This is a genomic window from Nodularia sp. LEGE 04288, assembly GCF_963896525.1.
In the GTDB taxonomy this organism is placed as follows: domain Bacteria; phylum Cyanobacteriota; class Cyanobacteriia; order Cyanobacteriales; family Nostocaceae; genus Nodularia.
In genome coordinates this window covers 1-46,219 of sequence record NZ_CAWQOY010000119.1, presented here as the reverse complement: position 1 = coordinate 46,219, position 46,219 = coordinate 1, and the positions used below count along the sequence as shown (strand labels likewise).

Here is a 46,219-nt window from a genome sequence, read left to right as displayed (position 1 = left end):
TGAAGACAAGACGATCAAACTCTGGAATCTAGAGACAGGAACCGAAATCCGCACCCTCAAGGGGCATGAGTCTCCGGTCTTGAGCGTCAGTTTGAGCCAAGACGGCAAGACTTTGGCTTCTGGTAGTGATGACAAGACGATCAAACTCTGGAATCTAGAGACAGGAACCGAAATCCGCACCCTCAAGGGGCATGAGTCCTTGGTCTATAGCGTCAGTTTGAGCCAAGACGGCAAGACTTTGGCTTCTGGTAGTTATGACAACACGATCAAACTCTGGAATGTAGACACAGGAACCGAAATCCGCACCCTCAAGGGGCATGAGTCCTTGGTCTATAGCGTCAGTTTGAGCCAAGACGGCAAGACTTTGGCTTCTGGTAGTTATGACAACACGATCAAACTCTGGTATGAGAACACAGGCTGGGGATTAGACGCTTTAGTGGGACGCAGTTGCGATTGGGTACGCAATTATCTAACCTATAATCCTACAGTCAGCGAAAGCGACAAGCGGTTGTGTGTCGGCATTGGTACTCAAAAGTGATAAATTTATGATCCAGGCAGGCAAGATGCCCGCCCCACAAGAGAAGATAATTAACTCAAGGCTGAAAGCAAATCACTGTGCGCCTTTGCCAACGCCTCCGGTAACTTACTCGCATCACGTCCGCCGGCTTGGGCTAAATTCGGTCTACCACCACCGCCACCGCCGCAAATCTTCGCTACAGCACCGACAAATTTACCCGCTTGCAGTCCCTTTTTATTCACCTCTGCACTGAAGGCTGCAACTATACTCACCTTCCCAGCTTCCGGGACTGAACCCAGCACTACTGCACCGTTACCGATTTTTTGCAGTAACCTTTCCGCCGCAGTTTTCAAGGATTCCGGGTCAACGTCTTCCATTTGCGCTACCAAAATTTGATACTCGCCTACAGATTCTACTGTTTGCAGCAAACTATCTGATTTAGCGAACTGACAAGTCAGCGCTGGCGCTATCGCCAATTGTGATTTCAGTGTGGCTAATTGTTTCTCAGCATTTCTCAGTTCAGTTTGCAGAGTGGTAATTCTCTCTGGTAATTCTTCTGGTTTAACTTGAAAGCGACTTTAACTACTTGATCGCGAACATTGAGATCATCTAAAATCGCTAGGCCAGACACAGAATGCGTTACTATCGATTTAGTCAGTTGTGGAATCAAAATTGATTGTGGCTACACCACTCAACATAAACGAAGCCCTACTACAAGAGGCATTGGCACTTGACGACCACGCGTCCATTGATTCTCTGGTGGAAACTGCACTGCGCGAATATATTCAACGTCGTAAGCGGCTCAAAGTGTTAGAACTCTTTGGTACTATCGATTATGATGCAGACTATGACTACAAACACCAACGTCAGCAGACATGAGCGTTATTGTTGATACTTCTGTTTGGTCTCTGGCTCTGCGTCGTAAAACGCCACCTGATTCTTCCCCTACGATCACAATATTGCAGAATTTAATCACTGACAACCAAGTTGCTTTTTTAGGTGCAATTCGCCAAGAAATTCTTTCTGGAATCCGCAATTTTGAGCAGTTTACCCGTCTGCGAGATTACCTTCAAGCCTTCCCAGATGTAGAACTCATACCTGAAGACTACGAAATAGCCGCAGAGTTTTTTAATACCTGCCGTAGTCAGGGTATTCAGGGTTCAAATACTGATTTTTTGATTTGTGCCGTTGCTTATCGTCGCAGCTACAGCATCCTCACAACTGACAATGATTTTCACGGTTTTCGGATGCATATTCCGATTATTCTATTGCCCGTTGATGGTTAGACAAAATCCTGACAAACTTTATGGGTAAGACTACTCTCATATATGGGAGAACGGTAAAAGCTTCAAATGTGATCATTTTGACGTTTAACAAGTTTTGGTTTAGGAATTGGTTGAGAAATTGGGGCAGTATTTTCCGGAATCTTATAATTAGCTACAGCTTCAGCAATTAACTGTACTTGCCTTTCTGTTAAACACTGAGGACAACTAACCATTGTTTGTAGCAGTGCGGGTACACCTTGAAAAACTGGTACTGAACAATTATTAACTCCTAACCATTTAGCTATGGGAAACACCACAGGAGCGTAAATATAACTATCAGGAAGATTTGGAACTACAGAATTTATCCATCGGCTAAACATTTTTTGATGATAAGCACTTTGAGAAGTAGGACTATTAGATATTGCTACCCAACTGTTGCCTTCTCGGCGTTTCCATATATCCTGGTATGCAGTAAATGAACCTTTCCAAGTTTTTATCTCTAATAAAAAAATGCCTTTTAACCCGATAATTAAATGGTCTATTTCCGTTAAACCACCTGAATTATTAGTGGGAATTAAAGCATTGTTGAACATCACCCATGTATCAGGGAAGGCTTGCATAATTGCTGATACGCCCCACTCCCCCATACTGCCTTGAAATTGATTTTTAGCTTGTTTAAATTCATATACAAATGAACCTAATTTACCTAATAAATTATTACCTAAAACTTGATTAACTTCTTGACGTTGAGCAGATTTTTTAGCATTGATTTTTTCTTTAAATCTTGCCCTCAGTGTTGATGATTGTTGTAGAACTTTCATAAGAAATTATCCATTTCTATACTTTTATTAATCCATGTACACGTTGATGCAGCTTAATTTTTATATACCCATAATGATATAGAATTTCCTAATCTAAGAAAGTACAAAATTATCTGCGTTTATCTGCGTCCATCTGCGTTTAAAAATATCAAAGGCAGGCAAGATGCCTGCCCCACAAGAGAATATAATTAACTCAAGGCTGAGAGTAAATCACTGTGCGCCTTGGCTAACGCCTCTGGTAACTTACTCGCATCACGTCCGCCGGCTTGGGCTAAATTCGGTCTTCCACCGCCGCCACCGCCGCAAATCTTCGCTACAGCACCGACAAATTTACCCGCTTGCAGTCCCTTTTTATTCACCTCTGCACTGAAGGCTGCAACTATACTCACCTTCCCCTCTTCCGGAACAGAACCCAGCACCACTGCACCGTTACCGATTTTTTGCAGTAACCTTTCCGCCGCAGTTTTCAATGATTCCGGGTCAACATCTTCCATCTGCGCTACCAAAATTTGATAATCGCCTACAGATTCTACTGTTTGCAGCAAACTGTCTGATTTAGCGATCGCCAATTGTGATTTCAGTGTAGCTAATTGTTTCTCACTATTTCTCAGTTCAGTTTGCAGAGTTGTAATTCTCTCTGGTAATTCTTCGGGTTTAACTTTAAAGCGATCGCTTAAATCCTTAACTACTTTATCGCGAACATTGAGATAATCCAAGATCGCCGGGCCAGATACAGCCTCAATCCGTCGCACCCCAGAAGCCACACCCGCCTCGGAGATAATCTTAAAGATGCCAATTTCCGCAGTATTACTTACGTGAGTTCCACCGCAGAGTTCCATTGACACGCTAGGAAAATCAATCACCCGCACTTCTTCACCGTATTTTTCCCCAAACATTGCCACAGCACCCCTAGCCTTAGCCTCTGCTATAGGTAATACTTCTATGTTTGCAGTATGTGCCTCAGTAATCCAAGTATTTACCTGGGCTTCAACTTGTTCCACTTCTGCTGCTGTCAAACCACGGGGACAGTTAAAGTCAAAGCGCAATCTATCAAAGGAAACCAGGGAACCGGCTTGAGATATACTATCATCCACAAGTTTCTTTAACGCCGCTTGCAATAAATGGGTTGCCGTATGGTTAGCTTCAGCGCGACGACGACAAGCCCGATCAATTTGAGCAGTCACAGCATCTCCTACTCGGATTGTACCGCGTTCGATGCGTCCAAAGTGGATAAAAAAATCAGATTCTCTTTTCACATCTTCCACACGCACCACCACACCATCACCGGAGATATAACCTTTATCCCCAATTTGTCCCCCAGACTCGGCATAAAATGGAGTTTGATTGAGAACAATTTGAATTTCTGTTCCTGCTTCTGCTTCTTCGTGGGCAATGCCATCTATTAATATGGCTTCGACGTTCGCTGTCCCCGCAGGTTGGGTATAACCGATAAATTCCGTCGCTTGGATGTGTTCGGCTAACTTATCCAGGGAACCTTGCACAGTTAAATCAATGGTTTCGTGGGCAGCTTTGGCACGTTCCACCTGCTTTTGCATTTCGGCATTAAATCCAGCTTCATCCACAGTTAGCTGATTTTCTTCTGCAATTTCTTGGGTCAGTTCTAGGGGAAAACCAAAGGTATCATATAAAGTAAAGGCACTTTCACCGCTAATAGAGGTTTTGCCTTGCTGTTTCACCTCTTGGATGATTTCCTCTAAAAGTTTCTCACCTCTATCCAAAGTTCTGAGGAAATTGGCTTCTTCCCGTTGCAGTTCCGCTTTAATTGCTGCTTCCCGTTGGCGGACATTGGGGTAAGCTGATTCTGAAAGAGAAATTGCAGTTTCGGCAACTTGGTTAATAAATTCACTGGTAATTCCCAATAATCGCCCATGACGAACCACTCGCCGAATTAAGCGCCGCAGCACATAACCCCGTCCCACGTTGGAGGCGCGAATTTCATCGGCAATCATTTGTACCACAGAACGGACATGATCACCAATAACTTTTAAGGAAACTTTGGTGGTTTCGTCGCTTTTGTGGTAATCAATTCCGGCAATTTCGGCTGCTGTCTCAATAATCGGGAAAATTAAATCAGTTTCATAGTTATTCGGCACTTGTTGGAGGATTTGCGCCATCCTTTCCAAACCCATGCCGGTATCAATGTTTTTGTTTTGCAGAGGTGTTAATTTACCTTCAGCATCCCGGTTATATTGCATGAATACCAGGTTATAAAACTCGATAAACCGGGTATCGTCTTCTAAATCAATGTTTTCATCTCCCAATTCTGGGTGAAAATCATAATAAATTTCTGAACAAGGGCCACAGGGGCCTGTGTGTCCAGATACCCAAAAGTTATCATCTTCGCCCATGCGCTTAATTCTGGCTTCCGGTACGCCAATTTCATCGCGCCAAATATTATAAGCTTCATCATCATCTTCAAAGACGCTGACAACTAGCTTTTCTGGTGGTAAGCCGAAAACTTGAGTTGATAATTCCCAGCCCCAGGCGATCGCTTGTGGTTTAAAATAATCCCCAAAGCTGAAGTTACCCAACATCTCAAAAAATGTATGATGGCGTTTGGTGCGTCCCACGTTTTCGATATCGTTTGTCCGGATGCACTTTTGGGATGTGGTAGCGCGATTAAATTCTGCTGTGCGCTGTCCCAGGAATATCGGTTTAAATGGTAGCATCCCCGCAATTGTCAGCAACACAGTGGGATCTTCCGGGACGAGGGAAGCGCTGGGGAGAATTTGGTGTCCTCTTTCGGCAAAGAAGTTCAGGAATAAGTCGCGAATTTCGTTACCGCTAAGTTTCTGGGGATTAGAAGGCATGGGTGGAAAAGTAGTTTCAATAGTCGTTTTTACAGAAAAGTATGCCGCAGGATCGGGCATCTATGCCATAGGTGAGTTGCGGCTGGGATAGGTATATACTGCGTGTATTTCTATCAGTAGCTTTATACAGCAGCTTGCTACTGCGTTTGGTAAATCAAAAGATCATGAACCACAGATAAACACAGATGTAGACGTGTAGCGGCTACCCGCAGGGTAAACAGATAAATACAGATAAACTGCTTTATATATATATTTTGGCATTTTGTTTCAGTTTTCTGCCAGATTTTTTTGCCAGTGGGGAGTTATAGTTATGTCCAGCCATTGGTACTGCTCTATCTGTGAATTGCACAATTACCTAACTTCAGTCAGATGTGCGATCGCTATTTGTATGCATATTATTGGTTTAATCAACAACACTCAAATTCATCTATCGAGGTCAGTCATGGTACTCAAACTAAAAGTCCCGGATATTGCTTGTGATGATTGTGCGGCAAAAATCACCCAATCTATTCATGTCATGGAACCTAATGCTTTAGTCGATGTCGATGTTCAAGATAAAACAGTCACTGTGCAATCTTCTGCTGCTGAGGAATCAATTAAACAGGTAATTGTTGCTGCTGGTTTTCATATTGAAGGCTATTGATGATCACCGGAAAATTTTGCCAAAATTTAGATATAGAATTAGTTAGATCAAAACTAAATAATCCTGCTATTGGCACTCATTTAATGAGCGGAAGCAAAAAACTTCTGCTCTGGGATATTTATGTATATTCACTCAGCTATTTGATAAAAATTCAGATTTTACAGCCAAATCAACCCATATTATCTCAAATTTCACAAAACAAAATAAAGCTTTATATTTTACAAAAATTATTTATATTTCTCTATAAGAAATTTTAAAATAATAGGTAAATACAAGGTTTGTGATTGTGTAATTTTTTGGGATCACTCATGATCTGAAATGACACTAATACTTTTAAATCAGCGGAAAATGTTCCGTATTTCTACTGTTAAAAAAACCTAAATAAGAACAGAAAGTAATTATGAGTATTCACCGTTATCGAAGTTGCATCATAATATATAAGTATTTGAGCTATTGAGAGTTTATACTATCAAAATAGTATAATTTCCTTTTGATACAGATACTGTCATATTTGCTATTCGCAAAGAAACAGGAAAATTTAGCTTAAAATAGGGCAGAAATCACAGTTATGAAAATTTCTATTCTAGTGTTTGGAAATCAGAACTTTCTCGAGACACTTCCCGATCATCTCCTGGAACTCAGCAATTTTACTATAGAAGTGATCATGAATGTCAATCAGGCAGTGTCGCGCATTCAACTGGCACCGCCGGATGTCATACTTGCACAAGCTAGTCTAGTTGGGAGTATGGAACTCTGCCGGTGGCTGAAAACCCAGACTCAGCTATCCTGGATATACTCTATTTTTCTAGAAGATCGTCTCCAACAAATTGCTGCTAGACAAGAGCATGACTGGGAGTGGGAATTAGAAATGACTGCTACTGTACTCAGACAAGGAGCAGACGCTTATGTTTGGCAGCTTTCTGAGGCAAAGACAGAGCCTAATTTTACAGATATAACTGCACATCATACTCTATTGGCAGCTCACTTGATGGTAGGTGTGCGGAAAGCCCAGAAATACCGCGATTTGCTGCGGACAAATGATCGATTGTCAACCATGGCCTTAGCTGATTCGTTGACAGAGATGAATAATCGCCGGGCTTTGGAATGGGAATTACCCAAACAAATTAAATTAGCTCGGATTCAAAACATTCCTTTGAGTTTAATTATTTTAGATGTGGACTATTTTAAACAAGTTAACGATACCTATGGGCATTTAGTTGGCGATCGCCTTTTACAATTACTATGTAACCGTCTGCGAAATAATCTGCGGACTCAAGATACTCCCTTTCGTTATGGTGGAGAGGAATTTGTCGTGGTTTTAGCTAACACTGCTGGCGAGGAAGCCTTGCTAGTGGCGAAACGGATCAATAGTATAATTAGCGAGGAAGCCTTTAAAATCAACACTAAAATAGCTATTAATCTCACCATTAGCTTGGGTGTAGCCTGTCTGCAAGCACAAGATGATGATCAGGGGTTAGATTTGCTACATCGTGCTGATCAATACTTGTTGCAGGCTAAATCTGCTGGACGTAATCAAGCTATTGGGCGTGACTATTCCTCCTCTGTTTCGCCTCTCAAAGCAGTTTCTTCATAGTTACGCGTCTGTTCCAGAGGTTCAGGGAGCAGAATCATTAATTATCCGCTGACAATCGCTCACAGAGGCGCGTTGTTGCATGGATTTGACTAAAGCTTCGTAACTCGACCAATTTTCTTGCAGTAAAGTTTTGGCTTGCAGAAGATGAAACCGTTGTTTCTGTTCAGAAGCTGATTGGGAAAAACCTAAACCCGCTAAGACTCCTGCTAGCTTGCTGCGATCATCAGCCCCACCTTCAGCATGATTAAAAACTAAAGTTTCCGCCACAATACCCGCCATCCAAATTGTACAATAGCGGTCTATGATCTGGGCGCTGATTGTCCCCCGTTCTAATTGAGATGCTAATTCAACATCTTCAAAACTCACACCACCTTGTCCCGGTTGTCCTTGTTTCCAAGCTTCCCAAGCACTGAGTGTATAGCCAGTTACCGGAATATCCAGTAGATGCGCTGTGAGAAAATGACCGGCTTCGTGGTGGATAATGCGATCGCGATGTTGCCCAGAAAAACCAGCAATCCAATCTAAAATTATCGTACCGCCCTGTCCTTGCAAACTGAAATTATCAAAAGTGGCTATTCCCAAAATTGCGAAGGTAGCCAGTGCTGGTACGGCTGGAGACAAATGAATTAATGGCCCCAACAGCACGGATAAAGTCATGAAAAAAATCGATATAGCAACTAAATTTAAAGCAGTTTGACTCATGCGGTTTTTTTAAATGCAGTTTAATCCTGATTTATCTCAATCATGTGAGATGCTTTGAGTTCTTTGCACTTAGCCTCTGCCGCCTGATAAGCTGCTAAATATTCCTGACCACCCAGCATGACATCACCGTAATATTCATAAGGTGCATCACCATAGATTGGTAATGGATCATCTTCTGGATAATCTTCTTTTGATTCTTCAATAATCGCTTGCAGTTGCTTGATACTAAAGCTTTGGGCGGCGAAGTACCAAAGTTCTTCGGGGGTTTTGTGCAGGTGTGGTAAAGTAGGATCGATAATGCTGCCCACAGAATCATTTACAGCAGCATCGCTGAGTTCTATCCAACCATGTTCAATGGGTTCTGGCATTTGGGCAACAGCTAAAAATCCCTGGACATACTTGGCTTTCTCTGTGGCTAATACTGCTTTGTAAGCATTATTAAATGGCTTATTAGCTTTGCTTTTTATGCTTTGGGCAATTTCCATTGAAAGCTGTTCATTCAATGCTTTGTTCATCTACAGCGGGGATTAGAGCAATGACAACCATATTTTATCACCGTTTATCCGCAAAAACTGAAACTGTCTGGACTAGTACAAGTCGGCGGCAAACTGAGGTACTAAAGCCTTTAAAGCTTTACCTCGATGGCTAATTGACCCTTTCAACTCCCGCGACATCTCTGCAAAGGTCAATTGCTTTTCTGGAACGTAAAATATAGGATCGTAGCCAAAACCACCTTCGCCACGGGGTGCATGAAGAATTTCGCCGCGACATATACCTTCTGATTCTAAGGCAATTGTACCATCAGGACGAGCGATCGCCACGGCACAGACAAATTGTGCTTGGCGATTGACTGCGTTACCTAATTCTCGCAATAGCCTAGCAATGCGTTCTGAGTCGCTGCTGCCATAACGTGCCGAATATACGCCTGGTGCGCCATTCAGGGCATCTACTTGCAAACCCGAATCATCAGCGATTGCCCATTGTCCTGTGGCTTGAGCCACTTGGGAAGCTTTCAGAGCGGCATTAGCGGCAAAGGTTGCGCCTGTTTCTTCAACTTCTAATTCTTCTGGTTTTAGTGTTAATTCCCAACCAGAGTTTGCCAGATAAGCTTGCAGTTCCCGCAGTTTACCGGGATTTCCTGTAGCTACCACCAGTAATTTAGTCATATTTTTAGTTCACAGTTAACAGTTAACAGCAGCCACAGATTACAGACAGCTGTTAACTTCTATTAGAGATTTTCAAGTTATCCATATTGTGGGGTGGACATCTTGCCCGCCCTGATGGAGGGACGGGTGGGGACACCCATCCCACAACAAAATTTGTCATGTTTTTTATTTGGAGTTTCCTTATTCTGCCCAATTTTTCGCCCAAGCCAGGGTTTGATGCACTTGTTCCAGTGTGGCGGCTTCGCAATACAAGCGTAGTACTGGTTCTGTGCCGCTAAACCGAATCATTAACCAGCTATGATCAGCTAGGCGGTATTTATAGCCGTCTATGGTTTGGCAATCAATTACAGGTTGACCGGCAATTTCTGTTAATGGTTGGGTTTGCAGTTGTTGTAAAAGACGCGATCGCACGTCCATACTGGCTAAAGGTAAATCAATCCGATCATAAGCTGAGGTGAAACCTGTTTGCTCTTGCAAGGAGCGATAATAATCGCTTAAATCTAAATTAGATTCCACAATCGCCTCTAGAACATACAGCGCTGATAGCAGTGCATCACGTTCCGGAATATGGCTACCATAACCGATTCCTCCCGACTCTTCCCCACCTAACAATACATCTGCAACTAACATTCTATCGGCGATGTATTTATATCCTACGGCGGTTTCAAAAAGTGACAAGTTATGCAGTGCTGCGACACGGGGAATCAAATCAGAACCGCTGACAGTTTTGACGATTTCACCGCTAAAGCCGCGCCGGAGGGTTAAGTGATCGATTAATATGGGGATTAAAATTTGGGAACTTAAAAAGTTAGCGTTTCCATCCACTGCGGCGATGCGATCGCAATCGCCATCGAATACTAACCCCACTGCTAAACCTGATTTATCTGTTTGGCGGTGAGTTTTGATCACCGAAAATAAACGAGATAGGTATTTTGGTAAAGGTTCTGGCGCACCACCTTCAAATAAAGGATCGCGATCGCTGTTGATTTCTTGGACACCATCGCCCAATAATCTAGCTAATCCCCCAGCTGCCGCACCATGCATGACATCAGCAAATAATGTCAGTTTACCAGAGGCGATCGCTGCTTGAATCTTAGTAATATTTACCTTAGCTTTTAACGCTGTGATGTAACTCGGCCAGGGATCAAACGGTTGTTGTTTCCCAGGGGTAGCCACTGCATCAGGTACACCAGCAGATAATAACGTTTCTATTTCTTTAGTCACTTCTGGCGGTACTGAACCACCAAAGCAACCCTTGACTTTTAAGCCTAAATATGTTCCAGGGTTATGACTAGCTGTAATTACTAGCGCCCCCAAAGCATTCAGTTCTTTAGCCGCCCAACTAAAAGCCGGAGTTGGGGCATAACTTTCGCTGAGTAAAACATCAAATCCGATAGCGGTGACAGAATCAGCCACAGCACGAGCAAAATCTTCCGCCATAAATCGGCGATCGTAGCCGACAATAATTGTTTTGCTACCAACTGTAGAAAAATATGTATTATGTAATACTTGTGCAGCAACTGGTGCGACTAGGGCTAGGCGTTCAAAGGTGAACTCATCACCAATAACCCCCCGCCAGCCGTCTGTACCAAACTTAATGGAGTTAGCAGCCACTGGCATGGAAATATCCCAACTGTTTACGAGAGGATTTTAGCATTTGTGACAGACATCAACTCAAAAATTCAACTTCTCAGTCACCATCGGGCAAAGCCCAGGTAAATTGTGGTGATGATGGTGTCAATGATTGGGCATTTAAGGCTTGATTCAATTGGTCTGGTGACAAAGACTTTAACAAACTGAGATTTAAGGGAGCTTGGCTGAGATATTGGGCATAAGATGGTTGTAAATAAGGAGCGTATTCAGAGCGATTGAGCAGATGAGTTTCCCAAAAAGCCACATTCAAGGCTTTGAGATAATCATAGGCTGGTGCAGGGTTCGGACCCAGTAAAGCGGGTGGTATCGGCAACACACCATTTTCGGGAGTTGGTTCCGCGATCGCACTAAAATGAGTTGCGTTTTCGATTAATACCAAGTACTTATTTGGAGTAGCCAGCCAGGTGAAGGGGCGAACCTGCTCAGATACGATGGGGGTAGCAATATCCTGACTACTTGCAACTAGCATCACAGGAACTTGAATTTGACTGATCTGACTTTCACCAAAAATTGAGCTAGATAAAGGATTAATGGCAACAACTGCTTTAATCCGATCGTCTTGGAGTAGGTAATTTTTTGCTTCTAACTCAGTGACTTGACACTGCAAAAACAGTGATAAATTAAAAGAGGAAATATCGGCACCACAATCTTTTTGCAGCTGCTGAAAATTAATATTTGCTCCTGCCAAAGTTAAAACAGTATAACCACCAAAAGATTGACCAATTACCCCGACTTGCTGAAGATTCAGTTTTCCTTGAAGTTCAGGATTTGATTTTTCCCGGCGCTCAAGTTCATCGAGGAGAAACTTAATATCCAAAGGTCGGTTAATAAATTCTTCTGCTTCTAATGGCCCCGCTAAACCTGTTAAGTAGCGCTCAACTCGTTCAGCATTACTCCCAGGATGTTCTAATACAGCCACTGCAAAACCGTAGGATGCTAAATGTTCAGCCAAATAAGCAAAAGAAGAACGGTCGGAAGCAACACCATGAGAAATCACAATCACAGGAAAGGGCGGTGAGGAATCTTCTGGGCTGGTTAATGCTGTTGCTGCTGGTAAATAAAGATCAGTTGGTATAATCCGAACTGACGAGTCAGCGCTAGCGCTAGCGCGAGACTTATCCGTGAGAATCAACTCAGTTCGTTGCCAAGTAAATGAACCAGGCGATCGCAAATCTGGCAATTGAGCAAAGTCAATATTAGCATTGTGAGCTGCTGCGTTGAGGGAATCAATAGACTTAGCGCTGGCGATCGCTTCTTGTTGAATCCAAGTCACAACCTCATCCCTTTTCTGTAATACTTGCAATAAGTCATCGACTATCTTTAGCCCCTCTGTAAAATTGAGCCGCACTGTCCGGGAGGGAAACTGACGCAGCAAATTCGTCACTGTTAACCCTTCTGGATCAGCAGCAGCCAAGATCAAAGCACTTCTGAGGGCAAAAAAGCCATTTTGCCTAGATTCATTGCGGAGTAAGCTTCCTAAACCTTGTATGAGGTCTTCGCCTATAGGGGAGTAAGTCACCTGAGACACCAAGGTAGGAGTGACATTAAACCGCTCCTGGAGCAATTCTCGTAATTGCGCCAGTTGCTGAGGATTGGCACGGCCAGCATAAAACGCCAATTCATCCGTGATTTTGCCTTCTTTCGCAAATATTTCTAAAGAGTCAACACTGAGGGAGAACTCACCAAAGGGAGGGTAAAAAAAGCTAATCCGTTCCGCCCCCAGTCCGGGGGTAGCAGTCAGAAACGTAGATAGCAGCCCTAAGCTTAAATATCGCCAAAGTTTTTTCATCAATTTAATAAAATTAATCTATATATTGGCAAAGTTCACAAAAATGAACTTAATTGCAGTATACCTTCTTAAAAGGAAAGCAAAAAGTAGCCAAAAATATAGGGTTGACAATCATGCCCCCCCTGTTAAAATACTAGTTGTCAGCTGATTGTTACGGCTTGGGTTTTTGCCCTTTAGAACAACGATCAAACCACTCCTGATATTTTTGCTGTAGCGACTCATCTGTAACAGCAATGGTGATTTTCACCTGGTGACAGCCGTGATTGTGTTCGAGAGCGATCGCATTTAAAAGTAAACTAGCAATTTTCGGTGAAGTAAAATCACCATGCACAGTTAAATGACCATCCAGAATTGTCCCTTCATGACTTTGTAACGCCATCAACTCAATCCCAGAAATATCACCTTGGCTTAAGTCAATTTCAGCAAGTTGTTTATTTTCTGAACCAACTTGTTCCACAATTAATTTTTCCCGCCGCACAGGTACTTGCACCATGCGAGTTTCAATTTCTTTGCGAACAATCACCTCACCAATTTTGTGTTTCCTGCTATCAGCTATCAGTCGTTCTTCTATTAAACGCACAATATTTTCTTCATCAACTTCCCCTGCATTCGCTGTGTCCAATTCACTTGTGAGCATTTGTTTATTCGTAGTATCCAGTTCAGTGAATTTATCTCCTGTTCCTTGACCGTTTGGTGTTTCTGGTTCTAAATATTCAGGCATAAGCTCTACTTCTGATTTGTCTATATCTAGGAGAATAGATTGAGTTGAATTGTCGATTTTCTTGATTTTTTTGCTCAACAATAAAACTAAACGATGTGAGTTTACATCTGGTGTACCATGCTTGAGAAATTTTTCATTCGCCTGTTGAAATATAACTAAATTCAACCGCCGATTAGCATCCAAAATTAAATCTTTGACTTTCCCTACTATTTGACCTTGCCTATCAGTAACAGCAAAATCCCGGACTTTGTTTTTTAAAGTTTCTAGCAAAGTCTGGATACTAGCCTTCTGCTCTACTTGTTTAAATTCATTTGCCATTGGTTGGCTATTCATAAAAAAAAATGATGAAATGCTTTTATAAAAACTAGTTATGTCCAATTCCTAGAAATATTTATAAATCTCTACTTTTTCGATTGGTTTATACAAATTCAAGCCCAAGATAACTGGTAATTTTTGCCATTTATTTAATTTCATTCCTCAACCCAATTTACTTTAATTAAAACTGGGGATGATTACAAGTACAGGTAAAGCTAATTTAAACAGCCCCACCTGCACTATATTTAATTAGTCATTCGTTCGTGGCTAATTGCTGTTTGATCATTGATTAGCGTTCCTCAACTGGAAGATTAGGAGTATTCACATCTAACTCTTCGCGTCGTACAGTTCCTTGAGTCTCAACTGTCTCTTGGTCTACAACCTTTGTCACTCTGACTTCTTCACGCAAAACTGCCTCTTTGCGAACATCAGCTGTTTCTTCATGGAGTTCTACACGAGTAACTTCGCCCTCGCGGAAATTAGCTTCCTGAGCAGAAACCACCCTACCCGCATCTTCTGGAGTAATCCGCTCAATCACAACATGCTCTTTTTCTACCGGAACTGAAATTCTTGCAGTTTCACTTTCAACGTGCTTACCAATTGCTACTTCTCCAGTTTTATGGCGAACTTTATTAGCAATCAGCCGTTCTTCATACAATCGTAGAGTTTGATGGTCTTGCTGATTTAGGTTGTACAAATCAGGTTCTTCTGCGTAAGTATAACTGTCACGGTTGTAACTTGGCTTAGTCGTCGCCGTCGCCGTCCGGGTCGATGCGTCTACAGGTCTGGTGCCATACTTATCATCACGATAAACCCCACGCACCTGTTCTTCATAGTCGTAATCAAGTGTTCTACCTTCTTCAAATTTCGGTAAATCTTCCGCTTGTTCTCTAGTCATACCAATGGCATAGATGCGATGAGCATCATAGTCAATGCGGGAGCGTCCAACTGGTAGTAATACTTGTTTCCCAAATATCCAAAAACCTAAATCAACAATTAGATAGCGAAAATGCCCTTGTTCATCAACTAAAACATCGCTGACCGTGCCAATCTTTTCATCAGTTCTGTCTGTGTAGACACCTAGCCCTTTAATGTCATCACCTTGCATAGTTTCGTGGTAATTGGGATCAAAATCTGCTAACTTGTGAAGAACCATGACATTTTACCTCTGAGTTTTCATACCATCTCTTAACAACTAAGATAAATCTTCATTGGCGGCTTTACCTCCTACTATTGAATGACTTTTTGAAATTATTCAACATCAAAAGTTATAGATATTTTTCCCATTAATTATATGTAAAATATCAAAATCATCTGACTCTGCTGATAACTAAACAAATTTCCCAAAAGTACAGGCAGAGTTAAAGTTTTCCCTGCCTGCATCATTTAAGATAAATCTCCAAAACAAATTTTTTACTCAGATACTCAAACAGATTCCTCTCTTTTTGTACCAGTTTCATCCACATGCAATTCGCCTGTAGTATCAATATCTAACTGTTCTCGGCGAATTGTGTCTTGTGCTTCTACTGTCTGCCGGTCTACAATTTTTTTCACTCTAACTTCTTCGCGTACAAACGCTTCTTTACGAATTTCCGGGGTTTCTTCGTACAATTCGATGCGTGTTACTTCCCCTTCTTGAAATTTGAGTGCGTTCGGATCTACAACTGTTCCTGCTTCTGTTGGCGGAACTCGTTCAATCAAAACACGTTCTTTTTTCACAGGTACTGTCACCCTTGCCGTTTGTGTTTCAATATGCTTACCAACTGATACCTCCCCAGTCTTGACCCGATGCTTGTTAGCAATCAATCGTTCTTCATACAGCCTGAGAGTTTGATGATATTGTTCATTTAAAGTATATAAATCTGGTTCTCTTTCGTAAATAGATGTCTGCCGATCATCAGATTCATATCTGCTGTGAGGACGAAAAACATGACCTACCTGTTTTTCATAATCTTCATCAACAGTCATGCTCTCTTGATATTCAGGTAAATGTTCGACTTGTTCTTTACTCAATCCATCAACATAAACACGTTTAGCTGGATAATTGATGTGAGAAAGCCCTATTGGTAGTAATATCTTCTTACTAATAGAGTCGAAGCTAGTGTCAATGACTAAATACCGAAAACGTCCATCTTGGTCAAGTAAGGCATCAGCCACAGAACCGACTCTGACTCCTCCTTCGGTGTAAAGTTCTAAAGTTTTTACATCATCACCGCCAAAGGTTTCTCGGTAGTTAGGGTCAAAATCTTCGAGTTTGTAAAGAGGCATAGGTTTCAAGTTGTCGAATATTTATCTCTATCAGCATAAATATTATTACCTTGGTTTTCCTCTGGCTGGCGGATGAACTTAGGGAATATCTTTTATGGGGCAAATCTCAATAATTTGCAATTCCCTAGTTGGATATAACTTAATATTTTTATTTTCCCTCTATTCCAATATTCCATAAGTAAGAGAAAATAAATCCTTAGTGAATATAATTTACGAGTAAACTTCCATACCCAGCATTGAAGTTCTCCATCATAGGACTGATAACTGTTACCTGATTAAACACTTTAACTCAGTAGCAGGAAATTTGCTGATCACTCCACCAAAGCGATCGCATAGTCCAAGAGAAAAGGGGTATTAGTCTCGCGCCCTTTCCCCTAGACAAAATATTGAGTTCGTGCCATTAGAAAAGTCGAAAAATAAACGGATAACGGAATGGTTGATCTGGCTGGTTGAAACAATGCAACAGCGCCCAAATTGTCAATCCCCAGTGTAGAGCAAAACCCAACGCCACCAAGGGAAAAAATAAAAGTCCTCCCAAGCCAAAGGTGAGGAAAGATAGAATCCCCATTGGCACACCAATTACAGTTGCCCAGAACCAAACATTGAAGTGAAAATTAATCGATTCTTTAGCGTTGCTTTTCACAACTGGGTCGTCAGAAATTAGAGTAATGACAATAGGAACCCCAATAGAGAATAATGTTGTACTAAAGAAAATCGCCCCGTGAGACAGAGATGATAGTAATCTACGCTTATCAGGATCGTATTTAACTTGCATTCTAGTGTCCTCTCAACTTAGTTTATAACTCTGATTGTAACGAACACATAATATGTAGAGTAATACAGTTAACCGTACACTGAAAACTTTTCCCACCTTCCTTAAGATAAACTAGGATAGAAGATTTACTCAAGAAAGGTGATAAAAAATGAGTCGCATCAATCCCTACAAACTACAAATGCAGATTACCCGGATGTTTGAGCAAGGGCAATCATTCTTTGCCATCACCAAGGTGCAAGACTGGTTAAAAGAACGCAAACATAACCCATTAGATTATGATATTATTTTCCATCAAAAACCCGCGCCCCCTGGTTCCGAAGAAGTTATAGCAATAGAAATTGAACTACGCCGCAAAGATGGACAGCCTGTAGATCCTTGGTTACAAGAGCAAGCTAATCTTCACGGTTGATGGTTGCAAGCATAAATACTAGTAATATAAAATACTGGATCTAAGTAAGTAAGTGAGCAAGATTCGATGTAGATGAAGAAACATAAGTTCTCCGTAGGGTTTGTTATGCCGTAGGCTAACGCACCTTGAATTTTTAAAGTCTCTACTCCTCTAGGCTTTAACACGCGCACCCGAAGTATTGATGGTGCGTTGCGCTGCGCGACAACAGACCCTACAGTTAATTTTTCTTTACGTATTATAAATTTCGTGCCTATCTACTAAACATCACAGTAGATTCTAGCTTCCCGTTCCAGATCCTGAATTTCTCTTCTCCATTGTTCAAGCCTGTATTCTCGATCGCGCAATTGATTTGCTGTTGGGTTTCTGTAAGTTTCAGTTCCTGGGTTTGGGTTAACTCCCTGATTTTCCAGCCATTGGCGGCAAAAAAACTGCCAAAGAAATACATGATCGTGCTTATCGCCACCCAGAAAACGAATCCGTTTAACTGAAAGCCTTGATTCACCAAAAAGGATTTGTTGAGTTGTGGAATTGTGAGGAAACAGCCGCGTCTCACTACCTCTTCCACGAAAAAATTCGACCACAAACAAGTCACCAAAATCGAATATACAAACCTCCGTGGGATCACTACCATCATCCTCTAGTAGATCAACATCACCTTGAATTTGATATCCTATGGCAATTTGTGATGTGCTGGGTAACAAAATCCGAAGCCGTTCAAAGCGGTTACTGTAGTTAGCCCAAAATTCTCTGCAAATACGTAGCCTATTTGACTCGAAGGATTCTAAAGCAAGCCTGCTCAATATTACATCTACTAAGTTTTGGAAATCACCATAATTAATGCCTCCAATCCACTCTCGAAGTCTTTGCCTAGCTGGTTCGGAAAGTTTATACCAATTGTCACCATTTCTATAATTATTTCGTAACCAATCAACTAGGAAATAATGATTTTTTACTATATCATGAGAAACACGAGTGAGTAAATAATCAACAGCTTGTATTTGCTGACTATCTGACATTTCATTCAAGCAACTTAACAACCAAGTTACTTGTTGCTGATTTGGAGAAATGATTTTGATAAAATATGGTGTTATATATTCTATGAATTGGCTGAATAATGGAATATAAACTGGTAAATCTCTTTGAATTTTGTTGAGTAATTCCGTTTGATTAACACGCTGTTCACAAGCAATTTTTGCTAATTCTCTCCCTGGTTGTTGACTGCAAAGCGCCCGAACAATTTGAACTGGTAGGAGGTGATTAACTAAGTTAGAATTAGCAAAGACATCAAAAGATTCAGCTAGAGACTTGGCTAACACCTGTTCTTGCTGATCATGAGAATAAAGAGCTAAACGCCACAATAGCTGATGTTGCAACCATGAGTTAGAAATTGCTACCTTCCAAATGGCTGCTGATGTTTTCCGAGAACGGTCAGTATTTTGTTTATCCCACTGTGCTTTAGCATGGATGCAGTAAACCCAGTCCAACTGACATATTTGTTCAGTTTTACCCTGTTCAATAGCTGCTAATAATTTATCAACACTGGGGATTGATATTGTGGCATCTGGTAAGTTACTGGCAAGCTGAATCAGTTGATTAGGAATACATTGGGGAGGTTCAGGTAAGGAAGGAAGGAGAAACTGGAAATCCAAGATTTTTCTCCTTTAAAGAGAGGTTTCAGGAATATCATTTTTTAACTCATCATTACGAAACTGAAAGCGAAAAACTACCTTGCGATCGCCTGGATTATCTCGATTCTGGTCAGATTCAATTTCTCCACGACCAGCAGCTAATATTTTCTGGCTTAAAGCTGCTTTTGTAGGGAAACTAATATCAGAAAAAATGTATTTATACACTGACAAAGACCTTAGTAAACTCAGTTCCAGATTTATTTGTTCATCTCCTTCTGAGCTAGTATGACCTTCAATAACTACACGGCTAATTTCCTGATCAAATTCTTCTTTTGAGAAAATCACCCCACTGTAAACGGGAATAAAGCTGCTAAGAAAGGCTTTTCCTTCTGGTTTTAGTTCGGTACTTCCCCTAGCAAACAGAATTGATTCTTGAATACTAATATCTCCAGTTTCAGGATTGACTTTGACATTGATATTGTTACTTTTCATCTCGCCCACAACATTACCAATTATTAACCTTTTTGGGACATCTTTTTGTGCAAGCTGGAGTAATGTAGTGATAAATAGCAAAGCAAAAAACATGAGTAAACCAGACATCAAATCACCAATCGATAGATAGATGCTAGAGTCATCATCCTCTATAATCTCTCGCTCAATAAATTCGTCGCTGCTCAAATCAACCATGTTTATGACTCCATTGGTAACGCTGCTACCAGTACTTCTGCTGTTTTGAGTAAATTTCCGCAAACTCTAGCCATAGAAGTATCTGCTTGTTGGAAAAAGTTAACTTGTAAGTCAACAGTCCTTTGCATAGAACCTTCAAGATGACTTTGCCAAGCATGAAGGCTATTGTCAAATTTTTGATTCAAATTGCTGTATGAATTATCAACTTTTTCCAGTTGTTCCCCAATACCACGAGCTAGATTTTCTAGTTGTATGAGTCGTTGTCCATCGTTCAATCCAGCCGCAATCACTAATTTGTTAATTTGTGCGACAGATTCCTGAATTTTAGTCATACTTGCATCTACTGCTTGAGTCAATTCACTACGTCTTTGACATTCATCTCGGAAGACTTGATCAAGATGCTTCACAACTCCAGATAATCCTTCCTGTTGTTTGCCTAGTGTTCCCTCAAGTAAGGTGTTTTGCTCTTGAAAAAAAATCTGTAAATTCCTTTGATATTCTTCCCTAAACCTTGTCAAATCATCTTCCTGAGATGTTTGTTGTAAAACACCTCTTGTATCTGTTTTAAATTCATTTACACTGTCTCCCAAATTGTGAGCAAATTCTTGAAGTTGTACCAAAGTCTCTTGTTGAAAGTTCTGAATTGTCAGGATGGAATTTGCCAAACTTTGAGAGATTCCGCCGAGTTTCTGATGCAGATTCAGCACGGCTGTGGAAGCTTGCTGGGTTAACTCAGCACTTCTATCTAGTCGGTCTGCAATGGGTTCGAGTACCTGAATTCGCAAATCGTTAATGAGTAATTCTAAAACTCTCTGTCCCTGATTTTCTTGAAGTTCCCGAATTTTTTTCTGTTCATTGAATATTTCTTTTAAAAGTGGGAAAATTTGCTGCTTGACAGATTCTCCAATAGCTGAAGCTGACAAATGATTTAAACCTGCGAACTGTTCTGCTATACTCCTACCTACAGCTTGACCAATATCTTCTGCCTTTAGGTGTTTAAACCCGGTCAAATTTTGTGCTACAAGATTAAGTGCTTTAGATACTTCAAGGTTATTATCCTCTGCCGTTTTTAAAGTTGTAATATTCTGCAATTTTTGACGCAGACTTTTACGGCGTTTCTGCCGGAGCAAATCACTGCCAAACAAGACTAAAGTAAACAAGCTACCAGAACCAAGCCCCATCAAGGAAGTAGAAAAAGCTGTTTTCATTCCTGCCAATAACTCTGTACTGGCAGTCATGAGTTGTTTGGTATCTTGTGTAGATAAATCGATTCCTTGAAGTCCCTGTTGTATGCCATAGAATGTTCCTAAAACACCGATAGCCGTACATAATGTGGTCACAAAACGCAAGGAAGTTCGAGGGATTGGACGGGCTAACACAGATGGATACTTGATCAGTAAGAATTTGCCGTTTTTTTCCCTTTCTTTCCGAATTATATTTATATCTTCGGGATCTAAATACTTTTCTAACCACTCGTTAACTTTGCCTACAGGCTTTACATATTTACCCTTTTTTACTTTATTCAAAAAATCAATAGCGGCTTTAGTTGTCCCCAAATATTGCAATACTGTGTAAAATTCGACAACAATTGCGACTCCTAACACAACAGCAATTGCCCAATGAAAAAGTCCGTTATCCCAAATAATGTCCCAAAGTTTCGTTATTTCCACACTGTACCTTTGTTGTTTCTATTGGTTATATTTTTTGGAATTGCTCTAATTCTTTATCTGTGAGAACTTTTTGCGCTACCCGTATTGGCAGATGTTCTGCATACTGGCGGTTTCCTATAGGTTCCCGGAGACGTAACCCATAAGCTGGTTCACCTTCTGATTCTTGATCCTCAATTAAATAAACCTGTTTTGGTGCATAACTTCGCAACAAACGAACCTGCAAACAGGTTTTTAAATCCCGTGAAGAAATAGATAGGGATGAATCTTGTCCAAATAATTCACAAGCCAATTTCCAAGCGTGGTTAATTGCAACAATTTCATTAACCAACTTCTCCACTGAGGGGCGCAACAGTTCAGCCGCTTGATTAGTCAATGCTTTTACCCTATTTGCCTGAGCTTCAATAGGCTTATTATTCCCAAAAATCCCAACTTTTTAACCTTTTTGCCAAAAATATCGCCATTCTATTTGAGCGGTTAAATACACTGCTCATTTCACCCCCAGATACTCTTTCAGCTCTTTACTCTATCTCTGGTGTAGTTAAATAAAATACTTTTTTAACCGCAGAGGCACAGAGAACGCGGAGATACAAAAAAGTTTAAAAAGTCAACTCATACAAAAAAGGCTAAATCCCTGTCTTGTTATCCCATGTGATCAAAACAGGATTCAGCCTCATAAATGCGGAAGGTTTAGAACATTGTGTGAGTAGTCTCTACTCTACCATAAGCTTATTGAGATTTAATAGCACTTTTTTATAAGAAATTTCTTTACTATTACAGATTTGTTAACCAATAATATCCTTTAAATCTATTACAGACAAGCCTATTGCAGCCTTAGCTATAGATTCCGTTACAAAAGTTTATCCTAAATTAGTGACAAGAACTTTCAACAAGTCTGATAATATGTTTTTAACGTTTATTGAGATAGATACTCATTAGTTGGGTTTATTGATCTCAGACATAGGCAAAATTTCTCAGGAGCTAATGTCATGACAAGCATGGCTGTTCAAACTCCGGAATCGATTCCCTGGTGGTCAGGGAATGCCCGGTTAACACAACTCTCAGGGCGACTTTTAGGCGCTCACGTTGCTCATGCGGGGTTAATCGTTCTGTGGGCAGGTGCGACAACCCTGTTTGAAGTCGCCCACTTCCACCCTTCGCAACCAATGTATGAGCAAGGCTTGATTTTATTGCCCCACTTAGCAACCCTTGGATGGGGTGTGGGTAGCGGTGGACAGGTGGTAGATACCTATCCTTACTTTGCTATCGGGGTCATACACCTAATTAGCTCTGCTTTTCTAGGATTGGGTGGGATTTTTCACGCCCTCCGTGGCCCTGCCATCTTAGAACAAAGATTTTCCTTCTTCGCCTATCGCTGGGAAGATGCCAACAAAATGACGACAATTTTAGGCATTCATCTAGTCTTACTGGGTCTAGGTGCTGGCTTATTGGTTGCCAAAGCCATGTTTTTTGGCGGCTTGTATGATGCCAATTTGGGTGAAGTGCGAGTCATTTCTAGTCCGACCTGGAATTCCACCGTGATTTTTGGCTATCTCTTTGGTGGTGGCGGTAGAAACTGGATTGCTGGAGTCAACAATCTAGAAGACTTAGTTGGTGGTCATATTTGGGTAAGTATTCTCTGTATCGCCGGCGGTATCTGGCACATGACAACTCAGCCTTTTGCTTGGGCTAAACGGCTGCTTTTTTGGTCGGGTGAAGCATACCTGGCTTACAGTTTGGGGGCTTTAGCTTTAATGAGTGTAATTGCTGCCTATTTTGTTTCTGTCAATACCCTAGCTTACCCAGTTGAGTTTTATGGACCCGCTTTGAATATTGGGTTTGACCGCTTTCCCTACTTCGAGAGTGGAGATTTACTATCTGCTCGCGTTTGGTTGGCAAATGCTCATTTTTGGTTAGGTTTTTTCTTTCTCCAAGGGCATCTCTGGCACGCCCTCCGCGCTGCTGGGTTTGATTTCCGTCAAGGTAAGGTCGTGCATTCAACTCGTGGGGAGGTAATGTAACAATGACAACTGCAACCATAACTCAGCCAAAATCTGGTTGGTGGGCAGGTAATTCCCGATTTATTGATATGTCGGGTAAGCTGTTGGGCGCTCATGTTGCTCATGCAGGTTTGATTGTCCTTTGGGCTGGGGCAATAACTTTGTTTGAAATCACCAAATACGATATTTCCCGACCAATGTATGAGCAGGGGTTAATCCTTTTGCCTCATTTGGCTACTTTGGGTTTTGGTGTTGGCGATCGCGGACAAATTATTGATACCTATCCTTATTTTGTCATTGGTGTTTTACATCTAATCAGTTCCGCCGTACTGGGTGCTGGGGGTATTTATCATGCTCTGTTGGGGCCGGAAGTTTTACCGGAAAATAGAACCTTTTCTGGCTTCTTTGGCTACGACTGGGAAGATGAAGACAAAATGACCACAATTATCGGCATTCATCTCCTGTTATTGGGTGTTGGCGCTTGGTTATTGGTGGCGAAGGCGTTGTTTTGGGGTGGTATTTATGACCCAGAAGTAGCATCTGTAAGAGTAATTACAGAACCAACTCTTAATCCTGGTCGGATTTTTGGCTATCTCTTTGGTTTGTTTGGTAGTCAGGGGATGGCGGCTGTAAATAACCTAGAAGATGTGATTGGTGGACATATCTGGGTGGGGATACTCTGCATTGCTGGCGGATTTTGGCATATCTTCACCAAGCCTTTTAGTTGGGCTAAACAAGTATTGTTCTGGTCTGGTGAGGCTTACTTGTGCTACAGTTTGGGCGCTCTAGCCTATATGGGATTTTTTGCCGCCTACTTTGTAACTGTGAATGACACAGTTTATCCCACAGTGTTCTATGGTTCTTTGGGATGGACTACAACTGCATCGGGAGTTGTGACAGTTCGCACTTGGTTAGCAACTAGCCACTTGGCTTTGGCAATTGTATTTTTAGTTGGTCATATCTGGCACGCTTTGAGAGTCCGTGTGATAGCGGCGGGATTGAATTTTGAGCAGGGAGTTGTCAACTATGCTGGTATGCCAGAAATGGGCAATTTCGATACTCCTGTGAATGCTTCTGATATCACGCTGAATTTTTTGAAGTATCTGCCGATTTACCGTCCAGGTCTGTCGCCTTTTTCACGAGGTCTGGAAATTGGGATGGCACATGGTTACTTTCTGCTTGGCCCTTTTGTCAAACTTGGCCCTCTGCGGAATAGTGAGTTGGCAAGTCAAGCAGGTTTACTAGCCACCATTGGTCTGTTATTGATTTTGTCTATTTGTTTGTGGCTGTATGGCACCACATCGTTTCAAGAAGGTAAACCTGCTTCGGGAGAGTTACCAGAAAACATGAAAACGGGTAAGTCTTGGAGTGAGTTTAATGCTGGGTGGACTGTAGGCAGTTGTGGTGGTGCTTTGTTTGCTTTCTTGGTGTTAGCTAATAGCAGTTTGTTTTTCTAATACCGATTCAACTGTGAATGGGTATATATGAGGAACGAACCACATTGGCGCTAGCCTCTCCCTTTGGGAGAAGGACGCAAAGTACACAAAGGAAAGAAAGAAGGAAAGAAAGAAAGAAAGTTAAATCTATTTATTAGGTGTGAAAATGTCGAAGAAAATTGGGCTGTTCTACGGTACTCAAACTGGCAAGACTGAATCTGCTGCGGAAATGATTCGGGATGCTTTTGGTGGTGATGTGGTGACACTACACGATATGTCTCAGGCTGAGGTTGCTGATTTTGATGAGTATGAATGTCTGATTATGGGTTGCCCAACTTGGAATATTGGTGAACTGCAAAGCGATTGGGAAGGTGTTTATCCTGACCTAGACGATGTTGATTTTAACGGTAAGACGGTGGCCTATTTCGGTACGGGAGACCAACTTGGCTATGGTGATAATTTTCAGGATGCTATCGGGATTTTGGAAGAAAAGATTTCCCAACAGGGTGGTAAAACTGTGGGCTACTGGCCAATTGAGGGTTATGACTTTAGCGATTCTAAAGCTGTGCGGAATGGTAAGTTTTGTGGTCTAGCCCTTGATGATGATAATCAATCTGACCTGACAGATGAGCGGATTAAGGCTTGGGTTGCACAGTTGAAAACAGAATTTGGTTTGTAGAGAATAGAGGCCACGGCATTAGACATCTGGAAGGAAAGAATTTAGAGACGTTCTATGGAACGTCTCTACAAGGTTCTCAAATAAGGCATATTTAATTTTCACTAGATGGATGATGCCTTGGCTGTTTAATTTGTAATTTCTAAATCAACACTATTACGGTTAATTATGTCTGATTTATTCGATGTTCTTTGGTTAAATGCTAGTCCCACTTTGAAGCGTTTTGATCAACCATTGCTGCAACACTTATCTGGGTATATGCGTATCGCTCAGTGGGAATATCAACAATCAAGGGATGAAGCTAGTTCTATAGACCAAGCTGTGCTGTTGCTGCATGATTTTTTAGATTCTTACCCGGATGCGGTGCATTTAGGTGGTCATGGGATTAGTGGTGCGATCGCATTAACTTATGCTAGACGTTATCCTGAAAAAGTGCGATCGCTGACTCTCTTAGCTGTAGGATCTCAACCCGCTAATACTTGGCACGCTCATTATTATTTTCAACGCCAACTTTTCTCAATTAGCCGTGAGCAAGTTCTCGCCAACAGTGTTCGCAGTCTCTTTGGTAAACAACCATGTCATACGGCTAAGAAGTTAATGACGGCTTTAGATAAAGATTTAGAGCGATCGCCTTCACCCCATTCTCTGTTTAAGTTGGTCTATTTACCCAAGGGAGGTGTTTCTATGCCGATGCTGGTCTGCGGTAGCAAAACTGATTCGGTAGTCAATCCACCTGCATTAGATGACTGGCGCAATTGGTTCAAGCCCGAAGATAGACTCTGGCGATCTTCCCAAGGATATCATTTCTTTCACTACTTTCACCCTCAAGAAGTTGGTGAGCAAATTTTAAATTTTTGGGGCTGTTACAAGAGGCGATCATCGCTCGCAATATCTGCACAACCTTCCACCGCTTCCATACATCAATGAAAAACTAGAGGGAGATGAAGAAATAATTCATCTTCCTAATTGCTAACAACAGTTTTTTAGTGACGGCGTAGCCCGATATCACTAATTTTTTGCTGCTTAATTTACGCACCTATTTAAATTATTAACTTTTGTAAAATACCTTCTTTTTAAGAAATATTTGCAATAAAGACATTATTGTCTATGTATCCCGCCTTTAACCACTGCCAGATTAATTTTCTCCCTGGAAAATTGCCGATGGTAGTCATTAATTGGTTGTGGTTGATATTGTCAAAGGTTTTAGCTAACAAATACCTCGCTTCTTCTGGTGCTTGTTCGTCTTCTAACGTAGTCAGTATCATCAGCGCTACCCATAGAGGTAATTGGCGGATATTTCCCAATTCATCTAAATACACTCGATGTACTTGGCTTCCTTCCAGTAGTGTTCGATAAGGATGAATATCACTTTGTTCGGTACTACGGGAGGGATAAATTATCACTGCTTGCCAGTCGCTGTATCTAGTACGGTTGCGGTAAAAGTAAAGTAGAGATTCCGCAAATACTCGTTCATAAAGCTGTTCATCTTTTTGAAATTGTACCTCACAGAAATACACCACTCCAGCACCTTCACTTTCCGGTGGCAGAAACACCCCATCAATTTCAAATTTGGGTTCTTTAACGGCTACGGAATCAAATCGATAGGCATCTGCATTTGTGGGTGCAGTTGTCAATAGCTCAAATAACAGAGTGGGATATTGTTGAAACAGTTTGTAAAAAATAGAGTCTCGTCGCATGGAAGATTATACTTTATTTATTTCTGAAAGTGGCTTTACTTCATCTCAAACAAAGCATTGAGCGTCAAAAAATTAATCATAATTAATGTTACCAATTTAACGCGCAATTGCTTGTCTCAAAATCCATAGTCAAATTTGTTAACATCCTGTGTATAGCCCTACACCGCCTACGCTCACATAATTCAGAAACCTTAAAAGATGCCAAGTAAATATGCCTTAACTAGTTAAAACTGTCAGGATCAAAAAGTAAAGCGTAAAAGTGATCTTCTTTTATCTTTTACCTTTTGTTCAACTCCCACAACAGGAGGTTTAATCTTGACTAAACTAAAAGTTGGTATCAATGGCTTCGGTCGAATTGGGCGACTTGTGCTACGCGCTGGCATCAATAACCCCAATATCGAGTTTGTGGGGATTAATGACCTCGTACCACCAGATAACCTAGCTTATCTATTTAAGTACGATTCTACACACGGTCAGTTGAAAAGTAACGTTGAAGCTAAGGCTGATGGTATCCTCATTGATGGGCATTTTATCCCTTGTATGTCGGTGAGGAATCCGGCTGAGTTACCTTGGGGCAAATTAGGTGCAGATTATGTTGTCGAATCTACTGGATTATTCACAGATTATGATGGGGCGGCAAAACACCTGCAAGCTGGTGCAAGGCGAGTCATAATTTCTGCTCCCACCAAAGAGCCAGATAGAGTACAAACGCTGTTAATGGGTGTAAATCATCACCTATTTGACCCAGCCAAAGATGTGATTGTCTCTAATGCTAGTTGTACCACAAACTGTCTAGCACCCATCGCGAAGGTGATTAATGATAACTTCGGACTGACCGAAGGGTTGATGACTACGGTTCACGCCATGACGGCGACTCAGCCAACTGTAGATGGCCCCAGCAAGAAAGACTGGCGGGGTGGACGAGGTGCAGCCCAAAATATTATTCCTTCTTCTACGGGTGCAGCAAAAGCGGTAGCATTAGTTTTGCCAGAATTAAAAGGTAAGTTAACAGGTATGGCTTTCCGGGTTCCTACTCCCGACGTTTCTGTGGTTGATTTAACTTTTAAAACTGCTAAGGCTACCAGTTACCAAGACATTTGCGCGGCGATGAAGCAAGCTGCTGAAGGTTCACTGGCGGGGATATTAGGCTATACAGACGAAGCAGTTGTTTCTACTGATTTTCAGGGTGATACTCATTCGAGTATTTTCGATGCAGGTGCTGGTATTGAGTTGAATGCCAATTTCTTTAAGGTGGTGGCTTGGTATGACAACGAGTGGGGCTACTCAAATCGGGTGCTTGATTTAATGTTGTCGATGTCAGCAAAAGAATAACTTACTGGCACCGCAAGGCAGAAGTCAAAAGGCTTATAGAATAGACTTTTGAATTATTTAGGGGTTTTATTTACGCCTTGCGGTACTGGTGTTTGGTGAGAGACGCGATTTATCCCACAGACGCTATAAATCAGATAAATTAGACGCGATTTATCGCGTCTCTACAAGAGAAATGGCTAAGTTGGGAACAACCCGTTTAATTAAAGTGCATTCCATTGGACAGCCAATTTTGGCAGAACCCACCTAAAATAGGGCTGTAATTAATTTTAGCTAGCCAATGTGGGCAATGTTTAAGAAAAGTTGCCAAAATCGGAATTTTGAGGAACAGTCAAGAGTGTAAACAAGTAAGGAATTAAGTACGTCCGAAACCAGCACAACTCACGGAGAAAAATATGTCTAAAACTTTACTAGAACAATTACGCCAAATGACCGTTGTGGTGGCGGATACAGGGGATATCAAGGCTATTGAGAAGTTTACACCCCAAGATGCTACTACTAATCCTTCTCTGATTACGGCGGCGGCACAGATGCCGGAATATCAGGAAATTGTTGATCAAACTTTACTCCAAGCGAAGAAAGATGCCGGTGCTGCTGCTAGCCAAGCAGATATCGTGACTTTGGCTTTTGACCGTTTAGCAGTGGCTTTCGGTTTGAAGATTTTACAAATTATTCCTGGTCGTGTTTCTACAGAAGTAGATGCTCGCTTGTCTTTTGATACTGAAGCTACTGTTACCAAAGGCAGAGAATTGATTGCTCAGTACAAGGCGGCTGGTGTCGATCGCGATCGCGTCCTCATCAAAATTGCCACCACTTGGGAAGGCATTCGCGCTGCGGAAATTCTTGAGAAAGAAGGTATTCATTGTAACTTAACATTGTTGTTTGGTCTTCACCAAGCGATCGCCTGTGCAGAAGCCGGCGTAACCTTAATTTCTCCCTTCGTGGGCCGAATTCTCGACTGGTACAAGAAAGATACTGGACGCGATAGCTATCCCGCCGCCGAAGATCCAGGTGTACTGTCAGTCACCACAGTCTACAACTATTACAAAAAATTCGGCTATAAAACCGAAGTTATGGGAGCCAGCTTCCGCAACATTGGCGAAATTACCGAATTGGCGGGTTGTGACCTGCTGACCATTTCGCCGGGACTGTTAGCAGAATTGCACGCAACTATTGGAGAACTGCCACGCAAACTTGATCCTGCTAAAGTAGCAAACATGGAAATCAAAAAGATATCCGTTGATAAAGCTACCTATGACAAGATGCACGCTGCTGACCGCATGGCATCTGACAAACTAGCAGAGGGTATCGATGGCTTTACCAAAGCCCTAGTTGCTTTAGAAAAACTATTAGCAGAGCGACTAGCTAGCCTTGAGGGAGAAGTGATAGCCAGCCGTTAAGGCACTATCCTCAGCATCCGCAGAACAGGTTGGGGAAGACTCAACCTGTTACTCTCATTTTCTATTTTGTTGGTGCTTTAATGTCTTCGCCAGTCATACATTAATCTACCATGGCGATCGCGCACTAGCTGCCATCGCCCACGACGATAGTATTGTCCACTATAACGAATGCGTTGATTACGTGTTCTACGACGGTTGTATTGGTTTCCTGTAGAGGGTCTTCTACGATAGCGTCGATTATGTCTATGAGCTAACAAAAGTTCTGGGCTGGTATCTCCCCCCACTAAATTTGTCTCTAGTTCCACATTCTGCTGATGGAGAACATTATTTACATTATTATCTTTAGCTTCAGCCATAGCCGATGGATAGATGAAGGCAAAGACCAAAATCGTAATTGAATATAGCTTCTGGAAACTTTTCACGTTTTGCCTTTCTGGAATTAGCGGTAATTAGTTTATTTAATAGCTGAAAATTAGCACCCATATAGTTAATCGTTCACAAACGTCAAATAGGTAAAAGTAATGAAAGTATTAGTTTTAAATGCTGGCTCTAGTAGCCAAAAAAGTTGTCTGTATGAAATTGCAGATAATCGTTTACCCACAGTCGCACCGCAGCCTCTGTGGTCAGGAAAAGTGAACTGGACCCAAGACCGGGGTGTGGCAGAAATTGAAGTGAAAACAGCTACGGGTGAAACGCTGCAAGAATCAATCTATGGCGATTCGCGACGCGCACACGTCGCTTATATGCTTTATACTCTCAGTCGCGGTGCGACCAAAGTCATCGATCATCTCTCAGAAATTGATGTAGTGGGACATCGTGTCGTACATGGTGGTCAGGAATACAGAAAAAGTGTGGTGATTACAGAAGAAGTGAAACAGACAATCTCCCGATTATCTAGTTTAGCTCCAGCACATAATCCAGCCGCTTTAGAAGGGATAGAAGCCATTGAGCAAAGCTTGGGAGATGTCACCCAAGTAGCAGTATTTGATACCGGATTTCATGCCACTCTCCCTGATGCCGCAGCCATCTATCCTGGTCCCTATGAGTGGGTAGAGCAAGGTATTCGCCGCTACGGTTTTCATGGTATTAGTCATCAATATTGCTCAGGTCGTGCGGCTCAAATCCTCAACCAAGATTTAGCATCCCTGCGCTTAATTACCTGTCATTTGGGGAATGGTTGCTCTTTGGCGGCGATTAAAAATGGCCGCAGTATTGATACTACTATGGGATTTACTCCCCTGGATGGGTTAATGATGGGTAGTCGTTCCGGTTCAGTTGATCCAGGGATTTTGATTTATTTGTTGCGGCAATCGAATTACTCTGCGGAAAGGCTAGACTATGTATTAAATAAAGGTTCTGGCTTACGAGGAATTTCGGGTGTATCCAGCGACTTACCCCAGGTAATCGCCGCGATCGCGGAAGGGAATTACCGCGCTCAACTCGCTTGGGATATGTATGTGCATCACTTACGGTCTGGTATTGGTTCGATGCTGGCCAGTTTAGGGGGATTAGATGCTTTAGTATTCACCGCAGGTATAGGTGAAAAATCTCCAGGAATTCGCCAAGCAGCCTGTGAAGCCTTTGGATTTTTGGGCTTAAAAATTGACCCAGCGAAAAATCAGCAACAGCCCATTGATCAAGATATAGCCACAGCTAACTCATCTGTGCGGGTATTAGTCATCCGGACTCAAGAAGACTGGGCGATCGCGCAAAAATCTTGGCAACTCATGCAGAAACAATAGCAAACCTCTGCATTTAAAAATACTAAGGGGCGGGCAAGATGCCCACCCCACAAAAGAAAAGTGTCTATGTCTAAATTTAGACCGAACCACCAGCCGCTTGGAAGCGAGCGCGGGCGCGTTTGAAGGCTTGGGTAGCCTGAATTTGGGCTTGCTTTTCTCCGGCTGGCACTTGATTTAGCCGTGTTTGTGCTTGGGTGTAAGCAGCACGAGCATCTTCAAGTTTAATAGTGTCGCCACGTTCAGCACCATTCACCAAAATTGTCACTTCATCTTCTTCGACTTCGGCAAAGCCACCCCATAAAGCGATCGCTTGCCAATCTTCGTTTTTGCTAGCACGGACGCGCATCACACCTGTATCTAAAGCAGTCAACATCGGTGCGTGTCCACTGAGGATACCTAACTGACCTGTAGTGCTGGGTAGAACTACTTCCTCAGCTGCGGCATCCCATACTGTTTTGTCTGGGGAAACTACACGAACGGTTAGAGTCATTTGTCCTTTGTCCTTTGTCTGTGATCTTTAATAATTTGTCACTAGCCATTAAGTAATTACACTAATGACTAATGACCCGTGACTAATGACTAATGACTAACCCTTGAGCTTTTCGCCTTTAGCGATCGCTTCGTTAATGTCGCCCACCAAGTAAAAAGCTTGCTCTGGTAAAGCATCCAATTCACCAGACAAAATCATTTTGAAGCCCTTGATGGTGTCTTCCAACTTCACATACTTACCAGGAGAACCAGTAAATACTTCTGCTACGAAGAATGGCTGAGACAAGAAGCGCTCTACCTTCCGCGCCCGTGCTACGATCAGACGGTCTTCTTCAGACAATTCATCTAGACCAAGAATGGCGATAATGTCTTGAAGTTCTTTATAACGTTGTAAAGTTGACTGTACAGCACGGGCAGTATTGTAGTGATCATCACCAACAATTTCCGGCTGCAACATGGTGGAGGTGGAATCTAGGGGGTCAACTGCGGGATAAATTCCCTTAGAAGCCAAACCACGAGATAATACGGTAGTTCCATCCAAGTGAGCAAAGGTGGTTGCAGGTGCGGGGTCAGTTAAGTCATCCGCAGGTACGTATACCGCTTGAATCGAGGTAATGGAACCCTCGGTCGTAGAGGTAATCCGTTCTTGTAACGCACCCACGTCGGTTCCTAGTGTAGGCTGGTATCCTACCGCTGAAGGCATCCGACCTAACAGCGCCGATACTTCAGAACCTGCTTGTACAAACCGGAAGATGTTGTCGATAAACAGAAGTACGTCCTGCTTACTCACATCACGGAAATACTCAGCCATAGTCAAGCCTGACAGACCAACCCGCATTCTCGCTCCGGGTGGTTCGTTCATTTGACCATATACGAGGGCAATCTTGGATTCGTTGAGGTTATCTTTGTTGATTACCCCAGATTCCATCATTTCGTTGTAGAGGTCATTACCCTCACGAGTGCGCTCACCCACGCCAGCAAACACAGACACGCCACCGTGCTGTGTAGCGATGTTGTTAATCAATTCCATCATGATGACGGTTTTACCAACACCAGCACCGCCGAATAGACCAATTTTACCGCCACGTCGATAGGGGGTCAGAAGGTCAACAACTTTAATCCCAGTTTCAAACACTGAAGGTTTGGTTTCCAGTTCAGTGAATTTGGGAGAAGGGCGGTGAATGGGTAAGGTTTCCGTTGAATTGACAGGCCCTTGATTGTCTACCGGTTCACCTAGAACGTTAAAAATCCGTCCCAAGGTAACTTTACCAACTGGGACGCTGATGGGAGCGCCTGTATCAACAACTTCCAGGCCACGCACTAAGCCGTCAGTGGAACTCATGGAAACAGTCCGCACTTGGTTGTCGCCCAGCAACTGCTGCACTTCAACGGTTAGTTTGATTTCCTGTCCAGCTTCGTTGGTGCCTTTGATCGTCAAAGCGTTGTAAATTTGTGGTAGTTTTCCACCGGCAAATTTAACGTCTACAACTGGACCAATGATTTGGGTGATGTAGCCAATGTTTGTTTTTTCTGCTGTTGTGACCATGCTGCGCCTAATATTTGTAGGAAGATTTCAGATAGGGTCTGGGAAGACATAAGATTATGCAATTTGACATACCTCCTCGTCCTAAAGTCCGAGGATTCCTTGACGCTTCTTCGGGTTGATGCTCCCAAGATAGTCTTACCATCCCTCCACGTCCGTTTAAAGTCTCCCAATGCCCTATGGCGACTATATGACAATTTTACCAGAAAGCCCTAGAAGGCTTGTACTGAGCTTGCCGAAGTGAAGGGGCTTGTATCCCGTTATTCTCGGTCATCTTACACTCTAGCACCGGAGGGGGACACAACTCCCTTAGTAATTCCTTAAAAAAGGTGGGGAGTGGGGAGTGGGGAGTAGGTGATATGATGTCCCTATTTGGGAAAGCTCAAAACAAAAAACTGCCGTGTCTTTCAATGGCAGTCAAAATGTTTTTTAATTCAATGGGTGATCGATTATACTTGAGCAACAGCTTTCTGTTGTTGTTTACGCTTCAACTTGGTACTAGCACCAAACGCACCTAATGCCAACAGACCCAAAATAGTAGTTGGTTCAGGAACACTTTTTTGTACTGGATCGACTGGATCAACTGGATCGACTGGATCAACTGGATTAACTGGATCAACTGGATCAACTGGAGCGGCGGAGAAACTACCAGATTGAATAAACACAGCAGAGTCTAAGATATTATCACCTACATCTGCAATTGCTAATTTAATTGTATTAGTACTGCCAGGAGTTAATCCTGTGGCTATAGCCGTGAGGACTGTGGTGAAGCCGTCGTATTCAATATTGAAAGGGCTTGTACCTCCACTTAAGTCGTTATTAACGTAAAACTGAGGATTAATAGCGCTAGTACTCGTTAATGGATTACCAGCATTAACGTTATTGATGGAAACTGGGGTGTTAGTTCCAGGGATTAAGGCAATATTTTCCCCATTCAAGAAGAAAGCAAATACATCATTGAATTGACTGCCGACAAATTCGGTGTATTCTTCTGATGCAAAAACGTAGTTGAAAAAGAGATCACCTGTTCCTGAGATAAAATCAAATTCCAGAACAGTGGCATCTTCCGTCTCGAAAGGAGAAACCAAGCTGTTTAACTGAGCATCTCCTGGTAAACCATTGGGAGTTCCGGCGCTAGCAGAGCCATTAGGTCCGACTGCCAGACTAGCTTGACCAGTAGTCAAAATTATACCCGAATCTATGCCAATCCCTGATGACAAGCCATTGGTGAAGAGACCAGATGCAGCAGGTGCGCCAAGGTATGTGATATTAAAAACGTCGATACCATCACCCAAAATTTGGTTAACTAAATCGTTAGCGTTGTTAGCGGGATTGATGGTAAGGGAGTGAGCCGGAACTGCGGCTATACCTAAACTTACTAATGCGAATGCACTGTGTGACAAAAATTTGGTCAATGAGTTCATTGTGATTTTCTCCCAATAACTGTGAACTTTAACAATGGCGGCATATCTAAAAGTGCTTTTAAGTAGCTTCAGCAAAATTAAGCACCAGTTCTGTGTTGTGAAGATGGAAAACTCAGGTTTGGCTGCGATCGCACATCCTGAAATCAGGTAAATTTCTTAATCACTGAAAATATTCTGACTTTTTCCAGCACCTGAAAGGTTATAACTTTGTGAAGTTATACTTAGTATTTTCAACTAAGTAACATCTACCACCAGTGTATCATCATAGAATACTGGTCAATCTCTGTCTTTTGCTACACCCGACCCGATGTTTATATAAAAAACACATAATTAAGGAAAATTTCAAAATATCTGAAATTTAGATTCCATCAGGATTAGACTGAATTTTTTCGGGTAAATAGTCCAAATAATGGATTTTCGGTTTGTGAAGATTGTGTGTTGATTTACGTAAATTTTACAAATACAGGTATGTATTTATAGACTTTTGACTATTCCCAAATCGCATCTGCACTCAGAAAGTAGGCTAGTACCCCCGTGAAGTCAAAAGTCAAAAGTCAAAAGTCAAAAAGCTTATAAAATGGGCTTTTCATGGATTTTGAATGGTCTGTTTATTTACGCCGACTTGTACTAGGTTATGCTACGATTTCGGGAAACATCAGCTGAAAAAACTGCCGTGTCTTTCAATGGCAGTCCAAGCAGCTACACTATTAAATGGGTGATGGATTACAGGCGAGCAATAGCTTTCTGTTGTTGTTTACGCTTTAACTCGGTATTAGCACCAAAGGCACCCAATGCCAAGAGACCCAAAATAGTAGTTGGTTCAGGAACACTTTGTACTGGATCGACTGGATCAACTGGATCGACTGGATCAACTGGATCAACTGGATCAACTGGACCGCCAGTTAAAGTACCAGCTTTAATAAACACAGCAGAATCCACAAAAGCAGTACCTACGTCTGCAATTGCCAGTTTAAGTGTATAGTTCTGGTTTGCAACTAGTCCTGTAGCTTGAGCAGTTAACACTGTGGTAAAACCATTATATTCAGTGCCGGCACTACCTACTGGGTTGTTGATAAAAAACGATGTGTTGACAGCATTAGTACCTAATGGACTACCACCATTCACGTTCGTGACTGAAACTGGTGTCCCATCAGGAAGTAAGGCAATATTTGTTTCATCCAAGAAGAAACCAAATACGTCAGCGAAACTCAAACTACTTGTGCTAGATGCGGGGTATTCTTCTGATGCAAAAACGTAGTCGAATGATATCTCACCGCTGCCTGTGGTAAAGAAATCAATTTCGAGAATAGTGGCATCCAGAGTAGAGGAAGGAGTCAACGTATCTAAGTTGAGATCCCCTGTTAAATTGTTATTCACTCCTGGGTTTCTGGGCAAAAAAGTGCTATTTGGTCCTTCTGCACCCTTAGCGCTACCAGTAGTCAAAATTAGACCGGTATCTATTCCAATTGCCTCAAAGCCGCTAGTGAAAGTACCAGAAGCTTCAGGTGCGCCTGAGTATCTAACAGCAAAAACATTGACATCACTACCAAAAATTCCGTTAGCTAAAGTGATAGGGTCGCTCGTTGGAGTGACCGTCAGGGCGTTAGCCGGAACTGTGGCTAGACCTAAACCTACCAATGTGAATGCGCTTTGTGACAAAAATTTTGTCAATGAGTTCATTGTGATTTTCTCCCAATAACTGTGAACTTAAACAATGGAGGCACATCTAAACTGCTTTTGCGTAGCTTTCAGCAAAATTTTTGTGTTGTGAGTATGGAAAACTCAGATTGGGCGGCGATCGCACATCTTGAAATCAAAGAAATTCTTGAAGTATTAAAATTTTCCTGATTTCTTCCAACAGCAGAGAAGTTTTAACTTGATGAATTTATACTTAGTTTTTTATTTAACTAAATAACATTACTCACCAGTGTATCGTCATATACTACTGGTCAATTTATGTTTTTTGCTAGTAGTAGACTATATCTTTATATAAAAAATATATAATTCAGGAGAATTGCTAAATGGCTAAAGTTCAGGTTTTATCAGCATTAGACGGCAAAATCACCGAAAAAATAGACCAAATCAACGATTTTACATTTATGAAGATTGTGTATTGATTTACGTAATTTTCACAAATACTCATATTCATCAGTTTGTAATTTATCCCCTCTGAGAGAGGGGGGATCGTAAAACTGAAGCTGAAAACCAGTTAGATTGAATTCACCAAATCACGCGATCGCGCCATTTTTCTGTCATTTTAGTGCTAATACCTGACACTCTGGCTAAATCTTGTAGAGATGTAAACTTTTGCTGCTGACGAGCAACTATGATTTTCTGTGCTAATTTTTTACCTACTCCCGGAAGCGTGACCAATTCTTCTATAGTTGCTGTATTGATATTTACTGGTTTACTTTCTAGAGACTTGCTGGATGTCTGAGTTATAATCTGAGGACACTTTTTTCCTTCTGCGACAATTTTTGTCTGAACTGATGGTGGTACACCAAGTTTAGCATCGTCATAAAGACGAGAAAATTCACGCACATAATGGGCTGCAATCGTTGGATTTTCTACTATTAACAGTGTTTCATCGTTACCATTATTGGCAACTTTCGACCAATTGTGAGAACCTGTAATAACTGTTTTTTGATCAATTACGCCAAATTTATGATGCAATAAATCACCTTTAGCTAAGGTAGGTACACCGACAGTAGTCAGAGGCTTTTGCCAAGGATTATTATCTACGTCATATTTACAATCATTACTCAGCGCTATTCCCATCATATCTAGACCTTCACTATAGTAACGATAAGCAAATTGTGAATCAATCAAAGCCCGAATGGAAACATTATTTTGATGCCGGATTTTGAGAATATTAGCAAGACGCTGTTCGGAAAAGACAAATAATGCCATGTCAATAGATGTAGTGGCAGAATCTAAAGTTTTTCCGATTAAACCGTTACTAGATTGATACCAAGGTTGGGTGGGAGAAGTAGGCGAAAAATGTACAGTGATTTTGGTTTCACCTAATGTGATAGTTTTAGGCGATCGCATTGGTTTTTGGATGCCAAATCTACTGTCTGGCTGACCTCCTGGACCATCACCCCACATAATATTGAATTCTTCAGTAAATAAAATAGCTAATTCTGGGCTATCAATTAGTAAAAAATTATTGGCATTTCCTAAACTGCTAAAATTTGTATAATCACCATGAACATCACTTAAAGTAAAATTAGCTGAAGTTTTAATTACCCAACGATTATCGACAATCACAAATTTGTGGTGCATCAAATTACTACCGGCTGAACCATCAGCACGATCATCTATCCAGGGAATTTTGGCATTGTGTAAAATTATTAAGGCATCGCGTTGATTAATTTCTTCTGGGCTGAGTTGATTATCTTGGTTCAGATCTACAAAATCATGAAATTCTTGATAACGGGCTTGTTCTCTAGGAGCTAACTTCTGTACTTCATCGGGTGTTAAACTACTCCAAGGGCGACTGTAATTATTTTCTAAAATTACCCTCACTTTCACACCCGCTTTTTGTCTCTCTGTTAATGCTTGAGAAATTTTAGGTAAACGCAATTCTTGAATGGCTATATCTACTGTAGTTTTAGCTTGAGAAATAGTATTGATAATCTGTTCTTCTAAGTTATCCCCAGGGCGAGTTTGCGGGCGGTAAGGTTCTTTGTATTCTGAAGCTTGGGAGTGGTTAAAGTAAACTTGAACTAATGGATCTTGTGGTAAGGCTGCTAGAAGCTGATTTTTGGGTGGGATTTTTTGACAAGCTGCTATGGCGAGAACTAGAAAAAAAATCACGAAATATTTTCGTTGCGGAAACATCTGCACGGTAATTTGCTAAAAGTGGATTGGGGATGAACACATTTATATTTCCCCAGCTATATCCGCAGATAATCAAATCTACCTATTGATACAGAAGTCTTAAAATTTTTTCACACAATTATTGATAATATGCAAATATATTTAGATTACAGCGCCACTACTCCCACTCGCACAGAAGCGATCGCCGCTATGCAAACAGCCCTCAATCAACAATGGGGCAATCCTTCTAGTTTACATGAGTGGGGACAACGCGCCGCCACAATGGTAGAACAAGCCAGAATCCAAGTTGCGGGTTTAATTAATGCGGCTAATCCAGAATCTATAGTTTTTACGGCTGGTGGTACAGAAGCCAATAATTTAGCAATTATGGGCATTGCCAGATTGTATACTGCGCCGCAACATATAATTATTTCCCAGGTTGAACATTCCGCTATTTCGGAACCAGCGCGGTTATTGGAAATGTGGGGTTGGGAAGTGACGCGTTTGGGTGTGGATAGCAAAGGTAGAGTTAACCCTCTGGATTTAAAAGCCGCATTGCAAGATAACACTGTTTTAGTTTCGGTGATTTACGGACAAAGTGAAATCGGTACAGTCCAACCAATTACCGAATTAGGAAATATTACACAAAAACATGGGGTTTTATTTCACACAGATGCAGTCCAAGCTGCGGGACGTGTACCCATAGATGTGCAAAAATTACCAGTAGATTTACTCAGCCTTTCCAGTCATAAGATATATGGACCCCAAGGGGCTGGGGCGTTGTATGTGCGTCCGAATATCGAATTAGTGCCTTTGTTAGGTGGTGGTGGACAAGAAATGGGATTGCGTTCGGGGACTCAAGCTGTACCTGCGATCGCCGGTTTTGGAATTGCTGCGGAATTAGCTGCCGTAGAATTACTGAGGGAAATACCCCGGTTAATCAAGTTGCGCGATCGCCTATTTTCTCACTTAGCAGATATTCCTGGTTTAATCCCCACAGGCGATCGCGATCATCGTTTACCTCATCATGTGAGTTTCTGTCTAGAACACGCTGATGGTAAAAAACTCAGTGGTAAAGCTGTAGTGAGACAAATGAATCTGGCTGGTATTGGTATTAGTGCCGGTTCCGCCTGTCACAGTGGTAAACTTAGCCCTAGTCCTATCCTCTTAGCAATGGGTTATCCGGAATCAGCTGCTTTGGGAGGGGTGCGCTTGACTTTGGGGCGTGAGACTACGGAGGCTGATGTTGATTGGGTGGCGATGGTGTTTAAGCAAGTTTTGCAGAGGCTGATCTGCTGAGGGAAATATGGATTTTTGGCACGCAGAGGCGCAGAGGCGCAGAGAGGAAGAGTTTGAGAGATGTCATTTTATTTGTGGAAAATCGCTAAATGGCTCGCACCCCTACGTTAAAATTTGATCGCGGTACGTTAATTTTACATCCACCGCCACGGGGTAAGGGTTGGATGGATTATGCTACGTGGGATGATCGGGTGGAGAAGTTTCGCATTCCCGCTATGAGATATCGGGCTTTGGTGGAAGCACTACAAGCGGAAGATGTTGATTTTGTGGATGAGGCTAAGGAATTTTATCCGGTGGATTTAATTCCGAGTATGGAAATGGAGCCTTACCCCCACCAAACTGAGGCGTTAGCAGCTTGGAAGTTGGAGGGAAGACAGGGGGTTGTGGTGTTACCTACTGCGGCGGGAAAGACTTATTTGGCGCAAATGGCGATGCAATCTACACCGCGGACTACTTTAATTGTGGTTCCAACTTTGGATTTGATGCACCAGTGGTATGCTCATTTGGTAGCAGCGTTTCCTGATGCTGAGGTGGGTTTGTTGGGGGGTGGTTCACGCGATCGCACTGCAATATTAGTGGCGACTTATGATAGTGCGGCTATTCATGCGGAAAGCTTGGGAAATAAGTATGCTTTGCTGGTGTTTGATGAATGTCATCATTTACCTACGGATTTTGGGCGGGTAATTGCAGAATATGCGATCGCGCCTTATCGTTTAGGATTGTCAGCAACACCGGAACGCACTGATGGAAAACACGCTGATTTAAATATTCTCATTGGTCCGGAAGTCTATCGCAAACGCGCTGAGGATTTGGCGGGGAGTGCGTTGGCTAACCATGAAATTGTGCAAATCAAGGTGAAGTTATCACAGCATGAGCGAGAAAGATACAATCAATTAATTCAAACTCGCAATGATTTTTTACGCCAATCAAAGATTTCTTTGGGGAGTATTCAAGGTTGGCAAATGTTTGTGAAAATGAGTGCGCGATCGCCTGCTGGACGTAGGGCAATGTTAGCACATCGGGAAGCGAAAAACATTGCTTTGGGTACTGATGGGAAATTGCGAATTTTGGCGAATTTGTTGGCGGAACATTTCCCGGAAAGGATTCTAATTTTTACGGCTGATAATGCGACGGTTTACAGTATTTCTGAACAGTTATTAATTCCGGCGATTACTCATCAAACTCCTGTGAAGGAACGCCATGAAATTTTAACGAAGTTTCGGGAGGGGGAATACAATACTTTGGTGGCTTCTCATGTGTTGAATGAGGGGGTTGATGTTCCTGCTGCTTCTGTGGCGATTATTTTGTCGGGAACTGGTTCGACTAGGGAGTATGTTCAGCGTTTGGGGAGGGTGTTGAGAAAGGGGAATGTGGCTAATAAGCGGGCGATTTTGTATGAGGTGGTGGCTGAGGATACTAGTGAGGAGGGGACTTCGGCGCGACGGAGAGGGGTGGAAAACGAACCGCCTTCGCGCAGCGTATGCCCCCAGGGCGTTAGTCGCCAAGGTCGCCAAGGGAAGAGGGGGAGTTTACAGGTTGTTTATGGGGGTGGGAAGGTTAGTACTCCTAAAGCTGCGGAACAGGTAGAGATTAAGTATTCAACGGATAAGAACAATGTTACCGACGGATTTACTGAGTCATCGCCAAAACGGAGAGGAAATAATTCCGAAGAGGTTGAAGATTGATCACAAAAGTATGGAGTTGGGGAATGAGTTGATTGGTTGTTTTGAGGAGGCGAAAGGGAAGTCTCAGGGGGTTTTGGAACGTCAACTTTTGGATTTGGAGGGTGATGCTACTGATTATCGGGTGAAGCGGGGTTTGGCTTATATTCTTAAGAGTAGTTTCTGCACTTTTGAGGTGGTGAGTCCTCTGGAACCGCCTATGTTACGGGAACGGGTGTTTGCTTTGGCGGCGAAGTCGGTTCCTAGTGGGGAGTCTACTCAGGTGACTTTAACTAAGATTGCTGATGAGTTGAGTCAGGAATTGGAACGTGAGGTTTTATTAGAACAGGTGCGCGATGGTTTATATGCTGATTTGGCGGAAAATAAGATTTTAACTAATTTTGATGCGCCGAGTCCGGTGGATTTATTAAATAGATATAATTTGTCTCAGGTACAGGGAATTTTTTATAAAGCCAGTAAGTTAATTTTAAATGCTCATCGTAATGTTCCTGGGGAATATAAGCTGTTATTTCGTTATTTGAAGTTGTTTCAATTGATGGCTTATATTGAAGGTGATGCTGACCACGGGTTTACAATTACCGTGGATGGACCGACGAGTTTATTTAATCCTAGTACAAGATATGGACTAGCGATCGCTAAATTAATTCCGGCTTTACTTCATGTGACAAAATGGAGTCTTTCCGCCACGTTACAAACTCGCGATGCGTACACGAAAGCATGGAACACAGGAAGATTTACCCTCAATTCTGAATGTGGTTTGGTATCTCACTATTCCAAAGGTAAACCTTACGATAGTATGCTAGAGTCATCCTTTGCCGATAAATGGGATGCACTTAAAACAGATTGGGTATTAGAGCGAGAAGTGGATTTATTACCTGTTCCTGGTAGTGTAATGATTCCCGATTTTCGGTTAGTCCATCCTGATGGTCGTGATTATTTATTAGAAATAGTTGGTTATTGGCGACCAGAATATTTACAAAAGAAATTTTATCAAGTGCGGAGTTCTGGATGTAGCAATTTAATTTTAGCTATTTCTGAAAGATTGAATTTAGAAAAAGCCGGAGTAAAATTAGATAACGTCCCCGCGAAAATTGTCTGGTTTAAAGATAAGTTATTACCCAAAGCCGTATTAGCAGTAATTGAGGATGATGTATGAAAAGTATAGAAACAATTGCCACAGTCACAAAAGACGGTAAAATTACAGTGCAATTACCGCCTGATATCCCAGCAGGTGAGCATCATATAGTGATAGTAATTGAAGAAAAATATACAGATGAGAAAGTAGAGAGTCAGGAAAAGCGTCCTCCTTTAAACTTTCCCGTGCATAATTGTGGTCTTGGTTCTGAAAATCTTTCTTTAAGACGTGAGGATATGTATGGTGATTGGGGAAGGTAATCCTGTTTTTTTAGATACAAATATCCTCGTATATGCTAGTCAAATTCAGTCTCCATTTCACATAACCGCGATCTCAGCTATGCAAAGTTTATATGATGTGGGTGTGGACTTGTGGATTAGCCGACAAATATTGCGGGAATATTTAGCTACTCTTACCCGTACTCAACAATTTACCAACCCATTACCCATTACAACAGTAATTGAGGATGTTGTCTATTTTCAAACCCGTTTTCGGGTAGCTGAAGATAGTTCTCTGGTAACAGATAGGTTACTAAATCTCATTAAGGAAATTCCTAGTGGTGGTAAACAAATTCATGATGCAAATATTGTTGCCACTATGCTAGTTTACAATATCCCTCAATTACTCACCCACAACACAAGTGACTTTGCCAGATTTGCTAACTTAATTACTGTCTTACCTCTACAAACATAAATAACTTCTTTTACTCACAATAAAACCCCTCAGCGAACCTACCCTCCGGGAACGCCTAACGGCGAATGCGTTAAAAAAACTCCATCTCACTCATCCTCCCCTCTAACAACTCCAACAACTCATTTACATCCCTCCCCACCTCCTCAAAACAAACCGCCGGAGGAGGTTCTGGTGCAAACTGAATCAGCTTCAATTCACCCTTACCAATCCCAATCATCACCACTTCCATTTCAGGCTTATGATGATCAACAATACCCAAAATTTCCTGAAGCCGATTATCCACCTTCTGATTTAAATCTTCTATCGCCGCTTGGGGACAATAAATAAAATGAGGAGTTGGCTGTAAATCAATCCCAACAGTACCCTGACTATTCCCATTTTCCAACCACAACCCCCAAAAAAGCGCCGCCAAATCGCGCTGATTTTCCTTCACAAACCTATCCAACTGGCCGTGCCACTTGCTATTCCCTGTCTCCGGCTGAGTACTTCCAAACATCATAAACTCTCTGCGACTCTGCGCCTCTGCGTGACACCTATCTTACCCCACTTTGCACACGCCAGAGGCTTGCATAAATACCGTCTTTATCTAGTAATTGCTCATGAGTCCCCGACTCAATCAACTTCCCATGCTCCATCACATAAATACAATCAGCATTACGGATAGTAGAGAGACGATGAGCGATCGCAATGGTAGTTCTATCCACTGTAATCCGTTCGAGCGATCGCTGAATAGCCGCTTCCGTTTCATTATCCACTGCCGAGGTAGCTTCGTCTAAAATCAAAATAGGCGGATTCTTGAGTATTGCACGTGCGATCGCAATTCTTTGTCGTTGTCCACCAGATAACTTTTGACCACGCTCCCCCACAATTGTCTCATAACCTTGGGGCAGTTCCATAATAAATTCATGCGCCTCAGCCACCGTAGCCGCTTTCATGATCTCTGAATCTGTAGCCTCAAAGCTGCCATAGGCAATATTCTCCGCCACCGTACCATGAAACAAAAACACATCCTGACTCACCAAACCAATACAGCGGCGCAAATCCTGCAAGTTTAAATCTGGTAATGCCATCCCATCTACGGTAATTTTCCCAGATTTCACCTCATACAACCGCAATAAAAGTTTAACTAAAGTGCTTTTACCCGAACCAGTAGAACCGACAATCGCAATTGTATTTCCGGCGGTCACACGCAAAGACAGATTTTCAATCACTGGTAATCTATCTTGATACGCAAAACTCACATTGTGAAACTCCACTTCCCCCCGTACCGCATCCACCGGTAAAGCCATATTCCCCGGATGAATAGCAAAGGGAGTATCCAATAAATTCATCACCCGATTAGTAGAAGCCATCGCCCGTTGATATAAATCAAAGGTATCGCCTAACCGAGTTAAAGGCCAAAGTAAACGCTGGATTAAAAATATTAATACACTGTAAGCGCCTACAGACATTCTCCCAGCCACTGCTTCCATCCCGCCAAACAGGAGTAAAGCTGTAAAACTGATTAAAATCAACATCCGAATCAACGGAATAAAAGCCGCAGATAGTGCGATCGCTTTCGAGTTACTTTGTTTATAAGCTAGACTTTCTATCTCTAAACGTCCGGCTTCATACTCCTCAGCCGTGAAACTCTTAATGGTAGTAATACCGCTGAGATTATTAGACAAACGTCCATTGAGTAAACCTACCTTTTCGCGGACATCAGCATAACGCGGTGCTAGCAACTTCTGAAAAGCTACCGAACCCCAGAGAATAAACGGCATGGGCAAAATTGCCATCCAAGCTATACTAGGAGCTAAAACAAAAAATGCCCCGCCAATAATCACCACAGTTGTGATTACTTGAATGATGTCATTTGCACCCACATCCAAAAACCGCTCTAATTGGTTAACATCATCACTGAGGATAGACATTAAACCGCCAGTGCTGCGTTCCTCAAAATAAGCCAATTCCAACTCTTGCAGGTGTTTGTATGCATCCAAACGCAAATTATGCTGAATCTTCTGCCCTAAGTTACGCCACAATAACTTGTAGCGATATTCAAAAAATGATTCTAAAATCCAAGTGATAACGGTGAGCAAAGAAAGAATCAAAAATTGCCCAAAGACATCTTGAACACCGAACTGAGCAATGATAGAATCCTGCTGCTGAACTACCACATCCACCGCAATCCCAATTAATGCTGGTGGCGCTAAATCAAAAAGTTTATTCAGGATAGAACAAACAATAGCCAGCCAAATTTGTTGCCGATACTCGTGTCCGTAGTCAAGCAAGCGCTGAAGAGGGTGTACTGAATGCCTACGTCTGTTTGATACTTTATGATATTTAAATGCTATAGCCACAGTCATTTACGGTTGCGTGAAACCGATATTAGCACAATAAGAGGCAGGGAATAAGAAGC

At 42.0% G+C, this 46,219-nt stretch carries 42 protein-coding genes and 2 pseudogenes; 19 read left to right on the top strand and 25 right to left on the bottom strand.

From position 1 onward, the window contains the following. Positions 1 to 538, top strand: a 538-nt coding sequence (locus AACX33_RS15205; RefSeq protein ID WP_227789136.1) for a WD40 repeat domain-containing protein, incomplete at its 5' end; no start/stop codon positions are given. Positions 539 to 588: 50 nt separating this feature from the next. Here the strand turns inward: AACX33_RS15205 and AACX33_RS15200 are convergent. Beyond that, positions 589 to 1,151 (bottom strand): annotated as a pseudogene (locus AACX33_RS15200) (DHHA1 domain-containing protein); the annotation flags it as partial. A 44-nt stretch (positions 1,152 to 1,195) separates the two neighbouring features. Between AACX33_RS15200 and AACX33_RS15195 the strand changes: the two are divergent. Together AACX33_RS15195 and vapC are read left to right on the top strand one after the other, a co-directional pair. Then, positions 1,196 to 1,396 carry a type II toxin-antitoxin system VapB family antitoxin gene (locus AACX33_RS15195; RefSeq protein WP_193996915.1) on the top strand — a complete coding sequence of 67 codons (201 nt, stop codon included), beginning with the start codon at positions 1,196 to 1,198 and terminating at the stop codon, positions 1,394 to 1,396. Further along, a complete protein-coding gene (vapC, locus tag AACX33_RS15190; RefSeq protein ID WP_193996914.1) occupies positions 1,393 to 1,803 on the top strand; it encodes a type II toxin-antitoxin system VapC family toxin in 411 nt (136 codons plus the stop codon). The genes AACX33_RS15195 and vapC overlap by 4 nt, the downstream gene beginning before the upstream one ends. A 62-nt stretch (positions 1,804 to 1,865) precedes the next feature. Here vapC and AACX33_RS15185 read toward each other — a convergent pair whose 3' ends face one another. After that, positions 1,866 to 2,603, bottom strand: a complete 738-nt coding sequence (locus tag AACX33_RS15185; protein WP_193996913.1) for a nuclease-related domain-containing protein — start codon at positions 2,601 to 2,603, stop codon at positions 1,866 to 1,868. A gap of 188 nt (positions 2,604 to 2,791) precedes the next feature. Beyond that, positions 2,792 to 5,434: an alanine--tRNA ligase gene (gene alaS, locus AACX33_RS15180; RefSeq protein ID WP_193997516.1), complete on the bottom strand. Its 2,643-nt coding sequence runs from the start codon at positions 5,432 to 5,434 to the stop codon at positions 2,792 to 2,794. A 442-nt stretch (positions 5,435 to 5,876) separates the two neighbouring features. Between alaS and AACX33_RS15175 the strand changes: the two genes are divergently transcribed. Beyond that, entirely contained in the window at positions 5,877 to 6,077 is a 201-nt protein-coding gene (locus AACX33_RS15175) for a heavy-metal-associated domain-containing protein (RefSeq protein WP_193997515.1), read from the top strand. Between the two features lie 568 nt (positions 6,078 to 6,645). Further along, a complete protein-coding gene (locus AACX33_RS15170; RefSeq protein WP_193996912.1) occupies positions 6,646 to 7,671 on the top strand; it encodes a GGDEF domain-containing response regulator in 1,026 nt (341 codons plus the stop codon). A gap of 21 nt (positions 7,672 to 7,692) precedes the next feature. Here the strand turns inward: AACX33_RS15170 and AACX33_RS15165 are convergent, their stop codons facing one another. The 9 genes from AACX33_RS15165 to AACX33_RS15125 all read right to left on the bottom strand — a co-directional run bounded on the left by AACX33_RS15165 (position 7,693) and on the right by AACX33_RS15125 (position 17,060). Beyond that, a complete protein-coding gene (locus AACX33_RS15165) occupies positions 7,693 to 8,373 on the bottom strand; it encodes an ATP-dependent Zn protease (RefSeq protein WP_193996911.1) in 681 nt (226 codons plus the stop codon). Positions 8,374 to 8,393: 20 nt separating this feature from the next. Beyond that, positions 8,394 to 8,888, bottom strand: a complete 495-nt coding sequence (locus AACX33_RS15160) for a hypothetical protein (protein ID WP_193996910.1) — start codon at positions 8,886 to 8,888, stop codon at positions 8,394 to 8,396. A 72-nt stretch (positions 8,889 to 8,960) separates the two neighbouring features. Next, complete coding sequence (gene rdgB, locus AACX33_RS15155; protein ID WP_193996909.1) at positions 8,961 to 9,539, bottom strand: RdgB/HAM1 family non-canonical purine NTP pyrophosphatase; 579 nt, start codon at positions 9,537 to 9,539, stop codon at positions 8,961 to 8,963. A gap of 180 nt (positions 9,540 to 9,719) precedes the next feature. After that, entirely contained in the window at positions 9,720 to 11,159 is a 1,440-nt protein-coding gene (locus tag AACX33_RS15150) for a phosphoglucomutase/phosphomannomutase family protein (protein WP_193996908.1), read from the bottom strand. Between the two features lie 70 nt (positions 11,160 to 11,229). Further along, positions 11,230 to 12,981 (bottom strand): alpha/beta hydrolase, encoded by a 1,752-nt coding sequence (locus AACX33_RS15145; protein WP_193996907.1) that lies wholly within the window; start codon positions 12,979 to 12,981, stop codon positions 11,230 to 11,232. 151 nt (positions 12,982 to 13,132) lie between these two features. Beyond that, positions 13,133 to 14,035: a YsnF/AvaK domain-containing protein gene (locus AACX33_RS15140; protein ID WP_227789135.1), complete on the bottom strand. Its 903-nt coding sequence runs from the start codon at positions 14,033 to 14,035 to the stop codon at positions 13,133 to 13,135. Positions 14,036 to 14,306: 271 nt separating this feature from the next. Continuing rightward, entirely contained in the window at positions 14,307 to 15,173 is an 867-nt protein-coding gene (locus AACX33_RS15135; RefSeq protein ID WP_193996906.1) for a DUF2382 domain-containing protein, read from the bottom strand. Positions 15,174 to 15,442: 269 nt separating this feature from the next. Beyond that, positions 15,443 to 16,285 (bottom strand): DUF2382 domain-containing protein, encoded by an 843-nt coding sequence (locus AACX33_RS15130; RefSeq protein ID WP_193996905.1) that lies wholly within the window; start codon positions 16,283 to 16,285, stop codon positions 15,443 to 15,445. 400 nt (positions 16,286 to 16,685) lie between these two features. Next, a complete protein-coding gene (locus AACX33_RS15125) occupies positions 16,686 to 17,060 on the bottom strand; it encodes a DUF4870 domain-containing protein (RefSeq protein WP_193996904.1) in 375 nt (124 codons plus the stop codon). Positions 17,061 to 17,208: 148 nt separating this feature from the next. Between AACX33_RS15125 and AACX33_RS15120 the strand changes: the two genes are divergently transcribed. Beyond that, positions 17,209 to 17,469 (top strand): hypothetical protein, encoded by a 261-nt coding sequence (locus AACX33_RS15120; protein ID WP_193996903.1) that lies wholly within the window; start codon positions 17,209 to 17,211, stop codon positions 17,467 to 17,469. 257 nt (positions 17,470 to 17,726) lie between these two features. Here the strand turns inward: AACX33_RS15120 and AACX33_RS15115 are convergent, their stop codons facing one another. The 4 genes from AACX33_RS15115 to AACX33_RS15100 are packed head-to-tail and all read right to left on the bottom strand — an operon-like array spanning position 17,727 to position 21,827. After that, entirely contained in the window at positions 17,727 to 19,118 is a 1,392-nt protein-coding gene (locus AACX33_RS15115) for an EH signature domain-containing protein (protein ID WP_193996902.1), read from the bottom strand. 12 nt (positions 19,119 to 19,130) lie between these two features. Continuing rightward, the gene (locus tag AACX33_RS15110; protein ID WP_193996901.1) at positions 19,131 to 19,784 is read right to left on the bottom strand and encodes an OmpA family protein; all 654 of its coding nucleotides are present in this window, start codon (positions 19,782 to 19,784) and stop codon (positions 19,131 to 19,133) included. A gap of 2 nt (positions 19,785 to 19,786) precedes the next feature. Continuing rightward, positions 19,787 to 21,454, bottom strand: a complete 1,668-nt coding sequence (locus AACX33_RS15105) for a hypothetical protein (protein WP_193996900.1) — start codon at positions 21,452 to 21,454, stop codon at positions 19,787 to 19,789. Positions 21,455 to 21,479: 25 nt separating this feature from the next. Beyond that, a complete protein-coding gene (locus AACX33_RS15100) occupies positions 21,480 to 21,827 on the bottom strand; it encodes a hypothetical protein (RefSeq protein ID WP_193996899.1) in 348 nt (115 codons plus the stop codon). Between the two features lie 622 nt (positions 21,828 to 22,449). Between AACX33_RS15100 and AACX33_RS15095 the strand changes: the two genes are divergently transcribed. The 4 genes from AACX33_RS15095 to AACX33_RS15080 all read left to right on the top strand — a co-directional run bounded on the left by AACX33_RS15095 (position 22,450) and on the right by AACX33_RS15080 (position 26,490). Beyond that, entirely contained in the window at positions 22,450 to 23,472 is a 1,023-nt protein-coding gene (locus AACX33_RS15095) for a chlorophyll a/b binding light-harvesting protein (protein ID WP_193997513.1), read from the top strand. A gap of 2 nt (positions 23,473 to 23,474) precedes the next feature. Next, on the top strand, positions 23,475 to 24,908 hold the full coding sequence (locus AACX33_RS15090) for a chlorophyll a/b binding light-harvesting protein (protein WP_193996898.1): 1,434 nt from the start codon (positions 23,475 to 23,477) through the stop codon (positions 24,906 to 24,908). 145 nt (positions 24,909 to 25,053) lie between these two features. Further along, positions 25,054 to 25,566 carry a flavodoxin FldA gene (gene fldA / locus AACX33_RS15085; RefSeq protein ID WP_193996897.1) on the top strand — a complete coding sequence of 171 codons (513 nt, stop codon included), beginning with the start codon at positions 25,054 to 25,056 and terminating at the stop codon, positions 25,564 to 25,566. A gap of 165 nt (positions 25,567 to 25,731) precedes the next feature. After that, the gene (locus AACX33_RS15080; protein ID WP_193996896.1) at positions 25,732 to 26,490 is read left to right on the top strand and encodes an alpha/beta fold hydrolase; all 759 of its coding nucleotides are present in this window, start codon (positions 25,732 to 25,734) and stop codon (positions 26,488 to 26,490) included. A gap of 257 nt (positions 26,491 to 26,747) precedes the next feature. On the opposite strand, the pseudogene AACX33_RS15075 reads toward AACX33_RS15080, so the two are convergent. Beyond that, positions 26,748 to 27,260: pseudogene (locus AACX33_RS15075) on the bottom strand (Rpn family recombination-promoting nuclease/putative transposase); the annotation flags it as partial. A 315-nt stretch (positions 27,261 to 27,575) separates the two neighbouring features. Between AACX33_RS15075 and gap the strand changes: the two are divergent. The 3 genes from gap (at position 27,576) to AACX33_RS15060 (ending at position 29,989) form a co-directional block, all read left to right on the top strand. Continuing rightward, positions 27,576 to 28,592, top strand: a complete 1,017-nt coding sequence (gene gap, locus AACX33_RS15070) for a type I glyceraldehyde-3-phosphate dehydrogenase (protein ID WP_193996895.1) — start codon at positions 27,576 to 27,578, stop codon at positions 28,590 to 28,592. Between the two features lie 88 nt (positions 28,593 to 28,680). Then, on the top strand, positions 28,681 to 28,839 hold the full coding sequence (locus AACX33_RS15065) for a hypothetical protein (RefSeq protein ID WP_193996894.1): 159 nt from the start codon (positions 28,681 to 28,683) through the stop codon (positions 28,837 to 28,839). A gap of 145 nt (positions 28,840 to 28,984) precedes the next feature. Beyond that, positions 28,985 to 29,989 carry a transaldolase gene (locus AACX33_RS15060; protein ID WP_193996893.1) on the top strand — a complete coding sequence of 335 codons (1,005 nt, stop codon included), beginning with the start codon at positions 28,985 to 28,987 and terminating at the stop codon, positions 29,987 to 29,989. Between the two features lie 77 nt (positions 29,990 to 30,066). On the opposite strand, the gene AACX33_RS15055 is transcribed toward AACX33_RS15060, so the two are convergent. Continuing rightward, positions 30,067 to 30,411: a hypothetical protein gene (locus tag AACX33_RS15055; RefSeq protein WP_193996892.1), complete on the bottom strand. Its 345-nt coding sequence runs from the start codon at positions 30,409 to 30,411 to the stop codon at positions 30,067 to 30,069. 99 nt (positions 30,412 to 30,510) lie between these two features. Here AACX33_RS15055 and AACX33_RS15050 point away from each other — a divergent pair, with 99 nt between their 5' ends. Beyond that, entirely contained in the window at positions 30,511 to 31,731 is a 1,221-nt protein-coding gene (locus tag AACX33_RS15050) for an acetate kinase (RefSeq protein ID WP_193996891.1), read from the top strand. Positions 31,732 to 31,807: 76 nt separating this feature from the next. Here AACX33_RS15050 and atpC read toward each other — a convergent pair whose 3' ends face one another. The 5 genes from atpC to AACX33_RS15025 all read right to left on the bottom strand — a co-directional run bounded on the left by atpC (position 31,808) and on the right by AACX33_RS15025 (position 39,036). Next, a complete protein-coding gene (gene atpC, locus AACX33_RS15045) occupies positions 31,808 to 32,221 on the bottom strand; it encodes an ATP synthase F1 subunit epsilon (protein WP_193996890.1) in 414 nt (137 codons plus the stop codon). Between the two features lie 96 nt (positions 32,222 to 32,317). Next, positions 32,318 to 33,766, bottom strand: coding sequence for a F0F1 ATP synthase subunit beta (atpD, locus tag AACX33_RS15040; protein ID WP_193996889.1), 1,449 nt, complete (start codon positions 33,764 to 33,766; stop codon positions 32,318 to 32,320). A gap of 446 nt (positions 33,767 to 34,212) precedes the next feature. Beyond that, on the bottom strand, positions 34,213 to 35,187 hold the full coding sequence (locus AACX33_RS15035; RefSeq protein ID WP_193996888.1) for a choice-of-anchor L family PEP-CTERM protein: 975 nt from the start codon (positions 35,185 to 35,187) through the stop codon (positions 34,213 to 34,215). Positions 35,188 to 35,910: 723 nt separating this feature from the next. Beyond that, positions 35,911 to 36,867, bottom strand: a complete 957-nt coding sequence (locus AACX33_RS15030) for a choice-of-anchor L family PEP-CTERM protein (RefSeq protein WP_193996887.1) — start codon at positions 36,865 to 36,867, stop codon at positions 35,911 to 35,913. A 540-nt stretch (positions 36,868 to 37,407) separates the two neighbouring features. Next, a complete protein-coding gene (locus AACX33_RS15025) occupies positions 37,408 to 39,036 on the bottom strand; it encodes a DUF655 domain-containing protein (RefSeq protein ID WP_193996886.1) in 1,629 nt (542 codons plus the stop codon). Positions 39,037 to 39,159: 123 nt separating this feature from the next. On the opposite strand from AACX33_RS15025, the gene AACX33_RS15020 reads away from it, so the two are divergent. The 5 genes from AACX33_RS15020 (at position 39,160) to AACX33_RS15000 (ending at position 43,818) form a co-directional block, all read left to right on the top strand. Further along, the gene (locus tag AACX33_RS15020) at positions 39,160 to 40,308 is read left to right on the top strand and encodes a cysteine desulfurase family protein (protein WP_193996885.1); all 1,149 of its coding nucleotides are present in this window, start codon (positions 39,160 to 39,162) and stop codon (positions 40,306 to 40,308) included. Positions 40,309 to 40,397: 89 nt separating this feature from the next. Beyond that, a complete protein-coding gene (locus AACX33_RS15015; protein WP_193996884.1) occupies positions 40,398 to 41,993 on the top strand; it encodes a DEAD/DEAH box helicase family protein in 1,596 nt (531 codons plus the stop codon). Then, a complete protein-coding gene (locus AACX33_RS15010) occupies positions 41,923 to 43,146 on the top strand; it encodes a DUF790 family protein (protein ID WP_193996883.1) in 1,224 nt (407 codons plus the stop codon). Before AACX33_RS15015 ends, AACX33_RS15010 begins: the two co-directional genes overlap by 71 nt. Further along, positions 43,143 to 43,385: a hypothetical protein gene (locus AACX33_RS15005; RefSeq protein ID WP_193996882.1), complete on the top strand. Its 243-nt coding sequence runs from the start codon at positions 43,143 to 43,145 to the stop codon at positions 43,383 to 43,385. Before AACX33_RS15010 ends, AACX33_RS15005 begins: the two co-directional genes overlap by 4 nt. Continuing rightward, positions 43,366 to 43,818 (top strand): type II toxin-antitoxin system VapC family toxin, encoded by a 453-nt coding sequence (locus AACX33_RS15000; protein WP_193996881.1) that lies wholly within the window; start codon positions 43,366 to 43,368, stop codon positions 43,816 to 43,818. Before AACX33_RS15005 ends, AACX33_RS15000 begins: the two co-directional genes overlap by 20 nt. A gap of 70 nt (positions 43,819 to 43,888) precedes the next feature. Here AACX33_RS15000 and ccmS read toward each other — a convergent pair whose 3' ends face one another. Together ccmS and AACX33_RS14990 are read right to left on the bottom strand one after the other, a co-directional pair. Then, positions 43,889 to 44,317: a beta-carboxysome assembly chaperone CcmS gene (ccmS, locus tag AACX33_RS14995; protein WP_193996880.1), complete on the bottom strand. Its 429-nt coding sequence runs from the start codon at positions 44,315 to 44,317 to the stop codon at positions 43,889 to 43,891. Positions 44,318 to 44,351: 34 nt separating this feature from the next. Next, positions 44,352 to 46,166, bottom strand: a complete 1,815-nt coding sequence (locus AACX33_RS14990) for an ABC transporter ATP-binding protein (RefSeq protein WP_193996879.1) — start codon at positions 46,164 to 46,166, stop codon at positions 44,352 to 44,354. Positions 46,167 to 46,219 lie beyond the last annotated feature (53 nt).

Bases quoted from the DNA above. Each gene is read 5' to 3' on its own strand.
- AACX33_RS15140 (WP_227789135.1), bottom strand. From the start codon at position 14,035: ATGAATAGCCAACCAATGGCAAATGAATTTAAACAAGTAGAGCAGAAG.
- AACX33_RS15050 (WP_193996891.1), top strand. From the start codon at position 30,511: ATGAAAGTATTAGTTTTAAATGCTGGCTCTAGTAGCCAAAAAAGTTGT.
- fldA (WP_193996897.1), top strand. From the start codon at position 25,054: ATGTCGAAGAAAATTGGGCTGTTCTACGGTACTCAAACTGGCAAGACT.
- AACX33_RS15060 (WP_193996893.1), top strand. From the start codon at position 28,985: ATGTCTAAAACTTTACTAGAACAATTACGCCAAATGACCGTTGTGGTG.
- AACX33_RS15000 (WP_193996881.1), top strand. From the start codon at position 43,366: ATGGTGATTGGGGAAGGTAATCCTGTTTTTTTAGATACAAATATCCTC.
- AACX33_RS15145 (WP_193996907.1), bottom strand. From the start codon at position 12,981: ATGAAAAAACTTTGGCGATATTTAAGCTTAGGGCTGCTATCTACGTTT.
- AACX33_RS15130 (WP_193996905.1), bottom strand. From the start codon at position 16,285: ATGCCTCTTTACAAACTCGAAGATTTTGACCCTAACTACCGAGAAACC.
- AACX33_RS15080 (WP_193996896.1), top strand. From the start codon at position 25,732: ATGTCTGATTTATTCGATGTTCTTTGGTTAAATGCTAGTCCCACTTTG.
- atpD (WP_193996889.1), bottom strand. From the start codon at position 33,766: ATGGTCACAACAGCAGAAAAAACAAACATTGGCTACATCACCCAAATC.
- atpC (WP_193996890.1), bottom strand. From the start codon at position 32,221: ATGACTCTAACCGTTCGTGTAGTTTCCCCAGACAAAACAGTATGGGAT.
- AACX33_RS15175 (WP_193997515.1), top strand. From the start codon at position 5,877: ATGGTACTCAAACTAAAAGTCCCGGATATTGCTTGTGATGATTGTGCG.
- AACX33_RS15170 (WP_193996912.1), top strand. From the start codon at position 6,646: ATGAAAATTTCTATTCTAGTGTTTGGAAATCAGAACTTTCTCGAGACA.
- AACX33_RS15110 (WP_193996901.1), bottom strand. From the start codon at position 19,784: ATGGTTGATTTGAGCAGCGACGAATTTATTGAGCGAGAGATTATAGAG.
- AACX33_RS15010 (WP_193996883.1), top strand. From the start codon at position 41,923: ATGTTACCGACGGATTTACTGAGTCATCGCCAAAACGGAGAGGAAATA.
- AACX33_RS15135 (WP_193996906.1), bottom strand. From the start codon at position 15,173: ATGGTTCTTCACAAGTTAGCAGATTTTGATCCCAATTACCACGAAACT.
- AACX33_RS15125 (WP_193996904.1), bottom strand. From the start codon at position 17,060: ATGCAAGTTAAATACGATCCTGATAAGCGTAGATTACTATCATCTCTG.
- AACX33_RS15020 (WP_193996885.1), top strand. From the start codon at position 39,160: ATGCAAATATATTTAGATTACAGCGCCACTACTCCCACTCGCACAGAA.
- ccmS (WP_193996880.1), bottom strand. From the start codon at position 44,317: ATGATGTTTGGAAGTACTCAGCCGGAGACAGGGAATAGCAAGTGGCAC.
- AACX33_RS14990 (WP_193996879.1), bottom strand. From the start codon at position 46,166: ATGACTGTGGCTATAGCATTTAAATATCATAAAGTATCAAACAGACGT.
- vapC (WP_193996914.1), top strand. From the start codon at position 1,393: ATGAGCGTTATTGTTGATACTTCTGTTTGGTCTCTGGCTCTGCGTCGT.
- AACX33_RS15185 (WP_193996913.1), bottom strand. From the start codon at position 2,603: ATGAAAGTTCTACAACAATCATCAACACTGAGGGCAAGATTTAAAGAA.
- AACX33_RS15005 (WP_193996882.1), top strand. From the start codon at position 43,143: ATGAAAAGTATAGAAACAATTGCCACAGTCACAAAAGACGGTAAAATT.
- AACX33_RS15165 (WP_193996911.1), bottom strand. From the start codon at position 8,373: ATGAGTCAAACTGCTTTAAATTTAGTTGCTATATCGATTTTTTTCATG.
- AACX33_RS15095 (WP_193997513.1), top strand. From the start codon at position 22,450: ATGGCTGTTCAAACTCCGGAATCGATTCCCTGGTGGTCAGGGAATGCC.
- AACX33_RS15035 (WP_193996888.1), bottom strand. From the start codon at position 35,187: ATGAACTCATTGACCAAATTTTTGTCACACAGTGCATTCGCATTAGTA.
- AACX33_RS15090 (WP_193996898.1), top strand. From the start codon at position 23,475: ATGACAACTGCAACCATAACTCAGCCAAAATCTGGTTGGTGGGCAGGT.
- AACX33_RS15160 (WP_193996910.1), bottom strand. From the start codon at position 8,888: ATGAACAAAGCATTGAATGAACAGCTTTCAATGGAAATTGCCCAAAGC.
- rdgB (WP_193996909.1), bottom strand. From the start codon at position 9,539: ATGACTAAATTACTGGTGGTAGCTACAGGAAATCCCGGTAAACTGCGG.
- alaS (WP_193997516.1), bottom strand. From the start codon at position 5,434: ATGCCTTCTAATCCCCAGAAACTTAGCGGTAACGAAATTCGCGACTTA.
- AACX33_RS15120 (WP_193996903.1), top strand. From the start codon at position 17,209: ATGAGTCGCATCAATCCCTACAAACTACAAATGCAGATTACCCGGATG.
- AACX33_RS15015 (WP_193996884.1), top strand. From the start codon at position 40,398: ATGGCTCGCACCCCTACGTTAAAATTTGATCGCGGTACGTTAATTTTA.
- AACX33_RS15030 (WP_193996887.1), bottom strand. From the start codon at position 36,867: ATGAACTCATTGACAAAATTTTTGTCACAAAGCGCATTCACATTGGTA.
- AACX33_RS15150 (WP_193996908.1), bottom strand. From the start codon at position 11,159: ATGCCAGTGGCTGCTAACTCCATTAAGTTTGGTACAGACGGCTGGCGG.